Annotated in this window: 53 protein-coding genes and 1 pseudogene (2 of these 54 only partly in view); 28 read left to right on the top strand and 26 right to left on the bottom strand. The window is 52.4% G+C overall.

Annotated features, from left to right (window positions below; genetic code table 11):
- Positions 1–2,437, top strand: partial view of a winged helix-turn-helix domain-containing protein gene (locus tag ABIB59_RS07945; RefSeq protein WP_354034857.1) — the 3' portion only. Its footprint begins 317 nt before the window's first position; 2,437 of the gene's 2,754 nt are visible here — the last part of the coding sequence; its start codon lies off the left edge, out of view; the stop codon is at positions 2,435–2,437.
- Positions 2,438–2,487: 50 nt separating this feature from the next.
- On the opposite strand, the gene ABIB59_RS07940 is transcribed toward ABIB59_RS07945, so the two are convergent.
- A complete protein-coding gene (locus tag ABIB59_RS07940) occupies positions 2,488–3,840 on the bottom strand; it encodes an MFS transporter (protein ID WP_354034855.1) in 1,353 nt (450 codons plus the stop codon).
- Between the two features lie 128 nt (positions 3,841–3,968).
- Between ABIB59_RS07940 and ABIB59_RS07935 the strand changes: the two genes are divergently transcribed.
- The 4 genes from ABIB59_RS07935 to ABIB59_RS07920 all read left to right on the top strand — a co-directional run bounded on the left by ABIB59_RS07935 (position 3,969) and on the right by ABIB59_RS07920 (position 7,344).
- Positions 3,969–4,865: a LysR substrate-binding domain-containing protein gene (locus ABIB59_RS07935; RefSeq protein ID WP_071194839.1), complete on the top strand. Its 897-nt coding sequence runs from the start codon at positions 3,969–3,971 to the stop codon at positions 4,863–4,865.
- Positions 4,866–4,967: 102 nt separating this feature from the next.
- Positions 4,968–5,861 (top strand): LysR family transcriptional regulator, encoded by an 894-nt coding sequence (locus ABIB59_RS07930; protein WP_071194838.1) that lies wholly within the window; start codon positions 4,968–4,970, stop codon positions 5,859–5,861.
- A 108-nt stretch (positions 5,862–5,969) separates the two neighbouring features.
- A complete protein-coding gene (locus ABIB59_RS07925) occupies positions 5,970–6,377 on the top strand; it encodes a DoxX family protein (RefSeq protein WP_039079357.1) in 408 nt (135 codons plus the stop codon).
- Between the two features lie 10 nt (positions 6,378–6,387).
- On the top strand, positions 6,388–7,344 hold the full coding sequence (locus ABIB59_RS07920; RefSeq protein WP_354034853.1) for a glutathione S-transferase family protein: 957 nt from the start codon (positions 6,388–6,390) through the stop codon (positions 7,342–7,344).
- Between the two features lie 328 nt (positions 7,345–7,672).
- Here the strand turns inward: ABIB59_RS07920 and ABIB59_RS07915 are convergent, their stop codons facing one another.
- From ABIB59_RS07915 to ABIB59_RS07905, 3 genes are all read right to left on the bottom strand, one after another.
- Complete coding sequence (locus ABIB59_RS07915; protein WP_354034851.1) at positions 7,673–8,059, bottom strand: hypothetical protein; 387 nt, start codon at positions 8,057–8,059, stop codon at positions 7,673–7,675.
- 98 nt (positions 8,060–8,157) lie between these two features.
- On the bottom strand, positions 8,158–8,604 hold the full coding sequence (locus ABIB59_RS07910; protein ID WP_354034849.1) for an SMI1/KNR4 family protein: 447 nt from the start codon (positions 8,602–8,604) through the stop codon (positions 8,158–8,160).
- A gap of 140 nt (positions 8,605–8,744) precedes the next feature.
- Positions 8,745–9,515 (bottom strand): SDR family oxidoreductase, encoded by a 771-nt coding sequence (locus ABIB59_RS07905; RefSeq protein WP_335202947.1) that lies wholly within the window; start codon positions 9,513–9,515, stop codon positions 8,745–8,747.
- 94 nt (positions 9,516–9,609) lie between these two features.
- Between ABIB59_RS07905 and ABIB59_RS07900 the strand changes: the two genes are divergently transcribed.
- Positions 9,610–10,533, top strand: a complete 924-nt coding sequence (locus tag ABIB59_RS07900; protein ID WP_079496641.1) for an AraC family transcriptional regulator — start codon at positions 9,610–9,612, stop codon at positions 10,531–10,533.
- Between the two features lie 118 nt (positions 10,534–10,651).
- On the opposite strand, the gene ABIB59_RS07895 is transcribed toward ABIB59_RS07900, so the two are convergent.
- Complete coding sequence (locus ABIB59_RS07895; protein WP_172600664.1) at positions 10,652–11,107, bottom strand: GNAT family N-acetyltransferase; 456 nt, start codon at positions 11,105–11,107, stop codon at positions 10,652–10,654.
- Positions 11,108–11,411: 304 nt separating this feature from the next.
- Here ABIB59_RS07895 and pdxR point away from each other — a divergent pair, with 304 nt between their 5' ends.
- The gene (gene pdxR, locus ABIB59_RS07890) at positions 11,412–12,890 is read left to right on the top strand and encodes a MocR-like pyridoxine biosynthesis transcription factor PdxR (protein ID WP_079496642.1); all 1,479 of its coding nucleotides are present in this window, start codon (positions 11,412–11,414) and stop codon (positions 12,888–12,890) included.
- A 97-nt stretch (positions 12,891–12,987) separates the two neighbouring features.
- On the opposite strand, the gene ABIB59_RS07885 is transcribed toward pdxR, so the two are convergent.
- The gene (locus ABIB59_RS07885) at positions 12,988–13,338 is read right to left on the bottom strand and encodes a helix-turn-helix domain-containing protein (protein ID WP_039079365.1); all 351 of its coding nucleotides are present in this window, start codon (positions 13,336–13,338) and stop codon (positions 12,988–12,990) included.
- A gap of 336 nt (positions 13,339–13,674) precedes the next feature.
- Here ABIB59_RS07885 and oqxA point away from each other — a divergent pair, with 336 nt between their 5' ends.
- Together oqxA and oqxB are read left to right on the top strand one after the other, a co-directional pair.
- Entirely contained in the window at positions 13,675–14,850 is a 1,176-nt protein-coding gene (gene oqxA / locus ABIB59_RS07880) for a multidrug efflux RND transporter periplasmic adaptor subunit OqxA (protein WP_354034845.1), read from the top strand.
- Positions 14,851–14,873: 23 nt separating this feature from the next.
- On the top strand, positions 14,874–18,026 hold the full coding sequence (gene oqxB, locus ABIB59_RS07875) for a multidrug efflux RND transporter permease subunit OqxB (protein WP_039079367.1): 3,153 nt from the start codon (positions 14,874–14,876) through the stop codon (positions 18,024–18,026).
- A gap of 69 nt (positions 18,027–18,095) precedes the next feature.
- Here the strand turns inward: oqxB and oqxR are convergent, their stop codons facing one another.
- A complete protein-coding gene (gene oqxR, locus ABIB59_RS07870) occupies positions 18,096–18,575 on the bottom strand; it encodes an efflux pump transcriptional repressor OqxR (protein WP_354034843.1) in 480 nt (159 codons plus the stop codon).
- 316 nt (positions 18,576–18,891) lie between these two features.
- Positions 18,892–19,410 (bottom strand): DUF2569 family protein, encoded by a 519-nt coding sequence (locus tag ABIB59_RS07865; protein ID WP_354034841.1) that lies wholly within the window; start codon positions 19,408–19,410, stop codon positions 18,892–18,894.
- 234 nt (positions 19,411–19,644) lie between these two features.
- Here ABIB59_RS07865 and catA point away from each other — a divergent pair, with 234 nt between their 5' ends.
- Both catA and ABIB59_RS07855 read left to right on the top strand, forming a co-directional pair.
- Entirely contained in the window at positions 19,645–20,310 is a 666-nt protein-coding gene (gene catA, locus ABIB59_RS07860; protein ID WP_125124852.1) for a type A chloramphenicol O-acetyltransferase, read from the top strand.
- Positions 20,285–20,617: a CPCC family cysteine-rich protein gene (locus tag ABIB59_RS07855; RefSeq protein WP_354034839.1), complete on the top strand. Its 333-nt coding sequence runs from the start codon at positions 20,285–20,287 to the stop codon at positions 20,615–20,617. Before catA ends, ABIB59_RS07855 begins: the two co-directional genes overlap by 26 nt.
- 54 nt (positions 20,618–20,671) lie before the next feature.
- On the opposite strand, the gene ABIB59_RS07850 is transcribed toward ABIB59_RS07855, so the two are convergent.
- On the bottom strand, positions 20,672–21,157 hold the full coding sequence (locus ABIB59_RS07850) for a GNAT family N-acetyltransferase (RefSeq protein WP_354034837.1): 486 nt from the start codon (positions 21,155–21,157) through the stop codon (positions 20,672–20,674).
- A 777-nt stretch (positions 21,158–21,934) separates the two neighbouring features.
- Between ABIB59_RS07850 and ABIB59_RS07845 the strand changes: the two genes are divergently transcribed.
- The 3 genes from ABIB59_RS07845 (at position 21,935) to ABIB59_RS07835 (ending at position 23,691) form a co-directional block, all read left to right on the top strand.
- Positions 21,935–22,630, top strand: a complete 696-nt coding sequence (locus ABIB59_RS07845) for a hypothetical protein (protein ID WP_354034835.1) — start codon at positions 21,935–21,937, stop codon at positions 22,628–22,630.
- Between the two features lie 407 nt (positions 22,631–23,037).
- A complete protein-coding gene (locus ABIB59_RS07840) occupies positions 23,038–23,478 on the top strand; it encodes a GNAT family N-acetyltransferase (RefSeq protein WP_107224384.1) in 441 nt (146 codons plus the stop codon).
- Positions 23,479–23,547: 69 nt separating this feature from the next.
- Complete coding sequence (locus tag ABIB59_RS07835; protein WP_354034965.1) at positions 23,548–23,691, top strand: hypothetical protein; 144 nt, start codon at positions 23,548–23,550, stop codon at positions 23,689–23,691.
- A 5-nt stretch (positions 23,692–23,696) separates the two neighbouring features.
- Here ABIB59_RS07835 and ABIB59_RS07830 read toward each other — a convergent pair whose 3' ends face one another.
- Entirely contained in the window at positions 23,697–24,302 is a 606-nt protein-coding gene (locus ABIB59_RS07830; protein WP_039079390.1) for a TetR/AcrR family transcriptional regulator, read from the bottom strand.
- Between the two features lie 143 nt (positions 24,303–24,445).
- On the opposite strand from ABIB59_RS07830, the gene ABIB59_RS07825 reads away from it, so the two are divergent.
- A complete protein-coding gene (locus ABIB59_RS07825) occupies positions 24,446–24,847 on the top strand; it encodes a RidA family protein (RefSeq protein ID WP_079496650.1) in 402 nt (133 codons plus the stop codon).
- 1,252 nt (positions 24,848–26,099) lie between these two features.
- Here the strand turns inward: ABIB59_RS07825 and ABIB59_RS07820 are convergent.
- Positions 26,100–27,095 (bottom strand): LacI family DNA-binding transcriptional regulator, encoded by a 996-nt coding sequence (locus ABIB59_RS07820; protein ID WP_132438812.1) that lies wholly within the window; start codon positions 27,093–27,095, stop codon positions 26,100–26,102.
- Between the two features lie 266 nt (positions 27,096–27,361).
- Between ABIB59_RS07820 and ABIB59_RS07815 the strand changes: the two genes are divergently transcribed.
- The 6 genes from ABIB59_RS07815 to ABIB59_RS07790 all read left to right on the top strand — a co-directional run bounded on the left by ABIB59_RS07815 (position 27,362) and on the right by ABIB59_RS07790 (position 35,037).
- Entirely contained in the window at positions 27,362–28,600 is a 1,239-nt protein-coding gene (locus ABIB59_RS07815) for an MFS transporter (protein ID WP_132438982.1), read from the top strand.
- A 19-nt stretch (positions 28,601–28,619) separates the two neighbouring features.
- Positions 28,620–30,056 carry a glycoside hydrolase family 32 protein gene (locus tag ABIB59_RS07810; RefSeq protein ID WP_354034832.1) on the top strand — a complete coding sequence of 479 codons (1,437 nt, stop codon included), beginning with the start codon at positions 28,620–28,622 and terminating at the stop codon, positions 30,054–30,056.
- A 92-nt stretch (positions 30,057–30,148) separates the two neighbouring features.
- On the top strand, positions 30,149–31,432 hold the full coding sequence (locus tag ABIB59_RS07805) for an OmpG porin family protein (RefSeq protein WP_354034830.1): 1,284 nt from the start codon (positions 30,149–30,151) through the stop codon (positions 31,430–31,432).
- A 15-nt stretch (positions 31,433–31,447) separates the two neighbouring features.
- Complete coding sequence (locus ABIB59_RS07800) at positions 31,448–32,941, top strand: family 43 glycosylhydrolase (protein WP_354034828.1); 1,494 nt, start codon at positions 31,448–31,450, stop codon at positions 32,939–32,941.
- A gap of 12 nt (positions 32,942–32,953) precedes the next feature.
- The gene (locus tag ABIB59_RS07795; RefSeq protein ID WP_354034826.1) at positions 32,954–33,967 is read left to right on the top strand and encodes an OmpG porin family protein; all 1,014 of its coding nucleotides are present in this window, start codon (positions 32,954–32,956) and stop codon (positions 33,965–33,967) included.
- A gap of 122 nt (positions 33,968–34,089) precedes the next feature.
- On the top strand, positions 34,090–35,037 hold the full coding sequence (locus tag ABIB59_RS07790; RefSeq protein ID WP_354034824.1) for a PfkB family carbohydrate kinase: 948 nt from the start codon (positions 34,090–34,092) through the stop codon (positions 35,035–35,037).
- A 247-nt stretch (positions 35,038–35,284) separates the two neighbouring features.
- On the opposite strand, the gene ABIB59_RS07785 is transcribed toward ABIB59_RS07790, so the two are convergent.
- Complete coding sequence (locus tag ABIB59_RS07785) at positions 35,285–35,962, bottom strand: DUF1963 domain-containing protein (RefSeq protein ID WP_354034822.1); 678 nt, start codon at positions 35,960–35,962, stop codon at positions 35,285–35,287.
- Positions 35,963–36,253: 291 nt separating this feature from the next.
- Here ABIB59_RS07785 and ABIB59_RS07780 point away from each other — a divergent pair, with 291 nt between their 5' ends.
- Positions 36,254–36,760 carry a P-loop nucleotide/nucleoside kinase family protein gene (locus tag ABIB59_RS07780; protein ID WP_354034820.1) on the top strand — a complete coding sequence of 169 codons (507 nt, stop codon included), beginning with the start codon at positions 36,254–36,256 and terminating at the stop codon, positions 36,758–36,760.
- A 50-nt stretch (positions 36,761–36,810) separates the two neighbouring features.
- Here ABIB59_RS07780 and ABIB59_RS07775 read toward each other — a convergent pair whose 3' ends face one another.
- Together ABIB59_RS07775 and ABIB59_RS07770 are read right to left on the bottom strand one after the other, a co-directional pair.
- Entirely contained in the window at positions 36,811–37,599 is a 789-nt protein-coding gene (locus tag ABIB59_RS07775) for a phosphotransferase family protein (protein ID WP_354034818.1), read from the bottom strand.
- A gap of 56 nt (positions 37,600–37,655) precedes the next feature.
- Entirely contained in the window at positions 37,656–38,537 is an 882-nt protein-coding gene (locus ABIB59_RS07770) for a LysR family transcriptional regulator (RefSeq protein WP_222555852.1), read from the bottom strand.
- A gap of 102 nt (positions 38,538–38,639) precedes the next feature.
- Between ABIB59_RS07770 and ABIB59_RS07765 the strand changes: the two genes are divergently transcribed.
- The gene (locus ABIB59_RS07765; protein ID WP_354034816.1) at positions 38,640–39,653 is read left to right on the top strand and encodes an aldo/keto reductase; all 1,014 of its coding nucleotides are present in this window, start codon (positions 38,640–38,642) and stop codon (positions 39,651–39,653) included.
- A gap of 97 nt (positions 39,654–39,750) precedes the next feature.
- Here the strand turns inward: ABIB59_RS07765 and ABIB59_RS07760 are convergent, their stop codons facing one another.
- Positions 39,751–40,944: an MFS transporter gene (locus tag ABIB59_RS07760; protein ID WP_071196109.1), complete on the bottom strand. Its 1,194-nt coding sequence runs from the start codon at positions 40,942–40,944 to the stop codon at positions 39,751–39,753.
- Between the two features lie 113 nt (positions 40,945–41,057).
- On the opposite strand from ABIB59_RS07760, the gene ABIB59_RS07755 reads away from it, so the two are divergent.
- Complete coding sequence (locus ABIB59_RS07755; protein WP_354034814.1) at positions 41,058–42,014, top strand: AraC family transcriptional regulator; 957 nt, start codon at positions 41,058–41,060, stop codon at positions 42,012–42,014.
- Between the two features lie 20 nt (positions 42,015–42,034).
- Here ABIB59_RS07755 and ABIB59_RS07750 read toward each other — a convergent pair whose 3' ends face one another.
- From ABIB59_RS07750 to ABIB59_RS07705, 10 genes are all read right to left on the bottom strand, one after another.
- Positions 42,035–42,715: an ABC transporter substrate-binding protein gene (locus tag ABIB59_RS07750; RefSeq protein ID WP_354034813.1), complete on the bottom strand. Its 681-nt coding sequence runs from the start codon at positions 42,713–42,715 to the stop codon at positions 42,035–42,037.
- A 112-nt stretch (positions 42,716–42,827) separates the two neighbouring features.
- Positions 42,828–44,060, bottom strand: coding sequence for an MFS transporter (locus ABIB59_RS07745; RefSeq protein ID WP_079496658.1), 1,233 nt, complete (start codon positions 44,058–44,060; stop codon positions 42,828–42,830).
- Between the two features lie 324 nt (positions 44,061–44,384).
- A complete protein-coding gene (locus ABIB59_RS07740; RefSeq protein ID WP_039079399.1) occupies positions 44,385–45,923 on the bottom strand; it encodes a DHA2 family efflux MFS transporter permease subunit in 1,539 nt (512 codons plus the stop codon).
- Between the two features lie 10 nt (positions 45,924–45,933).
- Complete coding sequence (locus ABIB59_RS07735) at positions 45,934–47,124, bottom strand: HlyD family secretion protein (protein WP_039079400.1); 1,191 nt, start codon at positions 47,122–47,124, stop codon at positions 45,934–45,936.
- 27 nt (positions 47,125–47,151) lie between these two features.
- The gene (locus ABIB59_RS07730) at positions 47,152–47,607 is read right to left on the bottom strand and encodes a MarR family transcriptional regulator (protein ID WP_071196112.1); all 456 of its coding nucleotides are present in this window, start codon (positions 47,605–47,607) and stop codon (positions 47,152–47,154) included.
- Positions 47,608–48,423: 816 nt separating this feature from the next.
- A complete protein-coding gene (locus ABIB59_RS07725; protein WP_136048958.1) occupies positions 48,424–48,645 on the bottom strand; it encodes a hypothetical protein in 222 nt (73 codons plus the stop codon).
- Positions 48,629–49,282, bottom strand: a complete 654-nt coding sequence (locus ABIB59_RS07720; protein WP_335201992.1) for an Ssp6 family T6SS pore-forming effector — start codon at positions 49,280–49,282, stop codon at positions 48,629–48,631. Before ABIB59_RS07720 ends, ABIB59_RS07725 begins: the two co-directional genes overlap by 17 nt.
- Before the next feature lie 884 nt (positions 49,283–50,166).
- Positions 50,167–50,937: an SDR family NAD(P)-dependent oxidoreductase gene (locus ABIB59_RS07715; protein ID WP_335201991.1), complete on the bottom strand. Its 771-nt coding sequence runs from the start codon at positions 50,935–50,937 to the stop codon at positions 50,167–50,169.
- 55 nt (positions 50,938–50,992) lie between these two features.
- The gene (locus ABIB59_RS07710) at positions 50,993–52,192 is read right to left on the bottom strand and encodes an arabinose transporter (protein WP_354034809.1); all 1,200 of its coding nucleotides are present in this window, start codon (positions 52,190–52,192) and stop codon (positions 50,993–50,995) included.
- Between the two features lie 66 nt (positions 52,193–52,258).
- Positions 52,259–53,581 carry an amidohydrolase family protein gene (locus ABIB59_RS07705; protein ID WP_354034807.1) on the bottom strand — a complete coding sequence of 441 codons (1,323 nt, stop codon included), beginning with the start codon at positions 53,579–53,581 and terminating at the stop codon, positions 52,259–52,261.
- A 204-nt stretch (positions 53,582–53,785) separates the two neighbouring features.
- Between ABIB59_RS07705 and ABIB59_RS07700 the strand changes: the two genes are divergently transcribed.
- Both ABIB59_RS07700 and ABIB59_RS07695 read left to right on the top strand, forming a co-directional pair.
- A complete protein-coding gene (locus tag ABIB59_RS07700; RefSeq protein WP_354034805.1) occupies positions 53,786–54,682 on the top strand; it encodes a LysR family transcriptional regulator in 897 nt (298 codons plus the stop codon).
- A 340-nt stretch (positions 54,683–55,022) separates the two neighbouring features.
- Entirely contained in the window at positions 55,023–55,361 is a 339-nt protein-coding gene (locus ABIB59_RS07695; RefSeq protein WP_039079404.1) for a colicin E1 family microcin immunity protein, read from the top strand.
- A 189-nt stretch (positions 55,362–55,550) separates the two neighbouring features.
- On the opposite strand, the pseudogene ABIB59_RS26375 reads toward ABIB59_RS07695, so the two are convergent.
- Positions 55,551–55,655, bottom strand: a pseudogene (locus tag ABIB59_RS26375) (DUF7661 family protein); the annotation flags it as partial.
- A gap of 245 nt (positions 55,656–55,900) precedes the next feature.
- Here ABIB59_RS26375 and phnC point away from each other — a divergent pair.
- Positions 55,901–56,743 (top strand): phosphonate ABC transporter ATP-binding protein, encoded by an 843-nt coding sequence (gene phnC / locus ABIB59_RS07690; RefSeq protein WP_354034803.1) that lies wholly within the window; start codon positions 55,901–55,903, stop codon positions 56,741–56,743.
- Positions 56,744–56,778: 35 nt separating this feature from the next.
- Positions 56,779–57,671: the 5' portion of a phosphonate ABC transporter substrate-binding protein gene (phnD, locus tag ABIB59_RS07685; RefSeq protein WP_107224548.1), read on the top strand. 49 nt of this gene lie beyond the right edge of the window; only the first 893 of its 942 coding nucleotides appear in the window; its start codon is at positions 56,779–56,781; its stop codon lies beyond the right edge, outside the window.

Here is a 57,671-nt window from a genome sequence, read left to right as displayed (position 1 = left end):
CTACCTGCTGGCAGCGCTGAGCCCGCTCTATCCGGGCTGGAGCGATACCTTCCAGCGATACCCGGAAGGGGCGCATCCTGGCGATTTTTCACTGTTTCTGGCAGAACTGGTCAATCAGCTTCACCACTGTTCACACCCGCTCTATCTGATTCTCGATGATTACCAGAGCATCCGAAGCCGCGAAATCCATGATGGGCTAACCTGGCTGCTCCACCATGCCCCGGCGTCGTTACATCTGGTTATCGGCAGTCGCAACCGCCTGCCTCTGGTGCTCAGCCGCCTGCGGCTTTGGGAGCAGTACACGGAAATCGAAGACAGTGAATTGCGCTTTAACGATGCCGAAGCCCAGGCCTACTTCGCCCGGTCGGTAACGCCACCGGTTAATACGCGCGATATCCCGCAACTGATGACACTGACAGAAGGCTGGGTCGCAGGGATGAAAATTGCCGCCCTCTCTCCGCGCAGGCATGACGCGATGCCCGGCATTGGGGGAGTACTCAGTGGCGGTTCGCGCTCAATCAGTCGCTACCTTGAAGAGGTCATTTTCGCACCGCTGCCTGCCAGCGTGCTCCACTTCCTGATGCTGACCTCGCTGCTGAATCGTCTGCATCCGGCGTTGTGTGATGCGGTGACGGGGTTAAATAACGGCAAAGAGATGCTCGCCTGGATTGAGCAACACAATCTGTTTCTTAGCGCCCTGGATGAAGCGGGATTCTGGTTTCGCTACCATCCGCTGATGCGCGATGCCCTCTCCCAACGCCTGCAACAGGATGCCACCATCGACATTCGCCAGCTTCACGAGCGCGCGGGTAACTGGTTCGCCGCCCAGCAGCTCTGGGCAGAAGCGATACGCCATGCGCTGGCGGCCGGGAAGTCGCTCGCCCGACATGCAGAAGCCGGGGCACAATCACTGGCGGAAGAAGGCGATATCGAAACGATGGTGCGCTGGATCCACCATCTGCCTGCCACGCCCGATCCTTCGCGTATTGAACTACAGCTTAATCTGGCCTGGGCGCTGGCGCACCATTGCCGCTTTAGCGACGCCCGCCAGTTGCTTGATGCCATTGAGGCGATGGTGGCGACACGCGCAGAGCATCTTCCACGGTCAACGTGGGTAAAGCAGCGCGTGGTGCGCGCCATTTGTGAGGCCTTCGCCGATAATATTTCCGGCAGTCTGCCGCTGGTTGAACCGTTGCTGAATGAGGTGCCCTGCGGGGATATCTGGGTGGATGGGCTGGTCTGCAACATCCTCAGTTATTGCCATCTCGCCCTTGCCCACCCGCAGCGAGCGCTGGAGGTGCAGCAGCACGTTTCCGGCAACCGGGCCACCAACCGCAACCTGTTTGTTGAGGTCTACCGGGTCTTTGTGCTGGCACTCGGTCAGTTGCGTCAGGGGGACCTGCAAGAAGCCGAACGCCAGGCCATTCAGGCGTTGCACCATGCGGAGCACCATACCGGACAAAATTCCAGTAGTGGCGCCACGCTGGCCCCGCTGCTGGCCGAAATCGCCTGGGAGCGCGGCGACAGCGAACGGGTCAACAGTTTGCTGAACCTGCGTCTGGGCATGATTGATGATTTTTGCCCGTCAGATGGTCTTAGCCTGTGCTACGTGGTGCTTGCGCGTCAGGCGCAGTTGAATGCGCAACCTGATGAGGCCATGACACTCTTACGCCATGCCGGGCAACTGTGTAGAGACCGCGGCTGGTGGCGTGCGCGCATTGCGCTACTTGCCGAAGAAATCACCCTCCACCTGAATACCGGCAAGAAAGATAACGCCCGCAGGCAGTTCGCCTTACTCCAGCAACTGGCGAGCGAGCCAAGGGCGGTAGAAAATAGGGTTGTCGGTTGGCACAGGGGGATCTGCGAAAGCCGCCTGTTACTGGCCGAAGGCGATGCGCTGACGGCGGCGGCGACGCTGACTCCCGTGATAAATGAGCAGGAGCGCTGTGGTGAATGGCTGGCGGCAACGCGCTTGCGCATCCAGCAGGCCGTGGCCTTCTGGCAAGCCGGTGACGAGAAACAGGCTATGGCGGCGTGCGTTCCTGCACTCCCGCGCACCGTCGCGCAAAACATGCAGCGCACGCTGCTCGATGGCGGGTCGCCTTTACTGGCCCTGCTCAGCCGGTTGCGTGAACAGTCCCAGTTCGATACGGCATTAACCGCCGTCATCGCCAGCGCCGGGGCGATGCTGATGTCCGGGGGAATTCCCCCCCTGCCGACACACGAAGCCGCGACGCAGGGGCTACGATTGACCGAACGCGAGCAGCAAATCTTACAGCTCATCGCCGAAGGACACTCCAATAAAGGCATCGCCCGCACGCTTGGCATCTCGGTTGAGACCGTCAAGTGGCACCTTAAACAGTTGTATGAAAAGCTGGCGGTGAGCGGACGTATTCAGGCGGTGAACCGGGCGAGAGTATTGGATTTAATGGGTTAGCGAGTTTTCGCCTGCCCTGTGTGACAGGCGAAGAACACATTAGTCACCGGTTACGCCGACCGACGAGCGCAAAATGCCACACACATTCCCACCAGCGCGGCCCCACTCAGCCACTGGAACACCAGACGCCACGCCTCCAGTGACGGATGCGCCCCCAACAGCACGGTGATAATTGCCAGCATCATCGCCCCGGCGGTGTACTGAGTGGTGACCATCAGCGCACTGGCCCGCCCCTGTAGCGCCACAGGCGTGGCCGTCAGCCCGATGGCAAACATCGCCGGATAAATCAACCCGTGTCCCAGGCCACTCAGCGCAATACCGAGCATAAAGGCAAGCGAAAACGGCACCGTGAGCGTCGTCGACAGCAGCCACAGCCCCAGCCCCGCAGCAGCAAACCCAACGGTTAACACCCCCGCGCTGGAAAAGCGTACGCTCAGGCGGGTATAGAGACCGTTGCCAGCCACAATCAACACTGCCAGCGGGGTAAACAACAGCCCGGTCACCACCGCCCCCAGCGCCAGTGTCTGCTGCCAGAACAGCGTCATGGCATAGAACTGGCTACCGACGCTTGCCATATAGCAGGCGCTACTGAGCCAGCCGCTTTGCAGCCCCGGTAACGTGCGAAGCCGTTCCGACAACAGTGGCCTGGCGGCAAAGCGCTCATGTACGATAAACAGCACCAGCATGCCCAGCGCCAGACGGTTTGCCAGAAAATCAGGCTGCCCGGTTTCGGCGTAGCGCATCAGCGCCCAGACGACCGCCCCGGCAGTGGCACAGCCTGCCAGCGCCCCAAACCCTCCAGGCTGTTTCTCTCCTTCGCTTCTCAACAGCGGAAAGTCCCGGCTAACCCGCCAGAGCGCCAGCAGCCCTGGTGGCAGATTGATAAAGAAGATAGCCCGCCAGTTTAACTCGGCCAGCAGCCCACCCAGCATTACGCCTGCCACCAGCCCGAGCGCGCCAATCGCACTCCAGATAGCCAGCGCCCGGCGATGGGCTTCGCCCTGAAAACGCTGCGCCATCAGCGCCAGTACCGCCGGTTGCAGGAGTGCCGCCGCAACGCCCTGACCCGCACGAGCGGTTAATAGCAGCGCGGCGCTCTGCGCCAGCCCACCGATGACGGACGCGAATAAAAACAGCCCCATCCCGATGGTAAATATCCGCCGGGCCCCCAGACGATCGCAGAGGCTTCCCCCCAGCAGCAGCAGCCCGGCAAAAATGAGCCCGTAGAGGGAAACAACCCATTGCATTTCACCAGCCGTGAGCGCCAAATCCTGCGCCAGCGTGGGCAGCGCCACGTAAACAATGGCGTAATCCAGCGCAATCAGCGCCTGGGCAATGCCCGGTACCAGCAGAGGAAGAGAACGCGATGTTTGTGGCGTTGTCGTCAGATTAATGTGCGTCATCAGGCTTCCTGTTCGTTGAATAATGATGAATAATCCTCATGGATTACTTGCTCTTCATACAGGCTACGCCTTATTGATTGACGCAATCAAAGTCATAGTTTTCAGCAAAAGATGAGTTAAATTCATCCATGAAATTACGTCGTCTGCCACCGCTTGGCGCGATCCGCGCTTTTGATGCCGTTGCCCGCCACGCCAGTTTTAAACTGGCCGCCGAGGAAATTGGCGTCACCTCCACGGCTATCAGCCACCAGATTCGTCAACTGGAAGAGACTCTCGGCCAGCGCTTATTTACCCGTTCCGCCCGCGCGGTAACGCTCACCGCCAGCGGTGAGATCCTTTTTCGCGCCTCGGAGAATATGTTCACCACCCTGCGCGAGGCCGTCACGCTTATCGAGGCCGGTGCCCCGCCCGATGCGCTAACACTCAGCACCACCTCGAATTTCCTGACCAACTGGCTGGTGCCGCGCCTGCCGCTTTTGCACCGCCAGCTCCCGGACCTGGAACTGCGCTTTCACAGCAGCACCAGCCTGGTGGATGTGCGCGGCGCGATGGCCGACTGCGCCATTCGCTACAGCATGCAGGCGGACGCGTCGCTGGAAAGCACGCTACTCTGGCGGGATCGTTTTGTGCTGGTCGCCAGCCCGGCTATAAAGCTGCAAAGCCCGCAGGATCTGGCCGGACTCACGCTTTTTCACATCGAAAACCGCCATGTGCCAACGCCGGAACCGGACTGGCACCACTGGAAAGAGACGTTTGGCCCGGCGGATTTAGCCGTGCAGACGGGGATCCGTTTTGATGATGAGACACACGCGATTCAGGCGGCGATTGCCGGACAGGGCGTGTTACTGGCAAGCGAACTGCTAATCCAGTACCCGCTGGCACAAGGGCTACTGCATATTGCCCTGCCGGGGGCGCTTCCCGGCGGCAATTACTATTTTGTCACCAGCATGGAAAAAGCTAACCGCCGCGATGTACAACAGTTCAAACAGTGGCTTATCAAGGCTTTTGATGACGTGACGTTGTAACAAAAAGGCGAGAAACACGCGCTGTGACCAGGTGAAAACGTAAGCGGTCCACCCTGGGTTTTGCTATGGTATTTTTTTGCTGATGAGAAGCGGGTAGAACGAATGGAGCGGCTGGATTGCGACCGTATGTTTGTCGCGGTGATGGAAACAGGCAGTTTTACGGCGGCGGCGCAACGGTGTGGTACCAGCCACGGTCAGGCATCGAAATTGATCTCCCGGCTGGAGAGCGAACTGGGCGTCAACCTGCTGCGCCGCAGCACCCGCTCACTGACCCCCACCGAGGTGGGCCTGGCCTACTACGAACGAATCCGTCAGCTTCTGGTCGATTACGACGCGCTTAATGATGCCGTTCGCAATAGCGCCAACGCCCCTTCCGGGCTGCTGCGCATTTCGGCCCCTGTCACGTTTGGCGTCTCACAACTGGCGCCACATCTGGTGGAATTCGCCCGCCGCTATCCGGATATCGAACTGGATGTCAGCTTTTCCGACAGGCTCGTTAACGTGGTGGATGAAGGTTTTGATCTGGCCCTGCGTATCGGCAGCCTGAGTGACAGCAGCCTGATTGCCCGCCGTTTATGCCCGATTCGCAGTGTGGTCGTCGCCGCCCAAAGCTACCTTGAACGCCACGGCGAACCGGTACACTGGTCAGAGCTGGAACAGCACGCCCTGATTGTTGATACCAATTTTCGCGATCCCTGGCACTGGCCGTTTCGCGATACCCAACAGCAAATGCATTTGCAGCCGGTTCGCGGGCGAATCAAATTCTCCAATGCGGAAGCCTGTATGGAGGCCGCCTGCGCCGGGTTGGGGATTGCCAGAGTGCCGATGTTTATCGCTGAAAAAGCATTGAATGCGCAGCGTGTGGTGCCCATTCTGGCTCCTTTTGAGGCGCCGCCGCTGGCGCTCTATGCGGTCTATCCCCCGGCCCGCTATCTGGCGCAGAAAGCCCGCGTGTTAATCGATTTTCTGGCGGCAACGTACGCCTCGCTGGCGTAGCCATGATTGTTTCCATTATGGAAATAAATATCCTCTTTTTGACCCAATAATCATTGGGCTGGAAACACTTTATAGTCCTTTCATCAACCTATTCGAGAGGACACAACCATGACTGATTCACGTACTGCTCCCTATGCATCTCTGCTGTTGCGCCTGGCGCTGGGTATTCTGTTTCTGGCGCACTTTAGCCTGAAATTCTTTGTTTTTACCCCGGCGGGTACCGCGAAGTTTTTTGCCTCTCTCGGTCTGCCTGGCGGGCTGGCCTATCTCACCATGGCGGTTGAACTGGTGGGGGCGATCGCGCTGATCCTCGGTATCTATAGCCGTATCGTTGCCATCGTGCTGATTCCGATTCTGTTGGGCGCTATCTTCACCGTTCACGGCCCGGCTGGCTTTTTCTTCACTAACCCGAACGGCGGCTGGGAATTCCCGGCATTCTGGATAGTGGGTCTGCTTGCTCTGGCGCTGACCGGGGATGGAAAATACGCGCTCAAACCGACCCCTTTTAAAGGCTAAAGGAGTACACATGCTGATTGACGGAAAATGGACGGCGGACTGGCACCCGGTGCAGGCCACCGATGAAAAAGGCGGGTTTGTGCGCCAGACTTCCAGTTTTCGCCACTGGGTGACGCCTGACGGGGCGCCCGGTATTACGGGCGAAGGCGGTTTTATCGCCGAACCGGGACGCTACCATCTGTATGTCGCGCTGATTTGCCCGTGGGCCTCGCGTACGCTGATTGCCCGGAAGCTGAAAGGGCTGGAAGAGGTTATCAGTGTCTCGGTGGTTGAACCCTGGCTGCTGGAGGAAGGCTGGCATTTCGGCGATTACCCCGGCACCGACCGCGACACGATCAATAACGTCGAGTGGCTGCATCAGCTTTATACCAAAGCCGATCCAACCTTTACCGGTCGCGCGACGGTCCCGGTGCTGTGGGATAAGAAAACCCATACCATCGTGAATAACGAGTCCGCTGATATCGTACGGATGCTCAACAGCGGCTTTGGCGAACTGGCGCGTGGCAGTATTGATCTCTACCCCGTCGCCCTGCGTGAAGAGATTGATCAGCTCAACGCCGAGATTTATCCAACGCTGAATAACGGTGTGTACCGCGCCGGTTTCGCCACCACCCAGGTCAGTTATGAGGAGGCAGTCAGCGATGTGTTCTCCATGCTCGATACGCTGGAAACGCGTCTTGCAACGCAGGAATTTCTCTGCGGTGGACAGCTAACCGAAGCCGATATCCGTCTGTTTGTGACCCTGGTGCGTTTTGATGCCGCCTACCATGGGGTGTTCAAATGTAATCGGCGTAAGCTTGCGGAATACCCGCATCTGGACCGCTATTTGCGGACAATGCTGGCGGTTCCGGGCATCCGGGAAACGGTGAATATTGATCACATCAAGCAGGGCTACTATTCCATCAAGGCACTCAATCCAAATGGGATTGTTCCACAGGGGCCGGATCTCAGCGCGTATGGTTTATAAGTCAGTCGCAGAAAGCGAGATCTTCGCGGGGTGAGGAGGCCAGGCGGCTATGGAGGAGGGTTCCGTTCACTTTACGTTCATGGCGAAATGGAACCTCCGGACACGTGAAGGGGTAAAGGGGAACACCGCGTTCCCCTTTACAATCCCCGCGGCCCCGGATGGCGGCGCAAGCGCCTGATCCGGGCTACAAAACGTTCAGGCCGCACTAAATAGTCCCCTCGCCCTGTGGGCTGAGGAATCCCCACAAAAATGCGAGCACGATCGGTCCCCTCTCCTCTTTGGGGAGAGGGTTAGGGTGAGGGGGAAAATGCGGCTCGGGAGGTGGGGGTTATAAAAACGCGGTTTCGCTGCTCCCCACGCTTTTCAGCTCAAGCCCTACAAATTTGAGCCCTATTCCGTGTTCACGATCTATATCGGTTGCAAACATAAATCCGAAATTATCTTTCGCATCAGGAGACAGATAAATTTTCATCAGAATAAGGTCTGTCGCCTCTGCGCCGTACACCCGTTTGCAGTAAACCTGAGTTTCCGCTGTGATTTTCTGCGAGAAAGCGTTCTGTTTCTCAATAAGAAACTGGATATCGTTCCTCATTTTGTCTTCAGGCGAATGCGCTTCCAGATTTATGCACTGAACAGGTTCAGAACCGAATATCGGTAAAAGCAAATCAACGGCGGCGCCTTCATCATCGGCATAATATTCCAGTTCTACGGACATCTTCCGGGTTCCTTTTATCGGGACCTCAGGGCAATGATGGTTTCTCTGCCCTCAGCGAATTCATATCTGGCAATGCTTGCAAGAAAACGAGGGAATTATCATCCCCAGGCTTCATCTTCGGTTATCACCTTGCTGATGAAACTCTCGAGATCCTGCTCAAGAAAAATATTCTTCTGGCTTTCCAGATTGGCAAAATAGACGGCCCCATCATCCATATTCATACAGTAGGGAAACCCACCGCCGTCAATGGCAAAGGGAAGAAAGTTTGCCGGGAGAATATTCTTATCGACAACCAGCGTTCTGTAGTAGCCATCAGCGGTCAACAAACCTGGGCTGTTAGCACGCAAAATCGACAGAAAGTATTTGATATCGTTCTCATATTTTTCACTCTGGTAAACGCGCCGCCCATCCTCAAGCTTGCCACCGTTACTGATGAGCCATAACGAGGTTAAAACATCAGGGAAAGAGACGCCCAGCGATGCTTCAATATCGCCAAGCTCATCAGCCGTGACGGCGGGCGATGAATCTACGAGTTTAATCATCATGTCGTTACCTGTTGGCAATAAGCAGCAATATGGCCTCTCAGCCATCCTTAATAGCAAGAAATAGTAACAGCTTCTCTTGCTTCATACTCATCACCACCATGATCGCCTCGTCGATTCATTCCCCTTTTCACCCTCGAATATCAGTAAGAAAAGGGTGAACGTTGCTGTGCCTCTTGTAAAAAATGGGTGGCATCTTCACCGGCGGCGGTATACAGCGGCGCGTTTTGATCGTTCGCAACGGCAAAAATGGCATTCGCGACATCCCCGGCGTGAGTCACTGGCGAGTGGTTATCGCGCGCCATCTGAATAAACGCATCCACCATCGCGCCATACACCGGATCGTCTTGTCCGCCAAAATAGGCCCGCGCATTCTCGCCAAACTTCGTCTCTGGTGAGCGCCCCGGCAACACCACATGAACGCGAATACCCAATGGCCTGACCTCAATGGCTAATGACTCGCTCCAGGCATTCAGCGCCGCTTTACTTGCACGATAAAGCCCAATCAGCGGCATTGCTTTGGTTGTCACTGACGATGAAACATTGATGATAATCCCTGATTTTTTCTCTCTCATTAGCGGCAGAAACGCCTGGGTTAACGCGAGCGTCCCCAGAACATTGGTGTTCATTAACTGCTGCGCGGTTGCCAGGGGCGTGAGTTCAACAGGGACCGGTGCGCCAAAACCGGCATTATTCACCAGCAGGTCAATCGCCCCGGCCTTTTTCACCACATTATCAATGCTGTCAGCGGAAGTGATATCCAGCGGCAAAAGAGTCAGGTTGTCGCTTTCAGGTAACAGCGTCGGATCGGGCGTTCTCATGGTTGCAAACACTTTCCAGCCTTTGTCTAAAAAGAGTTTTGCTGTTTCAAGCCCAAAACCCGATGAGCATCCGGTAATCAGTGCAGTCGACATGTTTAATCCTCTCTGTTGGCAAGAGCAACGATCATAGCCGCCTCTGTCTGGACAATATATAATCAAAAATCCAGTAAAATTTAGAGAGCGTCCAATGTCAGACCCGTTAACCGATATTGTTACCTTGCTCAACCCCAGGCCTACCCATACCAAACTCGTTGAGGGTGCGGGTCAGTGGCGCATAGTCCGGGAATCTTGCGGAGAGGCGTTTTACTGCGCAGTGTTACAAGGCGAATGTCTGATAAGCATTAACGGCAAAGCGCCAAAATTATTGGTATCCGGCGATTTCATTCTGATACCCGCAACCTACACGTTTGAAAACACCAATGCGGGCACGTCTGTGCCGACGGACATTACGACGCCGACCCTTATTGGCGATGGGCACGTGAGAATTGGCGCAACAACAGGACCGGCTGAATTTCTGATGAATGTGGGGCACTGCGAATTCGACACGCCGGACAAACAGCTTATCGTCGCGTTACTGCCCAACGAGATCCTGGTGAAAGGACAACAGCGTTTTGTCACCCTGCTTGAACTTCTGCTTGATGAAAGCCAGGCCCGGCGGCCAGGACGTGAAGTGGTATTGATGCGTCTTTTACAGTTATTACTGGTTGAGTCGTTGCGAAGCCATGATTGTCTGTCGGGAACGGCAGGTATTTTGCGGGGATTACAACACGAAAAGATCGCCATCGCGCTGCATCTCATCCATGAAAAACCCGACATTGACTGGCAAATAGCACAGCTCGCCAGCCACTGTGCGATGTCGCGTTCCTCTTTTTTCGCCATATTCAACGAAACAGTCGGTATGCCGCCCATGCAATATCTGCTCTTCTGGCGAATGTCGTTGGCCAGAAAAGCACTGTTGAGCAGTACGGATAAAATCGAACAGATCGCATTTCGCATTGGATATCAGTCAGCGAGCGCCTTCAACGTCGCCTTCACGAAATATGTAGGGATGCCGCCGGGGGTATTCCGACGCCAGAAACCCCATGCTATCTCTGTGGAGCCGCATTACTGATGAAAAGCCAGTGTTGAATACTCTTTCTGTAAATTATCACTGGCCTTGTCTTTACGCACTTTCCCCCTAAATAAAACAGGCTTTGCGGCGTTTGTTGAAGGGGGAGCCATTGCGCGGATTATCTTACCTGCATCCGATATTCAATCATGCCGCTTTTTTTCGCTATCCAGTCATATAATCTTTGCGCACGATAATTCGCTTCGTGGGTGTGCCAGTAAAGATGGCTGGCATGGCGTTTTCTGGCTTCTTTCTGGACATATTCAATTAACTGTTTGCCAATCTGTTTGCCGCGTGTATTTTCGCTGACATATAAATCTTCAAGATAACAGTAATCACTTTCCGCCCAGGTTGAACGGTGAAAAAGATAATGGGCGAAACCCACCACCTCGCCATTACTTTTCGCGACAGCACAGAATATCGGCTCGATTGGATTAGCAAAGCGCTCCCAGGTGCGCGTTGTGACCGCGTCAGGAATATCAACATTATAAAATATTTGATAATTTTTCCACAGCGGCAACCAGCTTTCATAATCCATTTCACTGGCTGCTTCAATTGTGATAACCACTGTATTCATAATAATAACCTCTTTATTTTCTGGCTTGTTCTGTATTGGAGTGAATCATTAATTAAAAAACGCAGGCAGCGTAGGTGTTGGCTTTATTCAAACACGAAAAGCACAGGCAACGTGCCGATATATGACGCGCCTTATCGCCGCCGCTCCACCCTGCCCGTCATTGACGCTTCGGCAATAATGATAAGGTTAAAATGGCAGGTTTAGCCCCACCAATTTTTCACAACGCAGCAGACCAATTTATCTTCTGGCAGCAGACCATCCTGTTATAGACTGGGTGATGATGGAAGTAATAACGGAGAAACGGATGTTTAAGCATGCCCAGCTTGAAACGGTAAAGGCCTGGATGATGGATCCGGCAAACGGCTCACTGCCTCTTCATGAAAGGATCCAGAGAGCAATACGGGCACTTATCCTGGAAGGCATTTTATCTCACGGCAAAGCCCTCCCCGCCTCGCGTGCATTAGCCATCTCACTCAATGTTTCCCGCGACACCATTGAAGCCGCCTATACGCGTCTGCATGCGGAGGGGTTTATTGAAAGGCACACGGGTAAAGGCAGCTTTGTTTCTGCCAGCGCCCGATTTCTGAAATCACATTCCCGGCAACGCCAGTCCGCCGCTGAGGTACGTGAACCCACGCTCAGTGCGCGGGGAAATGTGATGTACAAAAGTGGGGGGATACGTGAATTTTCATCGCCTCGCCCACTGGCGCCGGGGATCCCCGAAACACGTCTGTTTCCGGTACAAACCTGGGAGCGACTTGAGCGACAGGTACTGAAAGAGTATCGCCACCGTGCGCTGGAGCAAAGCCCGCCTCAGGGGACAGAGCGGTTACGGCGGGCCATCGCAGAGTATGTCAATCTGGAACGCGGCGCGCATGCCACGCCAGAACGTATCATTATTCTGACAAGTTCCCAGCAGGCGCTCGCCCTCTGTTCTCATGTCCTGATGGACAGCGGCGATGCCATCGTGATTGAAGATCCGACCTATCAGGGGGCGCAAAAAGCGTTTAAGGCTGCCGGGCTGAACAGCCTTCCGGTTCCGCTGGATGAGAAAGGGCTGTGTATTGCGTCACTTAATGCTCTGACAGCGCCGGCGAAAGCTATCTATCTTACCCCTTCCCATCAGTACCCTACCGGCGTCACCCTGTCTCTTGACCGACGGCTGGCGGTCATCGACTGGGCAAACCGTCACCAGGCCTGGATTATTGAAGATGACTATGACAGCGAGTTTCACTATGAAGGCAAGCCGATGGCCTGCGTGCAGGGGCTGGACGCCTTTAACCGGACAATCTATATCGGGACGTTCACCAAGTCTCTTTTTCCGGGACTACGCATTGCCTGGATGATTGTGCCAGCAGAACTTGTTGAACCGCTGACGATGGCAAGGACGTTAATGGACGGTCATACCGCCTCCATCACGCAACTGACCGTCGCCAAATTTCTGGAGGGTGGCCATTTTGGTTCCTATGTCCGGATGATGCGGGAGGTTTATGTTGCTCGCCGTGACAAACTGGCAAGCCTGATTGAAGAGCGTCTTTCTGATTTTGTCGTTGGCATAACGCCAACGGGCGGAATGCAGATGCCCTGCCATCTCAGGAAGGGCATTTCCGAAGCAGCCGTCGCCGCAGCCGCCCGACGTGCAGGTATTGATATGCTTGGGCTTGCCGAATTATATGCAAATGAACCGGCATCAACCGGTTTTTTGATGGGTTTTGCGGCTTACACGGAGAAGGAAATAGAAGACGCGGTAGAAAAAATCGCCGCCCTTTTTCGTCTTCTCTGAGGCTTTGGCGTGCCAGCCCGACACCCGCCTCACTCAATGTGCCTGCCGCTGGCAGGCCGCCAATATCATCCTGAACGGATGCGAGCTATGTGGATTGCTAGCCTAATCGCTGCATTTCAGCGCGGCCAATACTGCGTCGCCATGCGCCAGGGGCCTGCCCGTAGTGACGCTTAAAGCTGCGGTTGAAAGACTGCTGAGAGTCAAAACCCAACGCAATGGCCACGTTCAAAATCGGTTCGTCGCTGCGGGCTAACCGCTCGACCGATTTTTGCAGCTTTTGCGCACGAATATACTCGGCGAGACGATAGCCCGTATGCTCTTTGAAGATCCGCTGGAGGTGCCACTTCGAATAACCGGCGCGTCTGGAAACGGTATTGATATCGAGACGGCTTTCAATGTTGTTGTCGATCCAGTCGAGTAAATCGTGAATAAATGCGCCATTGTTCATTTTGTTTCCTCCCGCGCGGCTTACCAAAAAAGCATCTTTGTCTGTTGCATTTAAAGGTGGCCTGCTTTTGCAGTAAATGCAAGTTTTATTATTGCATTTAAATCCCTGCCGGAAATCTGGCTTCTGCTCCTGACGCAAACAGCACATAAAGTGCAACAATTATTCTTGCACTTAATTTAGCACCTCCCTACAATCGCCGCGATAGTGTATTCGCAACTGTTACAGTTTTGTGGCGATGAACGACACAAATGGCCTTAAGCCAGCCCGGACAAAGGAAGTGGCGCGGCGTCCCCTGCTGCGTCTTGCCCGGCGGCTACAATTACCGGAATAAAAATAATGAGCCTGCAAAAACATTGGGTTAATTTTCGTCTGAATGCGCTGGGAGCGGTATTACTCTCCGTCATGCTCGTCGGATGCGATGAGGGTGTCGCGCAAAATGCCGTGCCACAAGCGCCCGCCGTGAGCGCCGCTGACGTGGTCGTGAAATCGATTAGCCAGTGGGATAGCTTTAACGGCCGGATTGAAGCGGTGGAAAGCGTTCAGCTACGCCCCCGCGTCTCTGGATACATTGATAAAGTGAATTACACCGACGGCCAGGAAGTGAAAAAAGGCGAGGTGCTGTTCACCATCGATGACAGAACCTATCGCGCCGCGCTGGAACAGGCGCAGGCAACGCTGGCGAGAGCCAAAACGCAGGCCAGCCTGGCGCAAAGTGAGGCCAGCCGTACCGATAAATTAATCAACACCAATCTGGTCTCCCGTGAAGAGTGGGAACAGCGTCGTTCTGCCGCCGCCCAGGCGCAGGCCGACATTCGTGCAGCGCAGGCGGCAGTTGATGCCGCACAGCTTAACCTGGACTTCACCAAAGTGACCGCCCCCATTGATGGCCGCGCCAGTCGTGCGCTGATCACCAGCGGTAACCTGGTCACGGCGGGCGACAGCGCCAGCGTACTCACCACGCTGGTATCGCAAAAGACGGTTTACGTCTACTTTGACGTGGATGAGTCGACCTACCTCCACTACCAGAACCTCGCCCGCAGCGGGCAAGGCGTGTCCAGTAACCACCTGGCGTTACCGGTTGAGATTGGCCTGGTTGGCGAGGATGGCTATCCCCATCAGGGCAAAGTGGATTTTCTGGATAATCAGTTAACGCCGAGCACCGGCACTATCCGTATGCGCGCCATCCTGGATAACGCACAGCGTCAGTTCACGCCAGGGCTCTTTGCCCGCGTGCGTCTGCCGGGCAGCGCTGAGTTCAAAGCCACGCTTATCGACGACAAAGCAGTGCTGACCGACCAGGATCGTAAATATGTTTATATCGTTGATAAAGAAGGTAAAGCGCAGCGTCGCGATATTACGCCGGGGCGTCTGGCTGCCGGTTTACGCATCGTGCAGAAGGGGCTGAACCCTGGCGATAAAGTCATCGTCGATGGTTTACAAAAAGTGTTTATGCCGGGTATGCCAGTTAACGCGAAAACCGTTGCCATGACCACCAGCACCGCCCTCAACTGATCCCTTACCTGAGAATCCGACACATGGACTTTTCCCGCTTTTTTATCGACAGGCCGATTTTCGCCGCGGTGCTGTCGATTCTGATTTTCATTACAGGATTGATCGCTATCCCGCTGCTGCCGGTCAGCGAATATCCTGATGTCGTACCGCCCAGCGTTCAGGTACGCGCGGAGTATCCCGGCGCAAACCCGAAAGTGATTGCAGAGACCGTGGCGACGCCGCTGGAAGAAGCGATCAACGGCGTTGAAAACATGATGTACATGAAATCCGTTGCCGGCTCTGATGGCGTACTGGTCACCACCGTCACCTTCCGTCCGGGTACTGACCCCGATCAGGCGCAGGTTCAGGTGCAAAACCGCGTATCACAGGCCGAAGCGCGTCTGCCGGAAGATGTGCGGCGTTTGGGTATCACCACCCAGAAACAGTCGCCGACGCTGACGCTGGTGGTGCATCTGTTTTCACCCAACGGTAAGTACGACTCCCTGTATATGCGTAACTACGCCACGCTAAAAGTGAAGGATGAGCTGGCCCGTCTGCCGGGCGTTGGTCAAATCCAGATTTTTGGCTCCGGTGAATACGCGATGCGCATCTGGCTGGATCCCAATAAAGTGGCGGCACGTGGGTTGACCGCATCCGATGTGGTAACGGCAATGCAGGAGCAAAACGTCCAGGTTTCCGCCGGGCAGCTTGGCGCCGAGCCGCTGCCGAAAGAGAGCGATTTCCTGATCTCCATTAACGCCCAGGGTCGCCTGCACACGGAAGAAGAGTTTGGCAATATTATTCTGAAAACGGCGCAAGACGGCTCGCTGGTCCGCCTGCGTGACGTGGCGCGTATTGAAATGGGCTCCGGCAGCTATGCGCTGCGCTCCCAGCTTAACAACAAAGACGCGGTCGGGATTGGTATCTTCCAGTCACCGGGGGCCAACGCCATCGATCTGTCTAACGCAGTGCGCGCCAAGATGGACGAACTGTCGAAGCGTTTCCCGGATGATATGAAGTGGGCGGCCCCTTACGATCCGACGGTGTTTGTTCGCGATTCCATTCGCGCAGTTGTGCAAACGCTGCTGGAAGCGGTGGTGCTGGTTGTGCTGGTGGTGATTCTGTTCCTGCAAACCTGGCGCGCGTCGATTATTCCGCTGATCGCGGTGCCGGTATCGGTGGTGGGTACGTTCAGTATTCTCTACCTGCTTGGCTTTTCGCTGAATACCCTGAGTCTGTTCGGGCTGGTGCTGGCTATCGGTATCGTCGTGGATGACGCCATCGTGGTGGTGGAAAACGTTGAGCGAAATATCGAAGAGGGGCTGGCTCCACTTGCGGCGGCGCATCAGGCGATGCGTGAAGTCTCCGGGCCGATTATCGCGATTGCACTGGTGCTGTGCGCGGTGTTTGTGCCGATGGCGTTCCTCTCCGGGGTGACAGGTCAGTTCTATAAACAGTTTGCGGTGACGATCGCGATTTCGACGGTGATCTCGGCCATCAACTCGCTGACGCTTTCACCAGCGCTGGCTGCCCTGCTGTTAAAACCGCACGGTGCGCCGAAAGACTACCCTACCCGCCTGATCGATCGTCTGTTCGGCTGGATTTTCCGTCCGTTTAACCGCTTTTTCCACCGTAGCTCGGACGGCTATCAGGGGCTGGTTGGCAAAACGCTCGGACGCCGTGGCGCGGTGTTTGTTGTCTATGTGCTGCTGCTCTGCGCCGCGGGCGTGATGTTTAAAGCCGTCCCCGGCGGGTTTATTCCGACACAGGATAAGCTCTATTTAATTGGCGGTGTGAAAATGCCGGAAGGCTCTTCGCTGGAACGCACCGATGCGGTGATCCGCAAGATGAGCGAAATCGGGATGAATACCGAAGGCGTGGATTATGCGGTCGCCTTTCCAGGGCTGAATGCATTGCAGTTCACCAATACGCCAAATACCGGGACGGTCTTTTTTGGCCTGAAACCGTTCGATCAGCGTAAACATTCTGCTGCGGAAATTAACGCGGAGATCAACGCGAAAATCGCGCAAATCCAGCAGGGCTTCGGTTTCTCCATTTTGCCGCCGCCGATATTAGGGCTGGGTCAGGGTTCTGGCTATTCGCTTTATATTCAGGACCGCGCCGGGCTTGGCTATGGCGCGCTGCAAACCGCGGTGAACACGATGTCCGGTGCGATTATGCAGACGCCAGGAATGCACTTCCCAATCTCCACCTACCAGGCTAACGTGCCGCAACTGGATGTGCAGGTTGATCGTGATAAGGCGAAAGCACAGGGCGTGTCGCTGACCGATCTTTTCGGTACGCTGCAAACCTATCTGGGGTCGTCGTATGTCAACGATTTCAACCAGTTCGGTCGTACCTGGCGCGTGATGGCGCAGGCCGACGGGCCATACCGCGAAAGCGTGGAAGATATTGCCAATTTGCGTACCCGCAATAATCAGGGCGAAATGGTGCCGATTGGCAGTATGGTCAATATCAGTACGACTTACGGGCCGGACCCGGTGATTCGTTACAATGGCTATCCGGCGGCGGATCTCATTGGCGATGCCGACCCTCGCGTACTCTCCTCCTCACAGGCGATGACGCAACTGGACGGAATGTCTAAGCAGATCCTGCCCAATGGGATGAATATTGAATGGACGGACCTGAGCTACCAGCAGGCCACTCAGGGTAATACGGCGCTGATCGTCTTCCCGGTCGCGGTTCTGCTGGCGTTCCTGGTTCTGGCGGCGCTGTATGAAAGCTGGACGCTGCCGCTGGCGGTGATCCTTATCGTGCCGATGACCATGCTGTCCGCACTGTTCGGCGTCTGGCTGACCGGCGGCGATAACAACGTGTTTGTGCAGGTCGGTCTGGTGGTACTCATGGGGCTTGCCTGTAAAAACGCCATTCTGATCGTGGAGTTTGCCCGTGAGCTGGAAATCCAGGGCAAAGGAATCATGGAAGCGGCGCTGGAAGCTTGTCGCCTGCGTTTACGCCCGATTGTGATGACCTCTATCGCCTTTATCGCCGGGACGATCCCGCTGATACTCGGCCACGGCGCGGGGGCGGAAGTGCGCGGCGTCACCGGGATCACGGTGTTCTCCGGTATGCTGGGCGTGACGCTGTTCGGTCTGTTCCTGACCCCGGTGTTTTACGTGACACTGCGTAAATTCGTCACGCGCGGTAAAGTGGAAAGAGAGGTTTTGCCAGCCTGAGTCACTGTTGCAGATAACAAAAAACCGCCTTCACTGTGAAGGCGGTTTTTTTTCGCAATATGAAAAGTATTAAAGCGCTTTTTTAAACCGATCATTCAGTTCAGGCAGCAGATCGCACCCGCTGGTATCGGCTTTTTTGACCTTTTCCAGCGCGCTTGCCACGGTATGGCGAGCGAGTACATCTAACGACGCCTGCTCCGCTTCATCGGCAATCGATTTGAAATACCAGCACGCGTTGGCACTGACCACGCAGCGGGCCGGTATGTCGGGGCGCGACGCCCACAGCTTTTTATCTTCGATGACCGAAAGGTAGATATCGCGCAGGGTGATCTCTTCGGGCGGACGACCAAGATGAATAGAGCCATTGCGGCCAAGCGTAGAGACGATAATCCCATCACGCGTGAGAGGCACCATTAATTTACGGATAAAGCTCGGGTTTGCTTCCAGACCGTAGGCCAGAATCGCACTCGTCGAACGTTCACCCAATTGCTCCGCCATCGCTACGCTGAGAACCATCTGCAAAGCTGTCGGGAAGCGGTAATCTAACATTTTATTGTCCTGGGTCGCGGTGAATCTTGTTCTTTTTGGCACCGCAGAGGTGAATAACCAATGAGCAATAATATAACAAATACAGTCTTTTTTTTGAAGCAATCAACGCGTGACCTGGCCCGTAAAAAAGAGTTTCCACGTATGACAGAGATGTCATTCAATGCCAGATGACGACATAATCTGGTAAGAATCAAAAAAATCCTCAAGCGTGATCGATACAGGCCAGAGCCTTTTCATGCCTGACCTGATTTATTTGCAAATGGAAACGATCACTTCATGCAACCAATATGCGCCAGGAACGGGGGCATATATGATATTACCAAATGAACGTCTTTTTAACCCGAACCGAAAAACGGAAGTACGGTATCCATATGCAGGCGAAAATTATGTATCTGACAATAGGCATAATCATGTCGAAATTCAGCGCAAGAGGCGCGAATAAGTATGAAGTGATGGCCCGGTCAATCATCATGATCGTGATACTGGCAACAAGTAGCACGCTAAACGCCAGAGGTAACGCTCTCTTTTTACGCACAAAAAGAGACGTAACATAGATAACCAGGAGCAGTAAAATCAGGTTAATCCCAGCGGCAGTAAAAAGATAGGATGTCTGGTAAACAGGAATACGACCGAGCATGTTCGTACCCAGTTTTAATGTCACTATCAGAGACGTGAAATAATCGTAGGCCATGAGCAAAATATTGAGGAGTGGCAGGAACAACAGGCCACCGATTTTTCTGTACCGTTTTTCCTCACATTCAACACAATATTCAAGGTGTTGCGCGATCTCCTTATCACAGGTTAAGCAGGTCCATTTGAAAGAGGTCTCCGTCATTATTCATCCTTTTTAGTGTGTTCGCTCTTAACGAACTTGCTTCATTCCAGGATGAGTTAACGGCTAACCGTGAAGATTCTTTAGGGTGATTGCGTTTTTACCGTTGGGTGCAGAGTAACACGAGTATAAAAACGCCCTGCCCGTGCGAAATGGCCATGGCCCCGCAAGCTTGATTAGTTTATGAAAAAATCTTAGGCTACCCTTTAAAATATAATGGATAATCAAAGGTTAAAAATGAAAAATATAACTCCGGAATATACCGTTGTCGACTTATCGCGCTGGGCAAGGAAAGAACATTTCGACGCATTCCAGAGCTTCGCGCAGTGTACATTTAGCCAAACTGTGCAAATCGATATTACCGCGCTGCTAAAACATATTAAGGAGGTCGGCTGGAAATTTTACCCCACGATGATTTTCCTCCTTGCAAAAATAGTGAACAGGCATGCGGAATTTCGTATGGCCATCAAGAACAACGAGCTTGTTGTATGGAATGACAGCCATCCAGCCTATACGATTTTCCATGATGAAACGGAGACCTTTTCGTCATTATGGAGTCATTACGACGGTAATATTCACCACTTCCAGAACGCTTTTTCAGAAGACGTGGCGCGCTATCGCAATAACCTTTCCTATCTGCCTAAAGAAGAGTCGCGGGAAAATATATTTTTTGTATCGGCTAATCCCTGGGTAAGTTTTACCGGTTTTAATATCAATGTTGCCCATATGCAGAACTTTTTTGCCCCCATGTTTACCCTTGGTAAATACTACACACAGGGTGACAAAGTCTTGTTACCCCTCGCCGTCCAGGTACATCATGCCGTCTGCGATGGTTTCCATGTGGCACGATTGATCAACGAGTTACAAGAGATGAGTGATGACTTGTCGCACTATTCAGAGTAACGCAATAGCTGATGCGCCCGACATTTTTTGTATGGAGTTGGCAATAAGGAGAGCAGATGGGAAAATCTCAACAACCAGGGACAGTGGAAAAATGAAAGAAAATAAACACTCTCCCTGTTTATGCTGCGGTAAGAGAACGCTCGAAGAGAGAGGGAATTATGAAATTTGCGCCGTCTGCGGATGGGAAGATGATCCCGTGCAGTCCGCAGATCCTGATTTTGCGGGTGGGGCTAATCCGTTAAGTTTACATGCGTGCAGACGGGCGTGGGCGGCTGTTCAACGTAATAAGCCAACGCAGTCTGAATAGCCATTTCGCTTCGGGTTCGAAGCGGAGATATTGCATGATACACAGACCTGTTTATTACACGGCCCGTTGCAGAATTTCGCCGGGCAGACCGTCAAAATCTCTGAATTCATGTGTGATAAAACTGTTCTTCATCAGGATCTTTTTTGATGCCAGGTTCGCAGGATCGATAATCGCAATGAGTGTAGAGATTTCAGGGTTTCTGCAGGCCTGCTCGACCAGTATTGTGGCAACTTTGCTCGCAATACCAAGCCCCCAATATTCCGGTAGCAGCATATAGCCCAGTTCGGCGGTCTTCGATTGGTCAGCCACAGATGCCAGTTTGGCGAGGCCGATAAAATTACCCTGCTTATCATCCGTGATTCGGTAATAGCCCAAATCTGAATGGCGGGCATTCTCGTCGAGTATGAGTTTAAAATCACGAGAGGCCTCATCACAGGGAATGGCATGTTCTGTGATCATCGCCATAACATCGATATTACTGACAAGTTTTAAATAATCCGCAGAATCTATTTCAGAAAACTTTTCCAATAACAAATCCATTTATTACCTCATAAAACCATTAGCAGCCAAAGTAAATATCGCATTACTCTATCTGCATGAAGAGCAGTATTGGCATTGTATCAATATGAATGCACTTTCAAAATTGATGGGGCCAAAACCGTTTTTTACATATGCTCTTTTCTGGTACGAAACAGCTATCCCCGGCAGGCGAAATCAGTATGTCCATTTTTATTCAACCGCCCCTTCGCTTAAGCTGCGCTCAAATCCGTCACCAGCAGCACGGTTCTTACTGAAAGCTCCCTGATGTCGCTCAGGTAACGAATGTTTAAGCGAAATTTTTCAGTCAAACCGTTGAACTAACTTTTTCTAACCTCCGACGCCCTGCACCCTGTTTATTCACCGGTATATCAGGACTAGCAGACTCTGTGGGGGTGGGAGGTCTGTTAAGCGCGAGGAGCGGAAGTTCTCGATTGTTCTCATAGAGAAGGAAGGTGCTCATCATACCGGAGAGGCGTATAAACTATCACAGACAGTTTCAGGCTCGCAAAGTAAGATCGTTATGTAGATCCGTATGATTTCGAGCCTTTTGGCCCTGAAATTCAACAGATGTTAGCTTATAATGGTGTAGTTTTGGTCACGGGAACCTGAAGCAATCCCGCAATAAAAAATATTGGGAAAGTAGCGACAAGAAATGAATATAGATTAACTGAGAAAAAAATTTGCAAAGCTTAGTTGATATTTAATCAGATAGTGCAACGCTAATTAATAATGAAACTGTAACTTAATATAGTTTCAAAGTGAATGATAGGAGCCGCAATGAATTACAATATCTATATTACTGAGGGATATCCATCCTTGCTTAACCTGGATAATACCTCAGGGTTGTATTCTTACTTTGCGATAGATCCCATTTGTGAGAATGACAAGATCGTTGTGAGTGCCAAATATCTAGAAATAAATGCTGATAAAGATCTTTGGTGTTGCCAGGCCATTGATGAAAACCCTCAGGGAGTAATTGCGAAAGTTGCTGATAGATTTGTTTCTGAAAATTCATTAGTATCATTCTTGTTGAGAAGGGCTAAAATAGTTGCCGAAGGGGATGTTACATATTGTATGTGTCTCAATAATGTAAAGGAAAAAATTTTTCATTCCCTTCCCATATCTTTCACTATTGGGAGTAAATATATTTGGCTATCAGGAAAGAGTTTGGATTATGCGGATTTCAATATAGGGTTGTATATCTTTTTCTCGGGTAGTTTATATCTTCATTTTGAGGACAGAGATATTATATTGCAGATGGAGAATTTTAAAAGCAACTTGAATATGGAAGACGTTCAAATCATTAATAAGTCGCAAGATATATTCAACAGAAAGAGAGATATGTTCATTGGACATGAGGTCTTTAATAATAAAAAATCACCTTTTTTTGATTTCGATTTTCTAACGAGCTACTTTGCGCATACAGAATATACAAATTTAGCGTTAAGAGATTTTCGAGATGATTTTAATTAATCAACCCTTCTTAACTATATATGCGCGCCCGCTGATTTCTATAATTAAAACAGAAGGTAATACATGATTTAACGCTGCCATGACCCATAGCCTTCCTCATTGTGATCAGATTGCAAATATACCACCCAGGCGGATCATATGCTTTTCGATATTTGTCCAGTTCACACCGTAACCTTCGCGATATCCGCTTTTTGCATACAGAAGAAACTCATGTCCGGCAAGGTCAGTAGTGAGCCAGAAGTGGGCATCACATCAAAATCCATAATGGATGACAGCAGGTTGGGTAAGCCTGTTTCCTGGACGGCTATGTTGAATTGTCTTTTTCCTCGTGTGGTTTGCAACTTTTATTGATTTGATTGATGGAATCTGGATATTTTTGTTGAACCCCACCGAAGGAAATGATCACAATGATTTTAATAAGATCGGCAGAATCAAAAGATATTCCCTCTCTAAAAAAGCTTTTTCTACAGTTGGGCTATCAGACAGACACTGAGAGCTTAGAACAACGTATCTGTGAGACGCAGAGTACGCTTTGTACTTTAGTGGCTGAATTAGATAAGGAAGTTTGTGGAGTTGTTGTTATAAACTTTATCACACCTGTTCATGAAAATAACTTATGGGCATTAATTTCAGCTCTGGTCATAGATGAGTCGTCACGTGGGGCGGGGATAGGCCAGCAACTTCTGATTGCCTCTGAGCGCATGGCCCTCGATAAAAAATGTTCTCAGATTGAGCTTTCAAGCAGTGAAAGAAGAACCAGAGCGCATAAATTTTATGAAGATAACGGATACAAAGAAGTAAGGAAGCGCTTTGTAAAGCTCCTTGCTAATTTGCCCGAGGTTTATTAACCCTGCAGGGTGATAGCGCAGTCCGCGCCAGCCACAAAGCGGACAAACCGACTGAACAAAAGGCCCGCTATGAGCGGAGCCAATATCACGCATGCCTTTATCGTGGCGCTTCTGGCGATGGCGGTATGTCTGGCGGCAGGCGCCGGACTAAGTATCCGGCTTATCCGGCGCGCCTCTGGTCTCCCCTCAGATCCGGCCAGCCGCATCCCATAGCGATCTTAGTGCGATTCGCCTGAATGATGACGTAACCCGCTGGCAAGCAGCGTAAACACCTTAATAACGTCTGGCAGTCTCTTTTGCGGAGCGTCGCTCGCGGCTATCAACAGTGCAGCATTGAGCGCCGCTCCGTTCAACAGATGCGCAGCGGCCGTTGCATCCATCTCTTTGACGACCTTGCGTTCAATCATGCTTGTCAGGGTTTGTCGGGTGGATTCAAGGCAGCTATTCTGGCTGGGCCATTGAGCGGGATCGCCCAGGAAAGCCGGGCCGTCAAGCAGGACAATACGCCTCACTTCGGGGTCCAGCGCCATCTGAATGTAGGCAATACCTTCGGCCAGCAATCTCTCCCAGTCATCGCTGGCTGTTGCGGCAGCGGCTTTTGCGCGCTGAGCCATTTCGCTATCTATCTGAGTGACGACCGCGGCAAGTAACCCCTTTTTATCACCAAAGGTGTGATAAAGCGCACCGCGTGTCAGACCCACACTTGCGGTTAATTCATCCATTGATGCATTAGCAAAGCCTTTTTCTGCAAAGGCCTTACGCGCGGCTGAAATCATTTTTGCGCGATTTTCTTCCATCGCCTCGATTCGGCGGTTAACAGCCATACCCTCTCCTTTTTGACATACATCGCGTATCTCACTTGACATACGTGATGTATGTGATAATCATTACACATACATCACGTATGTTAAATCATTCCATCCTGTATTGCTTCATCTGCACTATCTATTTGAAAAGAGGAAACCCTGTGATTCAACGCGAACCTGTTTTTCCTGCTCATCGCCATGCTCTCTATAATGAACACGGTTATTCCGCCGCGATCCGTTCTGGCGACTTACTGTTTGTTTCTGGTCAGGTCGGAAGCCGGCCAGATGGCACGCCGGAACCCGATTTTGCCGCTCAGGTCCGACTTGCCTTCGATAACCTGAAAGCGGTTCTTGATGCTGCTGGATGTACCTTTGATGATTTGATTGATGTCACGACCTTTCATACCGATCCCGAGAATCAATTTCCCGCCATTATGCAGGTTAAGCAGTCTGTTTTTCCGCATCCCCCTTATCCAAACTGGACTGCTGTTGGCGTCAACTGGCTTGCAGGATTCGATTTTGAAATTAAGGTAATTGCCCGAATTCCTGCGCATCAGTCATAACCAGAGGAAACAGGGCGACGACCGCTTCTGACGCGGGGAAACCATATGCGGGAGCAGGTGCGTTACATTGGACTTTCCCGCAGATTATTCCTTGCTATCTCACGGCGATATGAAGCGGATATTATCGTCCGTCAATACTACCCCGACCGCATGTACGCACCTCTTTCGGGGGGTGCCTTCGAAGCATAATGATTGTTTATTGCGTAGAGCGTACATTTCGGTGCTCCGCTGCTTTGTTGGCTTGAGCAGATCGTAAGGGCTGTTGCGGCCGCTTCGTCGCTGGCCCAATAGGCCGCCCCCCAGTACCCCTGCGTATCGGTCGCGGGTGGGTTTGCTGCGCCAGTTTCGATAACCGCAAATCCACCCGCCGACATACCGACCAGCATCGCGTTATCGAAGGATGCCCATGAATCCCGACGCACAGCGCCAGGCGCCGCAACCATATTTTGGACGTCCTGTTTTCCGGCCCGCAGATGAAAAGGTTTCATGCACGAATACCCTGTATATTCTGCCGTGCCACTGGACTGACATATCCGTGCCGCAGCACAACCACAGCAGCATATTCGTGGCATGCAAATGTGATGGTTGCGAAGGCGTATCGGTTTGGGTTCAGCGTCCAGCGACCAAACTTGGCTGTCCCTGTCGTTCCATTCGTGATTAACACGACCGCTAAAGACTTATTACTGACTGGCCGAGTGACAAACGTATCAAGTACCGCAGGCCGACCATTGCTTAATGTGACTTATAGCGTCAGAAGTTCCCTGATAATCCCGTCAATTTACTGATGTTCAGCGGTGTCCATTAAAGATTCCGTGCGCCCAGGAAAACTGATGGTGGACACCACTAATGACAAAAGAGAGATGCAGGGTGAGTGATAATACGGCTTAACATCGAAAGATATCCGTATTTGACCTGAGATATACTGCTTTGCAATTATGTACTGGCAGGTAGAAACGCTAATTCCGATAGCGCCTTTGTATTTATGACTTATATTTCTTAATCCATCAGGTGATGGATGAAGGATATTAAGATAAGCGAATATTTACGGTGAATATAAATAGATATAAAAACAGCCGTAAGTGAGGTTTAGGCACACATTCGTACTACAACTCAATAAAAGGCACCGCGTTACCCTTGATTGAGGATAGCGTTGCCTTGCCCTCTTCAACTCACGATATTCATTCCCTCACAATGCCCTGTCTGATGAACAAGCAGCTTATGAGGAATGAGGAATCTTCCTGTTCATTACTTCTCAAAAGGACTCGCGAACTAACCAGGGACTATCAACCAGTACCCTTTCGTTGCTCTCATCACCGTTAATGATGTGCAATGTACTCAGCCGACCAATTTCATAGTGCGGTAACTGTACCGTTGATAAAGGAGGCAAAAACAGGTTGCCAATCCCTACAAGGTTATCGTAGCCAATAACGCCGATATCTTGTGGGATACGTATCCCTCTCGCCAAAAGGGTCTGATACACCATAAATGCAATACGGTCGTTACCGCAAATAACCGAATCAAACTGCGGTTTCCCTTCATGAATATGCGCTAACAGAATGTCAGGAATATCACGATAATGTTCATCGCCAAATTGCATATAACAATGATCCAGCGTGTCAGGATCAATTCCTGCCTCGCGACAGGCTCGCTCCAGCCCTTTTCTGCGACGGGAAGTTGCCAGGTGATTGGCGGGCAGATGCAAACAAATTGGCCGACGGTACCCTGCATCCAGCAACGCTTGTACTGCAGTATATTGCCCCTGTTCATCGTCAGGGATATAACAGGCAACAGGCTCCCCTTGATTCTGACAGTTTGCCAGCACACAGGGATGCGTAAGTAATTTGGGCGGGACGCGCACTTCGCGCAGCCCCATGGTAGTGAAAATGATACCCCCGGGTCGGTGCGCGAGGAGAAGATCGACAATATCGTCAGGATTATCATCAGAGAACATATTCACCACGAAGCTGTTCCAGCCGTGTGCGCGGGCAGTCTCCTCAATTGACAGTGTAATTTCTACCGAAAAGGGTGTGGTTACCGTATCCAGTGCGAGGACGCCAATCGTTTTATTTTTCGTTCCGACACTACGGATCTGTTTTGCTGACAGATCGGGTACGTAGTTCAGATGCAGAATCGCCTCCTGTACCCGCGCAAGCGTCTCAGGCTTTACGCGTTCAGGGTTATTCAGTGCCCGAGAAACGGTCATTAACGATACATTAGCCATTTTGGCCACATCTTTTAAAGACGCCATAACCTTCCGTTTAGCATAAACACGCCTCAATCCTCGTTGCGTAAGCGAAGCTTCACAATAAAGATTATCCATAAAAATGAACTCATTATTCTAAGCATTGAGCCTGGGATTTTGGGAATTTGGAACAAAAATTTGACACAGATCTCAAAACACCAATGTTAACGTTAACCTTTGTGATTAACATCGTATATCGACCCAAAAAGCGGTGTGGGTAACGCATGTTAACGTTACCATCAACACATATAATCCGCTATGAGATTTCTCAGATGAAAAAACGGTCTTCTCGCAACTATTTGCTGCTCAGCGCCCTGTTGTTCTTTTTCTTCGTCACCTGGTCGTCATCCAGCTCGCTTCTTTCAATATGGCTTCATCAGGAAGTGGGATTAAAAGCCTCTGAAACAGGTATTATTTTTTCCGTCTTATCGGTCTCAGCCCTGGTCGCTCAGGTGTTCTACGGTTTTATTCAGGACCGTCTTGGCCTGCGCAAAAACCTGCTGTGGTTTATTACGGCCCTACTGATCCTCTCCGCCCCCGCTTATCTCTGTTTTAGCTATTTGCTCAAGCTTAATATCTTACTGGGCAGCATTTTTGGTGGTCTGTTTATTGGCATGACATTTAACGGCGGTATCGGCGTGCTGGAGTCATATACCGAGCGTGTTGCACGTCAAAGCCATTTTGAATTTGGACGGGCTCGCATGTGGGGCTCTCTGGGTTGGGCCGTCGCAACATTTTTTGCCGGGCTGCTGTTTAATATTAACCCTGACCTTAACTTTATAGTGGCGTCATGTTCTGGCATGGTCTTCTTCTGTCTGCTGGCCCGGTTAAAAGTTGCCGCTCCGGCGAGCATGGAGAAACTGGAAATTGGGGCTAAAAAAGTCTCCCTCGATGATGCCTTACGCCTTCTTATGTTACCTCGTTTCTGGGCACTTATTTTCTTCGTGGTCGGAACCTGTATTTACGGCGTTTACGATCAGCAATTCCCGGTCTATTTTTCTTCGCAATTTCCTACCCTGAAGGAAGGAAATGCCATGTTTGGTTATTTAAATTCATTTCAGGTTTTTCTGGAAGCGGCAGGGATGTTCTGTGCACCGTGGCTGGTTAATCGGATTGGCGCCAAAAATGGGCTTATTTTCGCTGGGATGGTGATGGCGCTTCGTATGATCGCCTCAGGCCTGGTTGAAGGACCGCTGCTCATTTCAATTACAAAACTGCTGCATGCCGTTGAGTTGCCGATATTGTTGGTTGCAATATTTAAATATAACAGCCTGAATTTCGATAAGCGTTTATCTTCCACCATTTATCTGGTGGGATTTGCCTGCACGAGCTCCGTTATTGGCACCGTGTTATCACCACTGGCGGGCTTCAGCTACGAAAAATTTGGCTTTGCCCAGTCTTATCTGATCATGGGCATTATGGTGTTCTGCACCACATTTATTTCCATCTTCCTTTTGCGTCCAAATAAGCCCTCAACTGAGCAATCCTTTTTACAGCCAGGCGCTGTGTAATTTATCGGGAGAAATGACAATGACATCCTTATTAAAAAAGGCCGAAGAGACGCTTGAAAAAGCACATGCTGGAATTAATCCCCGCTGGTATCCACGCTATCACCTCGCCGCACGGGCTGGCTGGATGAACGATCCTAACGGGCTGGTATGGTTTGACGGTTGGTACCATGCATTCTATCAACATCATCCCTATTCAACAAAATGGGGACCGATGCACTGGGGGCATGCCCGCAGTAAAGATTTAATTCACTGGGAACATCTGCCTGTTGCCCTTGCTCCGGAAGGTCCGGCAGATAAAGACGGCTGTTTTTCCGGCTCCGCTGTAGTGGTTGGCGATACGCTGGCATTGATTTACACCGGACATAAATTCCACGGCCCGTCTGATACGGATGACAACCTCTATCAGGTGCAATGTCTGGCAACCAGTGGTGACGGTATCCATTTCGAACGTCACGGAATGGTCATTGATACACCTCCAGGACTGCATCATTTCCGTGATCCGAAGGTATGGCGTGAAGGGGAATTCTGGTACATGGTTGTGGGCTCACGCGTGGGAGATACCGGCCAGGTACGCCTTTACCGTTCAGCCGATCTTCATAAATGGTATGACGAGGGCATTTTTGCCGAGGCTGAACAAGGTATGGGCTATATGTGGGAATGCCCTGATTTCTTTACCCTGAACGGCAGGCGTGTGCTGATGTTCTCTCCCCAGGGCATGGCGGCTAAAGGTTATCAAAATCGTAACCTTTTCCAGAGTGGATATTTGCTCGGTGAATGGCAGCCAGGTCAGCCGTTTATACATGACGGACAATTCATTGAGATAGACAGCGGTCACGATTTTTATGCCCCGCAAAGTTTCCTTAGTCCCGACGGACGTCGAATCGTCATAGGGTGGCTGGATATGTGGGAATCACCAATGCCGGAGCAGCAGGATGGCTGGGCGGGTATGCTCTCCCTGCCGCGCGAATTAACCTTAGGTGATAATAATCGCCTGATTATGAAGCCCGTCGAAGAAGTGTCAGCCATGCGAGGGAGTTATTTTCCTGTCCCAGTCCATTGCCTGAATAATCAACAGGTATTTGTCGCTGCAGATGCCGAAGCAGTAGAATTAATCCTGCAATGGAGCTGTAACGAGTCTGCCGCAGAACAGTATGGTGTTACGCTGGGAGATGGATTACGCGCTTACGTTGATAACCAAGCTCAGCGTCTGGTGTTAGAGCGCAATTATCCTGATTTCTCGCTGACTGGAACGCGTAGCATTCCCCTGCCCGAGGGCAATATACTTTCACTGCGAATGTTTATTGACCGTTCGTCCGTCGAACTTTTTGTCAATGAAGGCGAAGCCTGTTTAAGCAGCCGAATTTATCCGCAGCCAGAGCAACGCGATATATTATTATTTGCAAATAGCGGAACCGCTGTGTTGAAAGAGGCAGGATACTGGTCAATGGATAAATAATTACGCTCGATCTCATATTACTTTTCATATTGTGTATTTTTTGTGCCAGTCTCTGGCTGGCATTATATTGTCTGAAATAACGAGATAGAAAAATGGATGAGAAATTAGCACAACATAAAGCCCTAATTAAAAGCAGGACAAAACCATCTTCAAAGGAAAAAGCACTGGCGCTATTTTTATCCTTTGTTTCTTTTCCAGCCTTCGCCGAAAACAATGCAGAGATATCGGATACTTATACCGGGAACTATCAAAGCTATTTTCACGATGAGGATGACAGCCTTCAACGCAGACATTCAACAACAAAAACCGATGCTCAACATTCAGCAACGCACATCTCTTCCTCCCCAGTAAAGGAAGGAACAGCAACGGTACAGCCGTCTCCATCAGTACCTGCGGCACTTCCTTCTGAGGCCAGCAGCACGACATTAACAGAAAATCAGACTGTTGCAGCAAACAATTCTGACGATGTAAGTCTATTACGCTTGAGGCAGGAAGCCCCGCCGGTTCACTGGAATAATATCGGACGCAATATGGAAGCTGGCGGTCTGCATGGAAACATCGGCAGCCAGATAGAAATTGATGATGTCCGCTGGAATAATAAAAATAAAAACAGCGGTAAATTCAAGCTTGCAACCATTCAGACTTTTTTGAGACATGATGAATTACCGAACTGGTACTTTGGCTTCTGGAATGCCAGGGAAGACAGCTATAAAGGACAATTCAGTAATCAGGACTACAAAGGAACGAACACTATTAATGAGCTTTTTGTCGGCCATATTTTCGAGACCTGGCGCGGGAATATCGGCACAGAAGTGATGGTTGGTTCCGAGACGGCAACGAAGCGCTGGAAAAACAGATTCAAAGTCTGGCAGGACTTGCGCTTATCGAATAAATGGAGTATCGCCGGATATTCTTATGGTGAATATCAACCTCAGGGTAACCAACCCGGCAATGGCGACCTTGAGCAGTATATTTTTGAGACTGAACCTGCAATCCAGTACCGAGTGAATCCGGATCTCGGTTTATATTTACGCCCGTACTATTACTATAACCGGCAGGTGCGTGAAAGCTGGGGTGATATTGTTGAGCAGGAGTGGAAAGTGACTGCCGGATTCTGGCGAAACTGGTATCCATTGTTAACGTCAATGTATATAGGCTTCGGACAGGACAAAATTGAGAACGCCAGTAATGCCAAAGAACTCTTTTACGATGGCCGCTACAAATTTATTGGCGGCACTATCAGCTATCCCGTCTTTGGTGAAGTTCGCCTTTATGGTGAATTCAAAGCGTCATTCACGAAAGAAACAGGACTCTGGACATACACAGGTCACTCCTGGAATCCTTTCACTCTCGTTGGTGTGACTTATAACTTTTGATACTCAGGGTATAACATGAGAACTTTTATTACGGCGACGTTCGTCGCTCTGCTGGCGCTTTCTGTCGGAAATACCCCCGCGTATTCACAGATGTCTAAAGAAATATTACAGAACAAAAGCGTCAATCAGGTTAATGACTTTTTTCCGCGCATTGAAGGGTCATTTATTGGCGATCCGATGCCTGTCTATAACGAAGGTGTATTTAATATTTTTTATCTCAATGATGTGCGCGGCGGCAGCGATTTAGGCGTACATGCGATTCACCTGCTCTCCAGCGCCAACTTATATAATTATCAGAACCATTCAGAGGTTATTCCTTACGTTAATGATGTCAATGATCCAGAGCTGCTTTTAGGGACTGGCTCCATTATCAAAGTTGGCGATACCTGGCACGCATGGTATACCGCACATAATGAAAACGTATTTCCGGTTGAGTCAATCATGCATGCCACCAGTAAAGATCGTTTTCACTGGGTCAAACATCCACAGGATACCATCCTGCCGGGCACTAACTATCGGGGCAATGACTTCCGCGATCCGCATGTTGTCTGGGTTGATGAAAAGAAAGAATACTGGATGCTGATCACGACCCGCAGCAAGGGTCGCGGCATTATCGCGCGTTATAGCTCAACGGATTTAAAAACCTGGAGAGATCGTGGTGTATTTTTTGACAACGACACCATCACCAGTAATTCAAACCTTGAATGCCCGACACTTGTCTTCTTTAACGGGCGTTGGTATCTGAGCTTTAGCGATCAGTGGCCACTACGACTAACACAATACCGGGTTGCGGACAATCCAGAAGGTCCATGGCATAAGATGGATAATTATGTTGTGGATGGCTCAGGCTTTTATGCAGGTAAATTGGCAATTAAGGACGGACGTTTATTTGTGTTTGGATGGATCCCGACAAAGGCAGGAAACAGCGATAGTGGCAATATCGACTGGGCAGGAAACCTCGTCGTCCATGAATTGACCGCAGGTATAAAAGGCCAGCTCAACAGCATAATTCCACAAGAGCTTCAGAAGGCGATAAAAGATAACCGTGGGCCGGTTCAGATGATAAAACCGATTAAAACGCTCAAGACGTCAACACAATTTGGTCCCTTACAATCATCCATTTATCCGTCTTTACCCAGGCGTGGAGAGTTGTCCGCAACGGTGGATATTCCCTCTTCGGGAATGGCCATGAGCTTTGGGCTGACAGATGACCGCGTGAGTGACGCGACGCTGAATGTTGTGTTCAACAGAAGTAAAGGTAAAGTCTATTTCTTTAATTCTCCTTTGGCATCGATTAACCAGAGTAACGCTGAATCCTGGGTTGATATTCCGCTCGGTGAAAAAATTAATTTACGCGTGCTTATACAGAACTCAATTGCTGTTTTTTATATTAACGACAAAGCGGCATTTAGCACCCGGATGTATGCCATGCCGGACAAACCATGGAGCATCAGTTTGCCTCAACACGATAGTCTCCACGCACAATTGCAATTTAAAGAAATGATCTAAAGGGATATTATTATGAAATATCATCATGCCCTGACTGTTATTTTTTCACTTATGCTCCCGACGCTGGCAAATGCAAGCATGAGCATCATGAAGGATTTATCGGGCAAGGTCATTGCCGTTGATCCGTGGTCCTATCTTGATGAAGACGTCATGTGGACATCAACACGCTCCTCTAATCCTGCAGGCGGACGCGTTCATGGTCAGCTTAAAATGAAATATGCAATCGAAGATAATAACTGGCGAAACAGCCATTTCCACAGCGGGAATGATTCTCTCACTTTCGTTCAGGGAGTTATGCGTAATGACGCTTTACCCGGTTGGTATCTGGCATTTTCGGAAGGCAGAACCACAAATTATAATGGAACATGGGAAAACCAGACCTATCTCAGCCAGAACCAGTGGACACAACTCATTGTCGGCCATGAATATTTCTACAAACGTCTGCGCTATGGCTGGGACGTTATGGGAGGAAGTGCCTCAATTGAAGATCGCTGGCAGGCACGCGTCAAATTCTTTACCGATCTGCGTGTAACAGACAATTTTTCGGTCTTCAATTATCTTTACCAACAGATTGATCATCGTCCTAGCGGAGGTTCACAAAATGACCGTGACGTCCGTTCATTTCAGGCCGAGCCCGGGGTTCAATATATTATCAACAACACTACCGGTGTTTGGTTACGTCAGAAATTTGCCTCCTCTGTGTTAGACAGAGCGCAGTGGGGTGATATCGATGATAAAACCTGGACGACCTCAATGGGTATTTGGCACAACTGGGGGAAATTATCAACGACATTCAGCGGGGGATATGGACATTATAAGAAAAATAATGCCCAGCGCGAAGATGGTGAAGTCTTCCAGAATACCAGAAACCGCTTCCTAAAAGTATCGGCTAATTACCCGCTGACATCTCGATTTACACTCTCCGGAGAGATAACAGGTTCATTAATTAATCAGAGTGGGAGTTGGGTAACTAACGGTGATGCCATCACCACCGATTATAAAATCATGTTGGATTACAATTTTTAAAGTCATTTTTATATAACTCCAGCGAAACAAAGAAAGCACATATATCGCCGTGCCGGTATATGTGCTTCCTTACCCCCGGTCATTCCAGGGTATAAATAACTAATTATGTTTGAGGTAGTGTCATGAACATTTGGACTATTGGCGATGCGGTAGTTGATCTCTTACCGCTAACAGATATGCAGTATCAGGCCTGTGCCGGAGGTGCCCCTTTCAATGTGGCGGTTGGAACTGCTCGCCTGAATTGTCAGAGTGGATTTATCGGCCGGGTCGGTGACGACGATTTCGGTCTTTTTTTAAAGGAAACCCTCTGCTCATCGGGAGTTTCTGTCCAGAGTATGCAGATGGATCCTCATCACAGAACCAGTACCGTACTGGTTTCCCTTAATAATCACGGTGAACGTGGATTTACGTTTCTTACCAATCCTTCGGCAGATCAGTTTTTAACACCTGACGCTCTCCCCGATTTAAGTACAGGAATATTGCATTTCTGCTCTCTGGCGCTCGTCGCTAAAACCTGTCGCAACACGTTAGTTACGGCTATCGAAAAAATAAAACAGAGTAACGGTTTGCTGAGTTTTGATGTGAATTTACGTGAGCAAATGTGGAGCGACCGGCAGGAGATGCATGACACTGTGCACCATTTCGCCCTACAGGCTGACATACTTAAATTATCTGAGGAAGAATGGTACTGGCTGGCAGAGACGCACGATTTTAACCAAGCGCTGGATTTCCTTAAAACCCTACCAGCACGGCTGAAGGTTGTAACCTATGGCGCGCAAGGCGCAATGATTCTGCAGAACGACATGATCATTCATTTTAATGGCTACACCGTAAACAGCGTTGATACAACGGGAGCGGGTGATGCGTTCCTGGCGGGTTTACTTGCTTATATCGCTCAAGCTGGAATGCCGCAGGACATTGAGCAAATCAAAGACGCCATGACGCAGGCCAGCGCCTGCGGCGCACTGGCAACAACCCGGAAAGGCGCGCTGACAGCCCTACCGGATAGTAAGACGCTGAATGAATTTATCAGACAATATCCTCTGCCGGACTATGAAATAAAAGCGTAGCCTCAACGATAGCCAGCAACACCCGGCCTGAAGCGTTCCGGTGCAAGCCACCGGGACTCGTTTTGCTTTCCTCCTCCCTATTTTGAAACGACATATTAAGTGTAACCTCCGCTTATGGCGCGGCGCGATCGGCCGCGGGAGGCATGACGGCAGCGATAAGAAAAAGCAGAAATGCGTACATGTTTGCATAAGTGATTAAAAACTAATGACACCGACGCCCCTTAACAACGGATAACAGGTCAATTTATCAGTAGAACTGACATGAAAATCGCCAGACGCCGTCTGGTGATTTGTGAAAATAGCCAATGCCGTTGTCCGCCCACATCCAGTTAACTTTTTCTTCAGATCCCACCTGAAAGACGAAATCCTCAAGCCCGACGCCATGTTGTATTTCCGCAGGGTATCCGCCAACTTTGGTTCCCCCGTAGCGGCTAAAGTCCTCAAAGAAACTATCACTGGCTGGTTCATCATCGTTTACGGCAGAAAGATCAAGAATATCCCAGGCATCCTCCCAGCCCGGCGCATCATCATTGACACTTAACCATCGCACAGGAAACGCGCGATACGGCGTGGCCAGTTCAGGTAATAACTCAAGCCCATCAAGCGTGGCATATTCACGAATTAGCCAGCCTTCACCATGGGGTTGGTCAAAAGGATGGCTTTCCATATTATGAAAGAGAACCAGAAGAGCGACATTCTCGAGTTGTTCAGGAATAACAGGAAGCTCATCGATACGAATCTGAAGAAGCGGAAACATCGGTTTCCCTCTCCAGACAGGCAGCCCTTCGCTTGCAAGCGATACTCCTTTTAAAAACCAGGAGGTAAGAGGATCTGCACTGGGGCGAAAACCACCGACCTGAGCCACCGATGCGGGGCGCAATTTGGACCTGAGCTCTTCTAAAACTAACGCACTTTCGGATTTCATCTTCGTTGCCTTGCGTATGAGGATATTCTCTTAATATCGCGGATTCAGACCTGCTCATTATATATAAAAATGATTCCCGAAAAGGCCCGGACCAAAGAAGACCTCAGTAAGCCTTTCTCAAAACAGATGACTTTTCACCCTCCCCCTGCTAGCTTCATCTGATGATAAAAATTTGTTCAGTATCTTCTTATGCGTTAATTATTATCACCTGCACCTGTCAGGTGGGATAACGCTCGTCATTTTCCCGCCGGTAAGGCGGGCCTTACCGGTAATCATCCAGTGAGGCAAAGCATGAATACGGATACACCTGTCAAAGCAGTAAAACCAACTCTTCACCTTTTATGTGGAAAAATCGCTTCGGGTAAATCCACGTTAACTGCAAGGTTGGGGGCGTCGCCAGGCACGATCATTATCAGTGAGGACACGTGGCTGGCTGCGCTCTATAAAGATGAAATACAGTCCGTCGCGGCGTATGTGCAGTGCGCAGCAAAGCTCAAAAATGCCATGAAGCCACATCTGATATCCTTGCTTAACGCTGGTGTCTCGGTCGTTCTGGATTTTCCGGCAAATACACGGGCGAATCGTGAATGGATGATGGATATCATTACGGCGTCGGGTGCTAATAATTGCCTGCATTATCTCAACGTCTCTGACGATATATGCAAAGCCCGTTTACGCGCCCGTAACGCCGAAGGCGCGCACGATTTTGCGGCAACAGATGAAGAGTTTGAAATGATAACGCGTTATTTCACAGCACCGAGTGCAGATGAAAGGTTCACTATTATTGAATTCAGCTAAAATAGTGAACCTGAGCCGTCAGCAGACGGCTTTTTAATGCCCGTATTTATTCAAAGCATTTTCTCTATGTTATCTAACCAGTCGGGAAGATGTTCCTGGTACCAGTTAAGATACAAAGGAAAGGTTGATTTTTTCCGCTCATAAAGCAGCGTAATCACTTCGGTGACGATCCATGCTTTAGCAATAGCCATTTCTCTCGCCAGCGCTGTGGAATTACGCTGACCCGATAACTGGCAATAGCGTTCGGCAAGATCAGTAAAGGCGTGTTTCGCTCCCATTCCTTTTATAAGGGGAGCCAGATCGATAGCCGGGCTTCCTCTTCCAAATCTTTCCCAGTCGAAAAGCACAACATCACCGTTCGCTCTTCTTCCCCAATTACCGGCATTGCTATCGCCAGAAATCAGATTCTGATAACCAAACAAAACATCACTACACTGCCGGAAGTGCCGAAATTGTCGTGCACTTTTGTCGGGTAACGCCAGGAGCAGAAGAGCGTGCTCAAGCGCGGAGTCTGACCATGCATGGTTGTGGTAAAGCCACTGCGGACTGGCGGCGTATCGATGTAAGTTTCCGAGCATAATGAGTATTTCATCTGCGCAGACTTCATCCTGGTCAACTTCACGGGGGATATATTCCAGTCTTAGCCTGCATAACTCAGGATCGGCAGATAACAGTTTCGGCACGGCAACGCCTGCGTGGGTGAGTGCATTGGCCGCCTGTTGATAAAAATGGTACTCCACCTCACTAACAGGACATTTCTCGATGAACTGATAACCCGCTTCATCCACAAGAAGCGCCACTCTGGCTACCCCCATCCGGGATAGATTTTCAACTGACATAGCTCACTCCTTCATCAGGTATTTTTCTGGTACTCCGGCGTTTAAAGCGATGGCATTTATGCGCGAATAAAATCGACAAAGGCCCGCAACGCGGTCGGCAGATTCCGCCGCCCGGAGTAGTAGAGGAAAAATCGCCCCGGCGGCGCGCTGAAGCTATCCAGTAGAGACACCAACCGACCCGCAGCTACCTCTTCTCTCACCATCGCCTCGTAAACGTAAGCAATGCCTGCACCGTCGCGTGCAGCCTGAATCATTAACATATCGTCGTCGAAAACCAATGGGCCAGCAACAGCAACGGTCAGCGATTTTCCTGAGACCAGAAATTCCCAGTGATAGTGGCGGCCACTTGGGAAACGGCGGCAAACACAGGCGTGGTCCAGCAGTTCGTCCGGCGTTTTCGGCGCGTCACGCAATTTCAGGTAAGACGGCGACGCAACACAGACGAAGCGCTGCGGCGGACCGACAGGGACAGCCACCATATCTCCGGCCAGGCTTTCGCCAAAACGGATACCTGCGTCAAAGCCACTGTCCACGATATCAGCCAGGCCGTCGTCAGTCACAACGTCGACTTTTACGCACGGATACTTCGCCACAAATCCCGCCAGTATCGGGGCCAGCACCAGCCAGGCCGCCGGACGCGGTACATTCAGACGCAGCGTGCCTGCGGGTACCGCCTGTAACGCCGTCACGTCGGCGAGCGCATCGGCGACATCACGCAAAGCAGGAGCGAGCCGGGCCAGCAGGCGATGGCCTGCCTCGGTGGGCGTAACGCTGCGGGTGGTGCGGTGGAGCAGACGCACGCCCAGTCGCTCTTCAAGTCCACGCATGGCATGGCTCAGGGCCGAGGCAGAGACACCCCGCTCAGCGGCCGCTTTACGGAAACTGCGATGCCGTGCCACGGCTTCAAAGGCGTCAAGTTCATGCAGATCGATTGTCATATTGATGAGAATTATTCAGTAGTTCATCAAACATAACATGGCTTATCGCCTGCTATCTACCGTGACACACTGGCGCCGTCTACTTGATTGAGGAGTTAAACCATGCAGCACAGAAAACTGGGGAATGCCGATTTCACTATCTCACCTATCGGGCTGGGAACCTGGGCCATCGCGGGGGCGGGCTGGGAATTTGGCTGGGGAGCGCAGGATGACGAAGAAAGCCTGTCCGCGCTGGAATACGCCGTGGAACGCGGCGTGAACTGGATCGACACCGCCGCCGTTTACGGTCTGGGTCATGCCGAGGAAATTGTCGGAAGACTGCTGCGCCGGGTGCCAGCTTCGCGCCGTCCGTTAGTCTTCACCAAAGGCAGCCTGGTCTGGGATCCGATAAGTCGGCAGATTTCGCACTCCCTGGCACCGGATTCGTTGATTCGGGAGATTGACGCAAGCCTGCGCCGCCTTCGGACAGAAACTATCGATCTGTATCAGATCCACTGGCCTGCCTTCCCGGCAGACGGCCCGGATGACGGCATTGAGGCGGCGCTCTCGGTGCTGGCCAAGGCTCGTCAGCAAGGAAAAATCCGCGCCATCGGCGTCTCCAATTTTGACGTCGCACAACTCAAGCGCGCCCAGGCCGTTACGGAGATTGCCTCACTCCAGCCGCCTTATTCAGCACTCATGCGCGAGGTCGAATCTGACATCCTGCCCTTCTGTGAGCAAACGGGGGTCGGCGTCATCGCCTATTCCACCCTGCAATCAGGTCTGCTGAGCGGTGCGATGACGCGTGAACGCATCGCCCGCCTCCCCGATGACGACTGGCGCAAAACCCGCAGTCCGGACTTTCGGGAGCCACGGCTGACCCAAAACCTTGCGTTGGTGGAGACCTTCCGTCGGATTGGCGATCGCCACGGGCTGACACCCGCGGCGGTGGCGATTGCCTGGGTGCTGAGACAGCCTGCCATATCCGGTGCGATTGTCGGCGCACGCCGCCCGGCACAGGTCGACGGTCTGCTGGGGGCTGCCGGGTTCAGACTAAGCGAGGACGAACTGGCTGAAATCGCGCCGTTTCTGCCCGAAGGCATGGGCACCAACGTGCCAGAAGAAACGGCGTCCTGAATGGCGTCCCTTTATCCTTAATGGAAAAGGTCGCCACTGTCTCACTCAGCGCTTTGGGCTGTACATCCGGCACAAAGCGCGCTCTTTTGCAGGGTATTTATGCGGCGACCGGTTTTGTCCGCACGCCGATAAATACAATGAACATCGCCGTCAGCAGCAGTAACCCGCTGCCGGTGAAGACACCGCTTGCCCCGCTGACGTCGAATATTGCCCCACCGCCTGCCGCGCCCGCGCCAATGGCAAGCTGCACCGATGCCACCAGCAGCCCGCCCGCGCTTTCCGCCTCATCCGGCACGGTCGTCGCAAGCCAGGTGCTCCAGCCTACCGGCACCATGCCAAAGGCAAAGCCCCACAGGGTAACCAGCAAGCCATCCAGCAACGCCAGATGCCCAAACAACACCATCGCAACCGCCATCAGCCCCATTCCAAACGGCACCAGCGCCAGGGTCAGATGTAAATTGCGTGATAGCAGATGCCCGGCGAGGGAGGTGCCGACAAAGTTTGCCAGCCCAAATCCCAACAGGATCAACGAAATGCTCTCCACACTCACCTGTCCGACAGTCTCCAGAAAAGGTCGCAGATAGGTGAAGAAAGCAAAATGGCCGCTGAAAATCAGAATACTCGCCAGCATCCCGCCCACCATGCCCGGTCGACGCAGTACGCGAAACAGTGCGCTCAGGCTGCTACTGTGTTCCGGTTTCATGGATGGCAGCACCCATAATTGCCACAGCAGCGCCAGCGCGCTCGGTGCGGTTGAAAGAAGAAAGACATTACGCCAGCCTATAATGCTGCCCAGATAGCTGCCTAGCGGTGCGGCGACGACTGTTGCAACCGACACGCTGGAAAAGATAATCGCCAGCGCTTTTGGCACCTGGGCGATGGGTACCAGCCTTAGCGCGGTGGCGGTCGACATCGCCCAGAAGCCACCAATCGCCACGCCTAACAGCAGACGCCCAAGCAGCAATACATGCAGCGAGGGGGCAAAGGCCACCAGCAGACTGGAGATGATTTGCAATACCGAAAAGAAAATCAGCACCCAGCGACGGTCAATATTTTTCGTGGCGGCGGCAATCAACAGCCCACTCAGCAGTGCCACCAGTGCCGTGGCGGTCACCGCCTGCCCGGCCATCCCTTCGCTTACCCCCAGACTCGCCGCCATGGGCGTCAATAAACTGGCGGGTAAAAACTCGGCGGTAATCAAACCAAACACCCCAAGCCCCAGTGAATAGACGGCTCGCCAGGCGGGCTTTACGGGCGCAGTCGCCTCTCTCGCCGCAACATCTGCATTCATTTGTTCTCTCCCGTCATAAAATGTGACCTGTGTCGCAAAGCATAGGAAGTTCCCCACGGACGATCTATGACATATAATCTCCAATTATTGATAATTCGTCCGGAGTTGTAGCGATGGCGATTCAGACACCCGATCTCATCAGCGAGTTACTGCGCGGTATGCGCCTTTCTGGCGTGAAATACCGCCGCTTTGAGGCCAGCGCGCCGTTCGGTTTCGCCTTCGACGCCGCACCCGGTAAAGCCCAGTTTCATTTCGTTAGCCGTGGCCCGGCGGTATTACGGATGGAGAGCGGTACCCGTTTTGCGCTCAACAGCGGCGATGCGCTGTTTATTCCCAACGGCAACGCTCATGCCCTGCTCTCGGATGACAACGCGACGGCGACGCCGGTCTCTGCATTTCACGGCGAAGCCATTTGCGGCTCGGTTTGCCAAATCACCTGCGAACCCTGCAAAGGCAGTGAAAACGTGGTGATATTCAGCGGATGTATGGATTTCGAACTGGGCGGGATGCAGCCGCTGATTAAAGCGATGCCGGAAGTGATGATGGTCAGTAAGCTGATGTCAACCTGGCCGGAAATTCACCCCCTGCTTGCCGCCATGGAGCGCGAATCAATGACCCGTCAGGTCGGGTTTGCGGGTATCCTGGCGCGGCTGGCGGATGTGGTCGCAGCGTTGATTGTGCGCGGTTGGGTGGAAGCCGGTTGCGGCAAAGCCACCGGCTGGGTGCAGGTGCTGCGCGACCCACGGCTGAGCCGGGCGATTTACGCCATGCATCAACAGCCGGGCATTAACTGGAGCGTGGCGGACCTGGCAAAAGAGGCAGGAACATCCCGCTCTGTCTTTGCTGAACGTTTCCTCTCTGCCACCGGTAGCACCCCGGCAAAATATCTCAGCGAGCTACGTATGCGGCTGGCGATCCAGTACATTAGCCATGAAAATCAGGCTATCGAAACCGTAGCGCTGCGACTGGGCTATGGTTCGCTCGCGGCATTCAGCCGGGCCTTTAAGCGCATTGTCGGCCACCCGCCGGGCGCCCTTCGCGAGGCCCCCCAGTCACAGCCGGAGTTATGAGGGTTTGCACCGGTTGAAGACTACTGGCGCATATGTCCGGCAATCATTTCTGACAAGGTGTTTTCTTCACCCAACCGGGCGAGCCGTTCTGTTATGGCATCAAAATACCGATCATCGGCTTTTGCCACGCAGATGGCCTGTTGAATTTCGGTGAAATCATCCGGCAACACGCGAAAGCCTGGATTGTTTTGGGCTGCGGCCTCAAGCGGCTGGCGAATACCGGCGGCCATCTCACCTTCCCCCGCTAAAAAAGCATCAATCGCCGCCTGGGAGGATGAAAGGCGGTTTAGCGTTGCATGATGTAACTCGCGTGATAGCCAGAGGTCATAGGCCGCATTCTTACCCACATTGATGACGACACCCGGCTTATCCATGTCGCTAACGCTTCGCCAGTCACTCTGTTCGCGCACCAGCAAGGTCCCTTTAATGGTGATATACGGGGACGTAAAGCGCAGGCGATCCTCGCGTTTGGGATCGATTGCCAAAAAGGCAATATCCCAGACGTCCTGGCCGGCATCCTCAACCACCTTCCCGGCGGCAGGATAAGTGATGAATTCCGGGCGGCAATGCAGATGACGGGCGATATCTTTTGCCAGTTCGACGGTGATACCTGCTGGCTGACCATCAGGCATCAACGAGGCCAACACAGCATTACCTAAATTGATGGCAAAACGCAGGGTGGGTAACGTTTCATCTGACATGAGCTTCTCCTGTGCGCAACGCGGTGTGATCGGTTCTCCCGTCAGGAAAAGATAGCAACAGGCCGTTCGTCATGCGCGGGCAATCTGCAATTGAATTGCCCGCGCCTTATTGCTACGCCCCACTTTCCAGCCGCTGGCGCTTACGAAGATTAGGGAACCACTTCATCCATAGCGCCACCACCACCAGCGTACCGATACCGCCAATGGCCGCCGCAGGCACGGCACCAAGCCAGGCGGCAAGCATCCCGGACTCGAACTCACCCAATTGATTTGAAGTATTGATAAAAATGGAGTTCACCGCGTTGACGCGCCCGCGCATCTCATCCGGCGTGTCGAGTTGTACCAGCGAGCCACGAATGACCATGCTGACCATATCACAGCCGCCCAGCGCAAAAAGCGCCAGCAGCGACAGCCACATCCAGCTCGACAGCGCGAAAACCAGCGTGGCAACACCAAACCCCGCCACACTCATAAACATGATCATCCCGACATTGCGCTTAAGCGCACGATGGCTTAACCAGAAGCCCATCAGCAACGCCCCTACGGCAGGGGCGCTACGCAGCACACCCAGACCAATGGGGCCGGTGTGCAGCACATCGTGAGCGAAAATCGGCAGTAGCGCCGTTGCCCCGCCCAGCAGGACGGCAAAGAGATCGAGGGAGATAACCCCTAAGACATCCGGGCGCTTACGGATAAAATCGACACCGGCAAACAGTGAGGAAAGCGTCGGCGGGGTACGCGGCGGCAGCGCCTGCTCATAGCGCAACGTCAGCACCAGCATTAACGAGAGCAGATACAGCCCCGCCGTCACCGCATAAACCACCTCCGCACCAGCCGCATACAGGAAACCGCCCAGCGCAGGCCCGACAATCTGCGCCGCCTGGCCGGATACCGCGTTGGCGGCCGTAGCACGCGGCAAAATCGAGGTGGGCACCAGCGCAGGTAGCATCGAGATCATCGCCGGTGATTCAAGGGTTTTCGCCGAAGAGATAATAAAAATCAGCGACAGGATCACCCCAACGCTGGCATCCCCTTTCCAGGTCAGCCAGGCGAGGAGCGCAATGGCCGCCCATTCCAGTATCTGGCCAAACATCACGACCCGACGGCGATCAAACTGGTCGGCAATATGTCCGGCGGGCAGTGCGAGAATAACGGAAGGGAAAAATTGCACCAGGCCTATCATGCCCAGCCAAAAGGCACTGTGGGTTTGCGAATAGATTTGCCAGCCAACGATGATAGACAACATCTGAAAGCCGAAGCTTGAGCTGGTGCGCGCCAGCCAGAACGAGACGAATGAGCGATGTTGCAGTAAACGGCCATCGTTGCCGGACAACAGTGGTGCCATAGAAAATCCTATAAAAGTGGTAAGCCAGGGCATGATGTTTGCCCGGCGGTGGTTCCTGGTTCCCGTTTAGTGAATGCTGTAGCACCTGGGATACGCATAGCATTATTCAGTACATGTCCGTTAAGTGGACCAGGTTCCGTTCACGAAGACTCATGCGAACTCCGTCACGCTCACCCTCGTGAACGGGTAAAGGGGGCCACCGCGGCCCCCTGCTCAATCCCCGCAGCTATCGCTGTTAGCCACGGGTTTCATTGCGTCCAAAATGGCTATGTCGTGAACGGAACCTTTCCTTCCTCGCTAATATAGCGTCCCTTCTCACTCTTATTAATGCCCCGCCGCTGGCGCTGCCCCCGGCGCACCGGCGCGAATAAACGGCGGTTTCGCAAACCAGATAATCACCACCAGCACCATAAACCCCCACCCCAACAGCCAGAAATAGTCGATGGTCGACATCATATAGGCCTGCTGTTCGATGGTTTTATCCACCGCGGCAAGGTGCTGCTGCGTGACGCCACCCATCTTATTGAGGTAATCCATGGCAGGCGGGTGATACACCGAGACACTCTCGGTCAGATTCGCATGGTGAAATACCTCACGCCGCGACCACAGCCAGGTCGTCAGTGACGAGGCAAAAGAACCTCCCAGCACGCGGAAGAACGTCGCCAGACCGGAGCCTTCCGCCACTTCATTGCCGTGCAGGTTCGACAGCACAATCGTGGTGATCGGCATAAAGAACAGCGCTACACCGATACCCATAAACATCTGCACTTCGGCGATAGTGCGAAAATCCACGCTGGTGTTGAACTGCGCACGCAGCAGACACGACACTCCCATGGTCAGGAACGACAGCGACGCCAGAATCCGCAGATCGACCCGGTTGGCATAACGCCCCACGATAGGCGTAAGCAGCAGCGGCAGGAAGCCCATCGGCGCCGCCGCCAGCCCCGCCCAGATCGCGGTGTAGCCCATCTGGGTTTGCAGCCACTGCGGCAGAATAATGTTGATGGCAAAGAACGCCGCGTAGCCGAGCATCAGTGTGGTGGTGCCAATGGCGAAGTTACGGTCGGCAAACAGCCGCAGGTTTACTATCGGATGGCGCTCGCCAAGCTCCCAAATCACAAAGGAGACCAGCGCAATAGCTGAGATCACCGACATAACAATGATCTCGGTCGACGAGAACCAGTCGAGATCGTTGCCTTTATCCAGCACCACCTGTAACAGACCCACGCCCAGCACCAGCAGCATAATGCCGATGTAATCAATGGGGGCGTGCGTGGTGGTCTCCTCACGTTCGCGCAACTGCGTCCACACGACGATGGCCGCAAAAATACCGATCGGCACGTTGATATAGAAAATCCACGGCCAGGAGTAGTTATCGGTGATCCAGCCCCCGGTAATCGGCCCGACGATGGGCGCCACCACGGTCACCATCGACAGCAGCGCCAGCGCCATGCTGCGTTTGGTGGTCGGGAAGATAACCAGCAGCAGCGTCTGGCACATCGGGAACATGGGCCCGGCGAAAAACCCCTGCAGCGCACGGAAGATAATCAGCTCGGTCATGCTATGGGCAAAGCCGCACAGGAACGAGGTCAGAGTAAAGAGTGTGACCGATCCAACAAACAGCTTAAGTTGCCCAAAGCGCCGGGTAAACCACCCGGTCAACGGCAGTGCGATGGCATTGCAGACTGCAAACGAGGTGATAACCCAGGTGCCCTGGTCCGAACTCACGCCAAGGTTGCCGGCGATGGTCGGCAACGCCACGTTGGCGATGGTGGTATCCAGCACCTGCATGAAGGTCGCCAGCGACAGCGCAATGGTGGCGAGCAGCAGGCTGGGTGGCGTAAAGGCCGCCTTATCTTGCATAACGCCCCTCTTAGCGGCTGTTTGCCGCTACGGACTGACTGTTGTCATGAAGGATTTTCGCCACCATCTGATCGGCTTTATCCAGCGCGTTCTGGTACACATCGGTGGTAAAGCGCGGTGCTGCGACCGTTTTTTGCGGCAGCAGATGGCCTTCGGTGTCGCGGATATCCACTTTGGCAAACATCGACAGCCCGACACGCAGCGGATGTTTCTCCATATCGTGCGGGTCGAGGGTAATACGCACCGGAAGACGCTGAACGATTTTGATCCAGTTGCCGCTGGCGTTCTGGGCTGGCAGCAACGAGAACGCACTGCCAGTACCAATACCTAAGCTCTCAATGGTGCCCTGGTATTCCACTTTATCGCCGTACAGATCGGCGGTCAGGACCACCTTTTGTCCCAGACGCATGGTGTTCATCTGGCTCTCTTTGAAGTTGGCATCCACCCAGACCTGATCCAGCGGGACGATCGACATCAGCGTCGTGCCGGAGTCAACGCGCATCCCCAACTGGACCGCGCGTTTCGCCACAAAACCGCTGACCGGCGCCACAATGGTGCTACGGGCGTTATCCAGATAGCGCTGGCGCAGGGTTGCCACCGCGCTTTTGATTTCCGGGTGGCTGTCGATGACCGTGTCATCCACCATCGCCAGGTTGGTACTCAACGCCTGTTGCGCCGCCGCTAAATCACTCTGCGCCGTGGCCACGGCATCGCGATAGTGCGACATATCTTCTGCCGCAATCGCCCCGCTGGCAAAAATCTTCTGTCGACGCGCGAAGTCGTTCTGCGCGGTTTGCAGGGCCACTTTTTTCGCCGCCACCTGAGCGCGGTAGTTGTCTGCGGTGCTGTACAGACCACGGACCTGACGCACGGTGCTGGCCAGGTTGGCTTCCGCCTGTTGCAGGGCAATTTGCGTGTCGCTTGGGTCAAGCAATACCAGCGGCTGGCCTTTGGTGACGTAATCCCCTTCATCAACGGCGACCTGGGTGACTGTTCCGGCAATTTGCGGGGTCAGTGTCACGAGGTTGGCATTAACGTAGGCATCGTCAGTGGTTTCGTAATAACGGGCATACAGGAAGTACCATGCCAGGCAACCGGCGGCAATAAGCACCAGGATTACCAGCAGTATGGCGAAGTTGCGCTTACGTTTGCTGGGTGCGCGTTCTGGTTGTGCAGATGACTGTGCAGATGAATTTTGCATCTTTATCGTAACCTTATTCAGGACAACTTAACGATGGGGTTTGGTGGCCTCGTCTGGCAGCATTTTGATCAATAGCTGTACCAGCAGGCGGGATTCTTCTGGGGTCAGACGGGCGGTCAGCGAGCCAAGAATGGAAGACAGCGCTTCGTTCTGAAAGCGATCGCAAATTTTCTGCCCTTTCTCAGTCAGCGCCAGGATAACCTGACGTTTGTCTTCCGGATTGGGAGTGCGCAGGATCAGTTCGCGCTTCACCATCCGCTCGAGCATCCGGCTCATAGCCCCGGCATCCATCAACAAATTTTTGCTGACTTCAAGCGGGCTGTTGAAACCTTTGTAAATGCTGATCAGGACTTTAAATTGCGCAGCGGTGATATCCGTGTCGGCAAAAAAGTGGCTGATAAGCTGGTCTTTAAACTGGTTCGCCAGATGAATCAGTAAGCCGAGATGGAGCTTAGGATTAGGGGTATCTGTAACGTCTTTCATGTTATTTGCCTGGTCAATAATTACAAATGAAATTACTGACCAGGCAAATGTTTGTCAACGTGGTGTCAGCAAAAGAGCACAAATCTATACATTCTGAATGGTGCGTTTCGCGCCGCGGCGCTTATAGCCGGATACTGTTGCGCCGTTTTCGGCGGTCCGGCGGGTCGATTTGCAGACGTTTCAGGGACACAATGATAGGCAGAAATGAGACCCGGCTAAGGGTACCCATCGCACCAGGGTCAAGAATGGCGAGGTTAACGGCCGGGATGTAGCCGATGCACAACGGCGTGACGATACAGGCAGTATTGCCAGAGAAGTTGAAAACTCAGCCGGAGACGCCCAGGATCTCTTTCGGTGACGATCGCGGAGGATGCACCCGTCGATATTGCCGAAGCCTTTGGCAAAGAACGCAATGCTCATCACTACGGCCATGTCGGAGGTGATGTAAGCATCCCTGCAAACCGGCCCAATCACTTTTAGAGATCTTCGACATACTGACTATGTCCCTGAGGAGATCGCCATGCATAAAGCCCGATTCACCGAACACAAGATCATTGCCATTCTGAAGCTTGTCGAAGCCGTCCGCGCGCGATAAAACATCATTACGCATACCGAGCATTATTTGGTGCTTAACCCTTCAGAAATCGAATGCTTTATATCGTTACAGCTCGATAACGACAGATACGAATACACCATCCGGTTCATTGAACTGGCCATACAATGCCGGCAGCTCGAGGGAATGGGCCTCGCAGATGTTTGTGGGTTACGTAACGATGTAATTTTCTATGAAGCCATGTTCATTGCGCGGCCATTTTTTTATTGGTGAGGCCTTTCCGGCAGGATTTTGATGATGATAGATACAACCAGCACCGACAGGCTAATTGCAATAATGCGTTCATGCCAGGTTTCGTAATGAAAGAACCAGTAGCAGCATAAGAAGAAAAGCAATCCACCCAGGATTGCGGCTCCGGTTTCGAGCAGCGAATGGAATATTCGTCGCCCTACGCTCAGCTTTGGTGGCTCATTTCGTTGTTGCATGTAGTTCACTCTCTACCATGTCAAGTATCTGTTCAAACGCTCCCTGCCCCTGCGTCCGCTTGACGTGCAGTGCTTCAAGGAATGGATTCAGTGCAGGCTCAACCAGGAAATACAGCAGGTCAAAATTGCGGTGTCGGAGCGCGTAGTAGACTTCCGGGTCACTCTTCCGCAGACGCTCAGACGTGTAAATTGATCTTTCTGCCATACCCCCGGCTAAAAGGAGATTACCTATCAGCCCCCCACGCAGTGAGATTAACAGCGAGCTGCGTTGAGCAATTACCGTGGCCAGTTTTCCCGCTATCACGGAATTGGTGACAGTCCTGCCAGCAACTGAAGCGACAACTTTACCGTAGATGTTGTTCTGTTTCTTTTCCGGCACACTTTTATTGAAGATGGCAAGTACCGTCGCAATTGTTTGCAGGAAATTTTCATTATCCAGAATGCCATTTTTTATGGCGGTAACCATCCTGATTTTTTCAGTTTCGCGCTGGTATCGTGAATCAGTATCAATATATCCATAGGCCAGATAGCCGATATCGGTCGGGACAGACAGCACTCCATCAGCAAACCCTATCGCTGTTTCAGGAGATACTATGATTTTCGCGATCCGACGTGCAATCTCAAGGTAGCTACTCATACAAACCTGGTTCCTAATTAATTGTATTGCTCAGTGTAGAGGGGGAATCCGGTAATTGAACAGCCCCGGTATAAAAAACAGCACTTAATTGTTAAATATCAAAAAGCTGTAACGCGCATTTGTGGTCACTGGCCACTTTAAGGGGGGTGACGCTCAATAGAGTGGGTTCACGCGTTAAGAAAAGTTTATCCTGTAAATACAAATATTACGGTTGCTTAAAAAACAGCCCCCCGAAAAACATTTATTCCAGTGCGCAGCCAGCCTTTGTATGTGTCGAAGGCACATTCCAGCGCAAATCAGCTTGAATGAGATATTGATATAAAATCCGCCTGAGGATCCGGCAAAGCCTGCTTCATGATAGACGATCGCTATTAACCCCCTCACCCTTGTATGTAATAGGTACATGGTGGTTAGCTACTGCCATATGAGGCGAAGTGAGCTAGTCTCCCTCACGAAGTTAAACCTTGCTTAGCAAGCTTATGGCCCTTCGCATCACCTTTCACGCCTGATCTGCTCTCCGTTGATTGAAACAGAACGCTATTAGCAATGTCCGCAACTCACTGTGAGTTTAACTGATGATTTCCTGTCGACTCTGGAGTTCCGGAAGCGGGCATTTGGGAAAAGGCGTTACGTTAATTGATGAAGAGTGGTTTACGCTCAGCTATTAATAGTAATGTTATTTGAATGAAGAGATCTGATTTTTTTGCGCAGAGTGAACATCATGGGTTCACAATCAGGTTAAGTACCAATCGGGCAAAGTAGATAATTGAAGGATGAAGTGCTTTATTAACCGGCTGTACGATTAATTACAGCCGGCCAAAGAACCGTCGAGAACCAGGCTGGGAATGACATGTCCTCTACTAAAGCTGGTTAAACTTCCCTTCTTACTCCGGCAACATAACACCTGAAAGCTCAGCACAGATATGAAGCAGGCGATCCTGTAGTGCAACATCATGGGCCTGTGGATTCGCGGTCATGCGCTTGAGGTGGTAGAAATATTTACCTGTTACCTTTGCCTGCGGATCATCACTGGCGGCAAGCCAGGCCTGAGTCAGATGCGCCTGGTTCATATCGTCGGGCGCACCTGGGCCGCCCATTTTTGTGGGCACCCAGCCGGGCTCCAGAGAGTTGACGTGCACTCCCCGCCAGCGACGCGCCACGGCAAAAGCCAGCATCGCGTCATGCAGTTTGCTCTCAGCGTAGGCCTCAGCGCCATTCCAGGGCCGCTTGCGCCAGAGAATATCGTCCAGACTGGACCCGACATGATGATGCATACCGGAACTCAGATAGACGAGGCGCTGCGGACGCGCGATCAATGCGGTTAGTATGTAAGCGGAAAGTGTATTAATTGCGAACACATGCGGCAGCCCGTCTCGGGTCACACGACAGGCTTCACGATAGCCTACTGCGGCGTTATGGATCACAGCATCGAAATGCCCAAGATCGTTAACGCGTGATGCGGTTTCCTTCGCCCCAGCAATCGTTTCGAGGTCGCCGACGACGACCGCTTCGGCCTGCGGTAAAGCGCGCCGGGCATCTTCTGCACGACTGATATTACGCGCGTGCAGCACAACATCATGCCCCTGCTGAACCAGCAGTTCAGCCGTCATCAGGCCCAGGCCGGTGGACGAGCCGGAAATAAAAATACGAGACATAAAACTTCTCCAGAGTAGTGCGCCGCCAGACACGGCTGACGGCACTGCGTGATATTCAGGATTCGGCGCGGCGGGAGACACTCGCGAGCAGCGCACCCAACAGTGCACACAGCGCGCCAGAGAGATAAACGGCGGCATAACTGTAATGACCGGCGATAAACCCCGCAGCCGGGCCAGAGAGGCCATAGGCGATATCAAGAAAAGCGACGAAGGCGCCCATCGCACTACCACGATTGGCCGGTGGCACCCGCCGGAGTGCTTCGACACCCAGCGTCGGGAAAACCAGCGCACAGCCCAGTCCGGTCACCAGCGCACCGGCAAGCGCCGTCCATTCATTTGTGCCCAGCCACAACATGGCCTGGCCGATGGCTTCAACCGTCAGCGACCAGATTGCCACGCGATAGCCGCCCATCCGATCAGGCAGATGGCCGAAGACAAGGCGAACGAAAATAAACCCGAGCCCAAAGGCTGTCATGACCAGACCGGCGTTCTGCCAGTGGTGTGCCGCAAAGTACAGCGAGGCAAAAGCGGTGAGTCCGGATAAGCCGACACCCTGCAGCATCAGCCCCAGCCCTTCGCGCCAGATGCGTCCGATCACCCGATAAAATGGCAGTCGCGCGCCTCCTGGCGACACATAAGCAGAAGAGCCTAGCGCGATCAGCACAGACAATACCGGTGCAGCGATGCAGGCCATCATGGCCACTGCGAGGCTGTAATGCTGATACAGCGCCATGCCAACCGGCGCGCCAATTGACAGAGCCGCGAACATGGCAATGCCGGTCCATGACATCGACATTCCGGCCCGCTGCGGGCCAACCGAAGCAATCGACCAGGAGACACACCCCGTGACGAACTGGCTTTCGCCAAAGCCAGCCATCAGACGACCTGCAATGACGATGCCGAGGCTGGCGGTGGGTGATAGATTCAACGCGGAAGCGGCCAGATACAACCCACCCGCCAGTGCTGAAAGTAGTGCACCCTGCAGTGCAGAACGCTTGCCGCCCTGCTGGTCGGTCACCCGTCCGGCATAGCCACGGGTAAGCACGGTGGCCAGAAACTGAATGCCGATCACCAGTCCCACCACGAGGTTACTGAATCCGAGGTGACCATGTATGAATAACGGAATCACCGGCAATGGCAGGCCAACCGCCAGATAGCCAAAGAACAGTGCGGCGATAACGCCCGATGCCGGGCGGGGAAGCAGCGCGGGCGGTGTGTTTTCCTGCGCGCTCCGCTTTATAGCGAGATCTGACATGGAAATCTCCTGTGTGAGAAAGGCGTAAAAGTGTGATACGGCCCGCCGCGACGGGCCGCTCTGTCCTCAGGCTGCGGTGAAGCGATCGACGTGCCAGCCGCTGGCTTTGAGCAGGTAATCACGGGACGCCGTGATATCCGCCTCCAGCGCGGCCAGATCAACGTCAATCAGTTGTCCCGCGCGCTTACGTAACTGACCCGCCACCATTACCGTGTCCACATCCGCGCGTTCAATCGCCTGCACCACCGTTCCGGTTACGTTCGTAACCGGGAAGACGGCGACGCCGCTGGTACGTACCATGATGATGTCAGCCTGCTTACCTGGCGTAAGGGTGCCGATCTGGTCCTCCAGTCCGGCTGCGCGTGCGCCATTGACGGTTGCCGCCTTCAGCACGGCCGCGACCGTAACAGGTGCTGGCGCGTTGTCTTCGCCACGGAAGCGTCGGTAGCGCATCGCCGAGCGTTGTTGTCCAAACAGCGCATGCATTTCTCCGAACATATCGCTGCCAAACGCGGTATCCAGGTCAATGCCCAGCGCTGGCGTCAGACCATAATTAACGGCCTGCTGATAAGCGAAGCTCTCGTCGTCAAAGCCAAACAACGCATCTGAACGCGGATTAATGGTGACGTTAACGCCTGCGTCGGCCAGTAACTGCCATGTCTCCTGCGGAACCCGAGAACAGTGGTTAAAAATGTTATGCGTGCCCAGCACGCCCGGTTTGGCAAATTCAGGGCCGAGCTTCACCAGATCTCCGATGAATTCCGTCAGAATCCGCATGTCAAGATCGCGTGCGATCTGCCACCAATCCAGATTAAGCTGCCCAAACAGGCCCACGCGTACCAGGCTTTCCGGGGTATTCCAGCGCTGCGCCAGCCGCGGCAGATCGCCCGGCAGATGCGCGGCTGACGCTTGCTTGTCCATCGCCGCTCCCACCATGTGTAATGCGCGAATGCCGCTCTCCTGCAGGGCATCCAGCGCGGCATCAGTGTGAGTCGGGCTGCGCGCGTTGTGGCAGGCATCAATAACGGTAGTGATACCTGCGTCCAGAGAGGCGGCCGCGGTCAGTCTGGTACTCAGATACATGTCCAGCGGCCGGTAGTGGACACCCAGTTTTTCGGCGACAACATCAATGTAAGCAAACAGATCGTCCACATCTGGCATCATGCGACGCATGACACCCAGCCACATGTGATGATGAGCATCAATCAGCCCTGGCATAACAATATGATTAGTGGCATCAATCACCTCAGCGTCATCCGCCTGCAGAGCCGGACCAACAGCCGCGATACGATCGTCCTCAACAAGGACGTCGCCGACGTCAAGATTAGGAACATTGGCATCCAGCGTAAGGATAGTGCCGCCTTTGAAAAGAGTGCGCTTCGTTGTCATGTCGTATTCCTCAGAATAAAGGGATGTTGTCCGTTGCGGCGTTGCCCGGCCCGAAACCGAAAAAACGGCGTGTCGCAACGACATGACCGACACAATAGGTTGCGCACCATCTTTGATAAAGGTAGTTTTATTCAAATTATTTTTGCTAAAAATCAAAGATGAGTACTTATGAGTTTTGACGGACGACTTCTCTCCGGGCTAAGTGTGTTGGCAGCTGTCGTCGAGGCAGGTAGTTTCAGCCGCGCTGGCGAGATATTGGGACTTTCTGCTTCCGGCGTAAGCCGATCTATTGATCGGCTTGAAGAGCGGCTCGGTGTACGCCTGCTGAACCGCACCACGCGCACCCTGAACCTGACCAGCGAAGGCAGGGCTTTATATGAGCGCGCCGCACCGCATCTGGAAGGCATTGAGGTAGCGGCAAGCTATGTTTCTGGTGCTGCCGTGACGGTGCGCGGTGCATTGCGTGTTAGCGTGAATCCCATCTTCGCTCGCTACATTCTGGCACCCAAATTGCCGCTGTTGCGCCAGCGTCATCCGGATCTGAAACTGACGGTGGTACAGCAACCCGATGTCGGCGATCTAGTGACGGAGGGGATCGATGTCGCGGTGCGCTTCGGGCCGCAACCACCCTCTACCATCACATCAAAGCTGCTGCTGAATACGCGCGTGCTGACGGTAGCCGCGCCAGCTTATCTGGCACAGCACGGAAGACCACAGCATCCCCAGGACCTTACCGGGCATGAATGCATTCAGTATATTGATCCGCGCAGCGGTAAACCGTTCAGTTGGGAATTTCGGCGCGGTCGGGAATGGCTGTCGGTAGAGACACAAGGACATCTGATCACAACTGATGTCGATCTTATGGTGCAGGCCTGTGTGAGCGGCACCGGTATTGCGCAGGTGTTGTCACTGAGTGTCGCGCACCTGATAGCGGACGGGAAGCTCACAGAACTGTTTCCGGAGTGGCGGGATGAAACCTATCCGCTGTACATTGCCCGCCCATCGCGTCGTCTGGCACCAGCAGCTGTCGAGGCCTTTCTGAATTTTTGCACTGAAATCAGTGACGATTTTGAAGAGATCCAGCCCAAGGCACAGCGATGACAAGAATAGATTCGGTCTGCTTCGGGGAAGAAAACTCTTTAGCCGAAATGTCGCGAGATTGAATATCCGCTTCACGCTCATAGCTGCCGGTTAAATATCTCGCATTCAATACGAGAGGCGACAGGCTCATCTCTGATGGACAAAATTGGCGTAGTGTCCAGGTGGGACGGAGAATTAAACGAGGGTCATTACAAAGGTCACTGCCGCGATCTTATCAGTGGTCGGAACTCAAACGGGGCTTTCTGCATCTTCTCCGTGATGCTAATACCGGACCAAGCTGTACCCACGGTCGATGTCTCCTTTACAATATGGGGGGACTCTCACACCAATCAGGTAGCACATGACGCTAAAGGATTATCTTCGCCATTTTATTTGGGGAGCTGTTTTATTCGGGATCATCGTCTACACCCTATGGGACAAGTCCCGGACAGAAACCATTGAGGGTCTGTACCTGCTGGCAGCGTGTTGCATGCTGATGTTTCCCTTTGCAAAACAGTGCATTGAGCAGATCGCACTCAGATACACCCGTACGGAAGACTGGACCACCGGCATATGGATGGAGACACCTGCAAAAAACGGCATTTATGCAATGTACTACATGCTTCTCTTTACCATCGCGATCCCCCTGGGAGCCGGCTATGTGATCTATCTGGCCGTAAGTAAAAAAACGACCCGGTAAGCGCGGGGCACATGCCGTTCAAATATCTCGCATTCAGCACGAGAGGCGATAATCATCATCTCTGATGGGCAGAATAACCGGGCTGTCCAAGGGACACGGCAAATGACCACAATGGCCCCGTTCCGGAAGAAAGTGGAGCTGACGGGTTACGGTAAGGCGATCTCTGGTTCCGTATTCCTGAAAAGTGGTCAATGAACAGAATTGGCACCCCGTCAGGTCTGCGCGGAATACCAACCAGCAACCACCTTCACGCTTGACCCCAATATGCCGTCCAAAAACGTTGTAGATCAGCACTATCAGACCCCTTTCAGTCATTGTGTCACTGGGATGGTATATTCAACTGGTGATGATTACTTCGTCAACAGATGCAAAATGTCCGCCCCTCGCCCATAACGACCTTATCGTTTTTATCCTTTTTCAATAGCCTTACGCCAGGACGTTTTTTCATCCCGTTCATTATTTGTTCTCGGTTTCATCATAAAACGATCACACGCAATCCCCGTAATGTTGGGCATTCTCGTGAAAAATCTGGATGACACATGAACAGCGCACTGGCAGAACACCCGGAAACCCTGGAGCCCTCGTCGCACCACTTGTACAGCGCCCCGCTGCATAAGGTGCTGAGCGTCAAAAACGTAAGCAAATCCTACAACAGCCATCAGACTGTGTTGCAGGACATCAGCTTTGACCTGCACAGCGGTGAGATGGTCGGCGTGATTGGCCGCTCCGGCGCCGGTAAATCCACCCTGCTGCATGTGCTCAACGGAACGCATAGCGCGACATCCGGTGAGATCCTGAGTTTCCCCGATGTCGGTCTACCGCGCGACGTTTCTCGCCTTGAAGGCCGTGAGCTGAGCCAGTGGCGCAGCCAGTGCGGGATGATTTTTCAGGACTTTTGCCTGGTGCCGCGTCTCGACGTGCTGACCAACGTACTGCTGGGCAGGCTTAGCCAGACCTCAAGCTTTAAGTCGTTGTTCAAAGTCTTTACAGCCGAAGATCGCGCAAAAGCTATTGCACTGCTGGAGTGGCTCAACATGCTGCCGCACGCGCTGCAACGTGCGGAAACCCTCTCCGGCGGTCAGATGCAGCGCGTGGCAATTTGTCGGGCGTTAATTCAAAACCCCTCGATTTTACTGGCGGATGAACCCGTCGCCTCGCTGGATCCCAAAAATACGCAGCGCATTATGCGCGTGTTACGAGAAGTGAGTGAGCAAGGCATCAGCGTGATGGTAAACCTGCATTCCGTGGAACTGGTAAAGGAATACTGCACGCGCGTTATCGGTGTTGCACAGGGACGGATTGTTTTTGACGCCTCCCCTTCTGCGCTGACACAGGATGTTTTGCACACGCTTTATGGTGATGAAATAAGTCAACTGCATTAATTCTTCCTTCAATTGAGACGACACAGGCAATGACAATGAAAAAGCATATTTCAGGCGCATTACGTTTATCGGCATTGATGACAGGTCTTCTGCTGGCGTGGCAGGTGAACGCGGCTGAACAACCGAAGGAATTAAATCTGGGTATCCTCGGCGGGCAGAACGCCACCCAGCAAATTGGCGATAACCAGTGCGTAAAAGACTTTCTGGACAAGGAACTGAGCGTCGACACTAAATTGCGTAACTCGTCTGACTACTCTGGCGTTATTCAGGGCTTGTTGGGCGGCAAAGTCGACGTGGTGCTGAGCATGTCGCCTGCATCGTATGCCTCCGTCTATATCAACAACCCGAAAGCGGTGGATATTGTGGGCCTCGCCGTGGACGATAAAGACCAGTCGCGCGGCTATTATTCTGTGGTTATCGTCAAAGCAGACAGCCCGTATAAGAAACTGGAAGATCTGAAAGGCAAACCGTTCGGCTTCGCTGATCCGGATTCCACCTCTGGCTTCCTGATCCCGAACCAGACGTTCAAACAGCAGTTCGGCGGCACTGCCGACAACAAATACAACAACTTCTTCTCCAGCGTCACCTTCTCCGGCGGCCACGAGCAGGACATTCTGGGTGTACTGAACAATCAGTTCGCGGGCGCAGTAACCTGGACTTCCATGGTCGGCGATTATAACTCCGGCTACAGCGTGGGCGCGTTTAACCGCCTGATTCGCATGGATCATCCGGATCTGATGAAACAGATCCGCATTATCTGGAAATCACCGCTGATCCCGAACGGCCCTATTCTGGTGAGCAATAGCCTGCCGGCTGATTTTAAAGCCAAAGTGGTCACCGCCATCAAAAAACTGGATACCGACGACCATGCCTGTTTCGTCAAGGCGATGGGCGGCACCCAGCATATCGGTCCTGGCAGCGTGGAAGA

The organism is Citrobacter sp. UYEF32 (genome assembly GCF_040546205.1).
Lineage (GTDB): Bacteria > Pseudomonadota > Gammaproteobacteria > Enterobacterales > Enterobacteriaceae > Phytobacter > Phytobacter diazotrophicus.
The sequence above is the reverse complement of the archived record's forward strand: the minus strand, read 5'-3'. Positions and strand labels throughout refer to the sequence as shown.

Excerpts from the sequence above, each read along its gene's own strand:
- ABIB59_RS07940 (WP_354034855.1), bottom strand. The coding sequence starts at position 3,840 with ATGACGCACATTAATCTGACGACAACGCCACAAACATCGCGTTCTCTT.
- ABIB59_RS07935 (WP_071194839.1), top strand. The coding sequence starts at position 3,969 with ATGAAATTACGTCGTCTGCCACCGCTTGGCGCGATCCGCGCTTTTGAT.
- ABIB59_RS07930 (WP_071194838.1), top strand. The coding sequence starts at position 4,968 with ATGGAGCGGCTGGATTGCGACCGTATGTTTGTCGCGGTGATGGAAACA.
- ABIB59_RS07925 (WP_039079357.1), top strand. The coding sequence starts at position 5,970 with ATGACTGATTCACGTACTGCTCCCTATGCATCTCTGCTGTTGCGCCTG.
- ABIB59_RS07920 (WP_354034853.1), top strand. The coding sequence starts at position 6,388 with ATGCTGATTGACGGAAAATGGACGGCGGACTGGCACCCGGTGCAGGCC.
- ABIB59_RS07915 (WP_354034851.1), bottom strand. The coding sequence starts at position 8,059 with ATGTCCGTAGAACTGGAATATTATGCCGATGATGAAGGCGCCGCCGTT.
- ABIB59_RS07910 (WP_354034849.1), bottom strand. The coding sequence starts at position 8,604 with ATGATGATTAAACTCGTAGATTCATCGCCCGCCGTCACGGCTGATGAG.
- ABIB59_RS07905 (WP_335202947.1), bottom strand. The coding sequence starts at position 9,515 with ATGTCGACTGCACTGATTACCGGATGCTCATCGGGTTTTGGGCTTGAA.
- ABIB59_RS07900 (WP_079496641.1), top strand. The coding sequence starts at position 9,610 with ATGTCAGACCCGTTAACCGATATTGTTACCTTGCTCAACCCCAGGCCT.
- ABIB59_RS07895 (WP_172600664.1), bottom strand. The coding sequence starts at position 11,107 with ATGAATACAGTGGTTATCACAATTGAAGCAGCCAGTGAAATGGATTAT.
- pdxR (WP_079496642.1), top strand. The coding sequence starts at position 11,412 with ATGTTTAAGCATGCCCAGCTTGAAACGGTAAAGGCCTGGATGATGGAT.
- ABIB59_RS07885 (WP_039079365.1), bottom strand. The coding sequence starts at position 13,338 with ATGAACAATGGCGCATTTATTCACGATTTACTCGACTGGATCGACAAC.
- oqxA (WP_354034845.1), top strand. The coding sequence starts at position 13,675 with ATGAGCCTGCAAAAACATTGGGTTAATTTTCGTCTGAATGCGCTGGGA.
- oqxB (WP_039079367.1), top strand. The coding sequence starts at position 14,874 with ATGGACTTTTCCCGCTTTTTTATCGACAGGCCGATTTTCGCCGCGGTG.
- oqxR (WP_354034843.1), bottom strand. The coding sequence starts at position 18,575 with ATGTTAGATTACCGCTTCCCGACAGCTTTGCAGATGGTTCTCAGCGTA.
- ABIB59_RS07865 (WP_354034841.1), bottom strand. The coding sequence starts at position 19,410 with ATGACGGAGACCTCTTTCAAATGGACCTGCTTAACCTGTGATAAGGAG.
- catA (WP_125124852.1), top strand. The coding sequence starts at position 19,645 with ATGAAAAATATAACTCCGGAATATACCGTTGTCGACTTATCGCGCTGG.
- ABIB59_RS07855 (WP_354034839.1), top strand. The coding sequence starts at position 20,285 with ATGACTTGTCGCACTATTCAGAGTAACGCAATAGCTGATGCGCCCGAC.
- ABIB59_RS07850 (WP_354034837.1), bottom strand. The coding sequence starts at position 21,157 with ATGGATTTGTTATTGGAAAAGTTTTCTGAAATAGATTCTGCGGATTAT.
- ABIB59_RS07845 (WP_354034835.1), top strand. The coding sequence starts at position 21,935 with ATGAATTACAATATCTATATTACTGAGGGATATCCATCCTTGCTTAAC.
- ABIB59_RS07840 (WP_107224384.1), top strand. The coding sequence starts at position 23,038 with ATGATTTTAATAAGATCGGCAGAATCAAAAGATATTCCCTCTCTAAAA.
- ABIB59_RS07835 (WP_354034965.1), top strand. The coding sequence starts at position 23,548 with ATGAGCGGAGCCAATATCACGCATGCCTTTATCGTGGCGCTTCTGGCG.
- ABIB59_RS07830 (WP_039079390.1), bottom strand. The coding sequence starts at position 24,302 with ATGGCTGTTAACCGCCGAATCGAGGCGATGGAAGAAAATCGCGCAAAA.
- ABIB59_RS07820 (WP_132438812.1), bottom strand. The coding sequence starts at position 27,095 with ATGGCGTCTTTAAAAGATGTGGCCAAAATGGCTAATGTATCGTTAATG.
- ABIB59_RS07815 (WP_132438982.1), top strand. The coding sequence starts at position 27,362 with ATGAAAAAACGGTCTTCTCGCAACTATTTGCTGCTCAGCGCCCTGTTG.
- ABIB59_RS07810 (WP_354034832.1), top strand. The coding sequence starts at position 28,620 with ATGACATCCTTATTAAAAAAGGCCGAAGAGACGCTTGAAAAAGCACAT.
- ABIB59_RS07805 (WP_354034830.1), top strand. The coding sequence starts at position 30,149 with ATGGATGAGAAATTAGCACAACATAAAGCCCTAATTAAAAGCAGGACA.
- ABIB59_RS07800 (WP_354034828.1), top strand. The coding sequence starts at position 31,448 with ATGAGAACTTTTATTACGGCGACGTTCGTCGCTCTGCTGGCGCTTTCT.
- ABIB59_RS07795 (WP_354034826.1), top strand. The coding sequence starts at position 32,954 with ATGAAATATCATCATGCCCTGACTGTTATTTTTTCACTTATGCTCCCG.
- ABIB59_RS07790 (WP_354034824.1), top strand. The coding sequence starts at position 34,090 with ATGAACATTTGGACTATTGGCGATGCGGTAGTTGATCTCTTACCGCTA.
- ABIB59_RS07785 (WP_354034822.1), bottom strand. The coding sequence starts at position 35,962 with ATGAAATCCGAAAGTGCGTTAGTTTTAGAAGAGCTCAGGTCCAAATTG.
- ABIB59_RS07780 (WP_354034820.1), top strand. The coding sequence starts at position 36,254 with ATGAATACGGATACACCTGTCAAAGCAGTAAAACCAACTCTTCACCTT.
- ABIB59_RS07775 (WP_354034818.1), bottom strand. The coding sequence starts at position 37,599 with ATGTCAGTTGAAAATCTATCCCGGATGGGGGTAGCCAGAGTGGCGCTT.
- ABIB59_RS07770 (WP_222555852.1), bottom strand. The coding sequence starts at position 38,537 with ATGACAATCGATCTGCATGAACTTGACGCCTTTGAAGCCGTGGCACGG.
- ABIB59_RS07765 (WP_354034816.1), top strand. The coding sequence starts at position 38,640 with ATGCAGCACAGAAAACTGGGGAATGCCGATTTCACTATCTCACCTATC.
- ABIB59_RS07760 (WP_071196109.1), bottom strand. The coding sequence starts at position 40,944 with ATGAATGCAGATGTTGCGGCGAGAGAGGCGACTGCGCCCGTAAAGCCC.
- ABIB59_RS07755 (WP_354034814.1), top strand. The coding sequence starts at position 41,058 with ATGGCGATTCAGACACCCGATCTCATCAGCGAGTTACTGCGCGGTATG.
- ABIB59_RS07750 (WP_354034813.1), bottom strand. The coding sequence starts at position 42,715 with ATGTCAGATGAAACGTTACCCACCCTGCGTTTTGCCATCAATTTAGGT.
- ABIB59_RS07745 (WP_079496658.1), bottom strand. The coding sequence starts at position 44,060 with ATGGCACCACTGTTGTCCGGCAACGATGGCCGTTTACTGCAACATCGC.
- ABIB59_RS07740 (WP_039079399.1), bottom strand. The coding sequence starts at position 45,923 with ATGCAAGATAAGGCGGCCTTTACGCCACCCAGCCTGCTGCTCGCCACC.
- ABIB59_RS07735 (WP_039079400.1), bottom strand. The coding sequence starts at position 47,124 with ATGCAAAATTCATCTGCACAGTCATCTGCACAACCAGAACGCGCACCC.
- ABIB59_RS07730 (WP_071196112.1), bottom strand. The coding sequence starts at position 47,607 with ATGAAAGACGTTACAGATACCCCTAATCCTAAGCTCCATCTCGGCTTA.
- ABIB59_RS07725 (WP_136048958.1), bottom strand. The coding sequence starts at position 48,645 with ATGCAACAACGAAATGAGCCACCAAAGCTGAGCGTAGGGCGACGAATA.
- ABIB59_RS07720 (WP_335201992.1), bottom strand. The coding sequence starts at position 49,282 with ATGAGTAGCTACCTTGAGATTGCACGTCGGATCGCGAAAATCATAGTA.
- ABIB59_RS07715 (WP_335201991.1), bottom strand. The coding sequence starts at position 50,937 with ATGTCTCGTATTTTTATTTCCGGCTCGTCCACCGGCCTGGGCCTGATG.
- ABIB59_RS07710 (WP_354034809.1), bottom strand. The coding sequence starts at position 52,192 with ATGTCAGATCTCGCTATAAAGCGGAGCGCGCAGGAAAACACACCGCCC.
- ABIB59_RS07705 (WP_354034807.1), bottom strand. The coding sequence starts at position 53,581 with ATGACAACGAAGCGCACTCTTTTCAAAGGCGGCACTATCCTTACGCTG.
- ABIB59_RS07695 (WP_039079404.1), top strand. The coding sequence starts at position 55,023 with ATGACGCTAAAGGATTATCTTCGCCATTTTATTTGGGGAGCTGTTTTA.
- phnC (WP_354034803.1), top strand. The coding sequence starts at position 55,901 with ATGAACAGCGCACTGGCAGAACACCCGGAAACCCTGGAGCCCTCGTCG.